The organism is Peptoniphilus ovalis, from assembly GCF_018919265.1.
Taxonomy (GTDB): domain Bacteria; phylum Bacillota; class Clostridia; order Tissierellales; family Peptoniphilaceae; genus Peptoniphilus_A; species Peptoniphilus_A ovalis.
This window is the reverse complement of the sequence record NZ_JAHLQO010000003.1, coordinates 230,685-288,355: the sequence shown is the minus strand read 5'-3', so window position 1 is coordinate 288,355 and position 57,671 is coordinate 230,685. Positions and strand designations below refer to the sequence as shown.

60 protein-coding genes and 1 tRNA gene (2 of these 61 cut by a window edge) are annotated in these 57,671 nt (G+C 29.6%); 54 read left to right on the top strand and 7 right to left on the bottom strand.

Features of this window, described 5'->3' with window-relative positions:
* The 7 genes from KQI68_RS05045 to glmL all read left to right on the top strand — a co-directional run.
* Positions 1-197, top strand: partial view of a hypothetical protein gene (locus tag KQI68_RS05045; protein ID WP_246541249.1) — the end only. It extends 232 nt beyond the left edge of the window; 197 of the gene's 429 nt are visible here — the last part of the coding sequence; its start codon lies off the left edge, out of view; it ends in the stop codon at positions 195-197.
* Positions 198-551: 354 nt separating this feature from the next.
* Positions 552-1,931 carry a Na+/H+ antiporter family protein gene (locus KQI68_RS05040; protein ID WP_216549050.1) on the top strand — a complete coding sequence of 460 codons (1,380 nt, stop codon included), beginning with the start codon at positions 552-554 and terminating at the stop codon, positions 1,929-1,931.
* Positions 1,932-2,436: 505 nt separating this feature from the next.
* The gene (gene hutH / locus KQI68_RS05035; protein WP_216549049.1) at positions 2,437-3,975 is read left to right on the top strand and encodes a histidine ammonia-lyase; all 1,539 of its coding nucleotides are present in this window, start codon (positions 2,437-2,439) and stop codon (positions 3,973-3,975) included.
* A gap of 65 nt (positions 3,976-4,040) precedes the next feature.
* Entirely contained in the window at positions 4,041-4,934 is an 894-nt protein-coding gene (gene ftcD, locus KQI68_RS05030) for a glutamate formimidoyltransferase (protein ID WP_216549048.1), read from the top strand.
* Between the two features lie 4 nt (positions 4,935-4,938).
* Positions 4,939-6,618: a formate--tetrahydrofolate ligase gene (locus tag KQI68_RS05025; RefSeq protein WP_216549047.1), complete on the top strand. Its 1,680-nt coding sequence runs from the start codon at positions 4,939-4,941 to the stop codon at positions 6,616-6,618.
* 19 nt (positions 6,619-6,637) lie between these two features.
* Positions 6,638-7,264 (top strand): cyclodeaminase/cyclohydrolase family protein, encoded by a 627-nt coding sequence (locus KQI68_RS05020; protein ID WP_216549046.1) that lies wholly within the window; start codon positions 6,638-6,640, stop codon positions 7,262-7,264.
* A complete protein-coding gene (gene glmL, locus KQI68_RS05015; RefSeq protein WP_216549045.1) occupies positions 7,261-8,598 on the top strand; it encodes a methylaspartate mutase accessory protein GlmL in 1,338 nt (445 codons plus the stop codon). Before KQI68_RS05020 ends, glmL begins: the two co-directional genes overlap by 4 nt.
* A gap of 88 nt (positions 8,599-8,686) precedes the next feature.
* Here the strand turns inward: glmL and KQI68_RS05010 are convergent, their stop codons facing one another.
* Genes KQI68_RS05010 through KQI68_RS04990 form a run of 5 tightly spaced genes read right to left on the bottom strand, consistent with a single transcriptional unit; the run spans position 8,687 to position 14,979 of the window.
* Entirely contained in the window at positions 8,687-9,190 is a 504-nt protein-coding gene (locus KQI68_RS05010) for an ECF transporter S component (RefSeq protein ID WP_216549044.1), read from the bottom strand.
* A gap of 21 nt (positions 9,191-9,211) precedes the next feature.
* Complete coding sequence (gene thrC, locus KQI68_RS05005; RefSeq protein ID WP_216549043.1) at positions 9,212-11,506, bottom strand: threonine synthase; 2,295 nt, start codon at positions 11,504-11,506, stop codon at positions 9,212-9,214.
* Entirely contained in the window at positions 11,503-12,687 is a 1,185-nt protein-coding gene (locus KQI68_RS05000) for a homoserine dehydrogenase (RefSeq protein WP_216549042.1), read from the bottom strand. The genes thrC and KQI68_RS05000 overlap by 4 nt, the downstream gene beginning before the upstream one ends.
* A gap of 1 nt (position 12,688) precedes the next feature.
* Positions 12,689-13,666: an aspartate-semialdehyde dehydrogenase gene (locus KQI68_RS04995; RefSeq protein ID WP_216549041.1), complete on the bottom strand. Its 978-nt coding sequence runs from the start codon at positions 13,664-13,666 to the stop codon at positions 12,689-12,691.
* Positions 13,663-14,979: an aspartate kinase gene (locus KQI68_RS04990; RefSeq protein ID WP_216549040.1), complete on the bottom strand. Its 1,317-nt coding sequence runs from the start codon at positions 14,977-14,979 to the stop codon at positions 13,663-13,665. Before KQI68_RS04990 ends, KQI68_RS04995 begins: the two co-directional genes overlap by 4 nt.
* 272 nt (positions 14,980-15,251) lie before the next feature.
* Between KQI68_RS04990 and KQI68_RS04985 the strand changes: the two genes are divergently transcribed.
* From KQI68_RS04985 to KQI68_RS04795, 39 genes are all read left to right on the top strand, one after another.
* A tRNA-Cys gene (locus KQI68_RS04985) sits at positions 15,252-15,325 on the top strand.
* Positions 15,326-15,415: 90 nt separating this feature from the next.
* The gene (locus tag KQI68_RS04980; RefSeq protein WP_216549039.1) at positions 15,416-15,814 is read left to right on the top strand and encodes a NusG domain II-containing protein; all 399 of its coding nucleotides are present in this window, start codon (positions 15,416-15,418) and stop codon (positions 15,812-15,814) included.
* Positions 15,811-16,320, top strand: coding sequence for a Gx transporter family protein (locus KQI68_RS04975; RefSeq protein ID WP_216549038.1), 510 nt, complete (start codon positions 15,811-15,813; stop codon positions 16,318-16,320). Before KQI68_RS04980 ends, KQI68_RS04975 begins: the two co-directional genes overlap by 4 nt.
* Position 16,321: 1 nt before the next feature.
* Positions 16,322-16,897, top strand: coding sequence for a Maf family protein (locus KQI68_RS04970; RefSeq protein WP_216549037.1), 576 nt, complete (start codon positions 16,322-16,324; stop codon positions 16,895-16,897).
* On the top strand, positions 16,878-17,624 hold the full coding sequence (gene radC / locus KQI68_RS04965; RefSeq protein ID WP_343221662.1) for a RadC family protein: 747 nt from the start codon (positions 16,878-16,880) through the stop codon (positions 17,622-17,624). Before KQI68_RS04970 ends, radC begins: the two co-directional genes overlap by 20 nt.
* Before the next feature lie 23 nt (positions 17,625-17,647).
* The gene (locus tag KQI68_RS04960) at positions 17,648-18,202 is read left to right on the top strand and encodes an SGNH/GDSL hydrolase family protein (RefSeq protein WP_216549036.1); all 555 of its coding nucleotides are present in this window, start codon (positions 17,648-17,650) and stop codon (positions 18,200-18,202) included.
* Positions 18,189-19,289: a hypothetical protein gene (locus KQI68_RS04955; protein WP_216549035.1), complete on the top strand. Its 1,101-nt coding sequence runs from the start codon at positions 18,189-18,191 to the stop codon at positions 19,287-19,289. The genes KQI68_RS04960 and KQI68_RS04955 overlap by 14 nt, the downstream gene beginning before the upstream one ends.
* Positions 19,276-19,716, top strand: a complete 441-nt coding sequence (locus KQI68_RS04950) for a prepilin-type N-terminal cleavage/methylation domain-containing protein (RefSeq protein ID WP_216549034.1) — start codon at positions 19,276-19,278, stop codon at positions 19,714-19,716. The genes KQI68_RS04955 and KQI68_RS04950 overlap by 14 nt, the downstream gene beginning before the upstream one ends.
* Entirely contained in the window at positions 19,700-20,059 is a 360-nt protein-coding gene (locus KQI68_RS04945) for a type II secretion system protein (protein WP_246541248.1), read from the top strand. Before KQI68_RS04950 ends, KQI68_RS04945 begins: the two co-directional genes overlap by 17 nt.
* Positions 20,004-20,504 carry a prepilin-type N-terminal cleavage/methylation domain-containing protein gene (locus KQI68_RS04940; RefSeq protein ID WP_216549033.1) on the top strand — a complete coding sequence of 167 codons (501 nt, stop codon included), beginning with the start codon at positions 20,004-20,006 and terminating at the stop codon, positions 20,502-20,504. Before KQI68_RS04945 ends, KQI68_RS04940 begins: the two co-directional genes overlap by 56 nt.
* Positions 20,501-21,442, top strand: coding sequence for a hypothetical protein (locus KQI68_RS04935; RefSeq protein ID WP_216549032.1), 942 nt, complete (start codon positions 20,501-20,503; stop codon positions 21,440-21,442). Before KQI68_RS04940 ends, KQI68_RS04935 begins: the two co-directional genes overlap by 4 nt.
* Positions 21,443-21,458: 16 nt before the next feature.
* Positions 21,459-22,016 (top strand): elongation factor P, encoded by a 558-nt coding sequence (efp, locus tag KQI68_RS04930; protein WP_216549031.1) that lies wholly within the window; start codon positions 21,459-21,461, stop codon positions 22,014-22,016.
* 17 nt (positions 22,017-22,033) lie between these two features.
* The gene (locus KQI68_RS04925) at positions 22,034-22,336 is read left to right on the top strand and encodes a CD1247 N-terminal domain-containing protein (protein ID WP_216549030.1); all 303 of its coding nucleotides are present in this window, start codon (positions 22,034-22,036) and stop codon (positions 22,334-22,336) included.
* A 104-nt stretch (positions 22,337-22,440) separates the two neighbouring features.
* The gene (locus KQI68_RS04920; RefSeq protein ID WP_216549029.1) at positions 22,441-22,821 is read left to right on the top strand and encodes an Asp23/Gls24 family envelope stress response protein; all 381 of its coding nucleotides are present in this window, start codon (positions 22,441-22,443) and stop codon (positions 22,819-22,821) included.
* 1 nt (position 22,822) lies between these two features.
* Entirely contained in the window at positions 22,823-23,221 is a 399-nt protein-coding gene (gene nusB, locus KQI68_RS04915; protein ID WP_216549028.1) for a transcription antitermination factor NusB, read from the top strand.
* Between the two features lies 1 nt (position 23,222).
* Positions 23,223-24,605: an exodeoxyribonuclease VII large subunit gene (gene xseA / locus KQI68_RS04910; RefSeq protein ID WP_216549027.1), complete on the top strand. Its 1,383-nt coding sequence runs from the start codon at positions 23,223-23,225 to the stop codon at positions 24,603-24,605.
* Positions 24,606-24,821: an exodeoxyribonuclease VII small subunit gene (xseB, locus tag KQI68_RS04905; RefSeq protein ID WP_216549026.1), complete on the top strand. Its 216-nt coding sequence runs from the start codon at positions 24,606-24,608 to the stop codon at positions 24,819-24,821.
* A complete protein-coding gene (locus KQI68_RS04900; protein WP_216549025.1) occupies positions 24,814-25,683 on the top strand; it encodes a polyprenyl synthetase family protein in 870 nt (289 codons plus the stop codon). Before xseB ends, KQI68_RS04900 begins: the two co-directional genes overlap by 8 nt.
* Positions 25,683-26,483, top strand: a complete 801-nt coding sequence (locus KQI68_RS04895) for a TlyA family RNA methyltransferase (protein WP_216549024.1) — start codon at positions 25,683-25,685, stop codon at positions 26,481-26,483. Before KQI68_RS04900 ends, KQI68_RS04895 begins: the two co-directional genes overlap by 1 nt.
* A gap of 7 nt (positions 26,484-26,490) precedes the next feature.
* A complete protein-coding gene (recN, locus tag KQI68_RS04890) occupies positions 26,491-28,164 on the top strand; it encodes a DNA repair protein RecN (protein WP_216549023.1) in 1,674 nt (557 codons plus the stop codon).
* A complete protein-coding gene (locus KQI68_RS04885; RefSeq protein ID WP_216549022.1) occupies positions 28,148-28,708 on the top strand; it encodes an NUDIX hydrolase in 561 nt (186 codons plus the stop codon). Before recN ends, KQI68_RS04885 begins: the two co-directional genes overlap by 17 nt.
* Positions 28,692-29,492 (top strand): purine-nucleoside phosphorylase, encoded by an 801-nt coding sequence (locus tag KQI68_RS04880; RefSeq protein WP_216549021.1) that lies wholly within the window; start codon positions 28,692-28,694, stop codon positions 29,490-29,492. The genes KQI68_RS04885 and KQI68_RS04880 overlap by 17 nt, the downstream gene beginning before the upstream one ends.
* The gene (locus tag KQI68_RS04875) at positions 29,492-30,793 is read left to right on the top strand and encodes a pyrimidine-nucleoside phosphorylase (RefSeq protein ID WP_216549020.1); all 1,302 of its coding nucleotides are present in this window, start codon (positions 29,492-29,494) and stop codon (positions 30,791-30,793) included. Before KQI68_RS04880 ends, KQI68_RS04875 begins: the two co-directional genes overlap by 1 nt.
* A gap of 1 nt (position 30,794) precedes the next feature.
* Positions 30,795-31,436: a site-2 protease family protein gene (locus tag KQI68_RS04870; protein WP_216549019.1), complete on the top strand. Its 642-nt coding sequence runs from the start codon at positions 30,795-30,797 to the stop codon at positions 31,434-31,436.
* Entirely contained in the window at positions 31,415-32,122 is a 708-nt protein-coding gene (locus KQI68_RS04865; protein WP_216549018.1) for a segregation and condensation protein A, read from the top strand. Before KQI68_RS04870 ends, KQI68_RS04865 begins: the two co-directional genes overlap by 22 nt.
* Complete coding sequence (scpB, locus tag KQI68_RS04860) at positions 32,122-32,649, top strand: SMC-Scp complex subunit ScpB (RefSeq protein WP_216549017.1); 528 nt, start codon at positions 32,122-32,124, stop codon at positions 32,647-32,649. Before KQI68_RS04865 ends, scpB begins: the two co-directional genes overlap by 1 nt.
* Entirely contained in the window at positions 32,646-33,353 is a 708-nt protein-coding gene (locus tag KQI68_RS04855; protein ID WP_216549016.1) for a pseudouridine synthase, read from the top strand. The genes scpB and KQI68_RS04855 overlap by 4 nt, the downstream gene beginning before the upstream one ends.
* A complete protein-coding gene (gene mnmM, locus KQI68_RS04850) occupies positions 33,350-33,904 on the top strand; it encodes a tRNA 5-(aminomethyl)-2-thiouridylate-methyltransferase MnmM (RefSeq protein WP_216549015.1) in 555 nt (184 codons plus the stop codon). The genes KQI68_RS04855 and mnmM overlap by 4 nt, the downstream gene beginning before the upstream one ends.
* A 1-nt stretch (position 33,905) precedes the next feature.
* Complete coding sequence (locus tag KQI68_RS04845) at positions 33,906-35,096, top strand: BaiN/RdsA family NAD(P)/FAD-dependent oxidoreductase (protein ID WP_216549014.1); 1,191 nt, start codon at positions 33,906-33,908, stop codon at positions 35,094-35,096.
* Positions 35,097-35,186: 90 nt separating this feature from the next.
* Positions 35,187-35,810 (top strand): (d)CMP kinase, encoded by a 624-nt coding sequence (gene cmk, locus KQI68_RS04840; RefSeq protein WP_216549013.1) that lies wholly within the window; start codon positions 35,187-35,189, stop codon positions 35,808-35,810.
* A 3-nt stretch (positions 35,811-35,813) separates the two neighbouring features.
* Entirely contained in the window at positions 35,814-36,404 is a 591-nt protein-coding gene (locus KQI68_RS04835; RefSeq protein ID WP_216549012.1) for a lysophospholipid acyltransferase family protein, read from the top strand.
* The gene (locus KQI68_RS04830; RefSeq protein ID WP_216549011.1) at positions 36,389-38,587 is read left to right on the top strand and encodes a bifunctional 4-hydroxy-3-methylbut-2-enyl diphosphate reductase/30S ribosomal protein S1; all 2,199 of its coding nucleotides are present in this window, start codon (positions 36,389-36,391) and stop codon (positions 38,585-38,587) included. Before KQI68_RS04835 ends, KQI68_RS04830 begins: the two co-directional genes overlap by 16 nt.
* Positions 38,588-38,746: 159 nt before the next feature.
* On the top strand, positions 38,747-39,913 hold the full coding sequence (locus tag KQI68_RS04825) for an isocitrate/isopropylmalate family dehydrogenase (protein WP_216549010.1): 1,167 nt from the start codon (positions 38,747-38,749) through the stop codon (positions 39,911-39,913).
* Positions 39,914-39,968: 55 nt separating this feature from the next.
* A complete protein-coding gene (locus tag KQI68_RS04820) occupies positions 39,969-40,835 on the top strand; it encodes a LysR family transcriptional regulator (RefSeq protein WP_216549009.1) in 867 nt (288 codons plus the stop codon).
* A gap of 152 nt (positions 40,836-40,987) precedes the next feature.
* A complete protein-coding gene (locus tag KQI68_RS04815; protein WP_216549008.1) occupies positions 40,988-43,261 on the top strand; it encodes a hydratase in 2,274 nt (757 codons plus the stop codon).
* 69 nt (positions 43,262-43,330) lie between these two features.
* On the top strand, positions 43,331-45,298 hold the full coding sequence (locus tag KQI68_RS04810; protein ID WP_216549007.1) for an aconitate hydratase: 1,968 nt from the start codon (positions 43,331-43,333) through the stop codon (positions 45,296-45,298).
* Entirely contained in the window at positions 45,291-45,917 is a 627-nt protein-coding gene (locus KQI68_RS04805; RefSeq protein ID WP_216549006.1) for an RraA family protein, read from the top strand. Before KQI68_RS04810 ends, KQI68_RS04805 begins: the two co-directional genes overlap by 8 nt.
* Positions 45,918-45,948: 31 nt before the next feature.
* Positions 45,949-48,093: a hydratase gene (locus tag KQI68_RS04800; protein ID WP_216549005.1), complete on the top strand. Its 2,145-nt coding sequence runs from the start codon at positions 45,949-45,951 to the stop codon at positions 48,091-48,093.
* Positions 48,080-49,195, top strand: coding sequence for a 2-methylaconitate cis-trans isomerase PrpF family protein (locus KQI68_RS04795; RefSeq protein WP_216549004.1), 1,116 nt, complete (start codon positions 48,080-48,082; stop codon positions 49,193-49,195). The genes KQI68_RS04800 and KQI68_RS04795 overlap by 14 nt, the downstream gene beginning before the upstream one ends.
* A 35-nt stretch (positions 49,196-49,230) precedes the next feature.
* Here the strand turns inward: KQI68_RS04795 and KQI68_RS04790 are convergent, their stop codons facing one another.
* A complete protein-coding gene (locus KQI68_RS04790) occupies positions 49,231-49,551 on the bottom strand; it encodes a zinc ribbon domain-containing protein YjdM (RefSeq protein WP_216549003.1) in 321 nt (106 codons plus the stop codon).
* Between the two features lie 166 nt (positions 49,552-49,717).
* On the opposite strand from KQI68_RS04790, the gene KQI68_RS04785 reads away from it, so the two are divergent.
* The 8 genes from KQI68_RS04785 (at position 49,718) to KQI68_RS04750 (ending at position 57,463) form a co-directional block, all read left to right on the top strand.
* A complete protein-coding gene (locus KQI68_RS04785) occupies positions 49,718-50,281 on the top strand; it encodes a DUF5317 domain-containing protein (protein ID WP_216549002.1) in 564 nt (187 codons plus the stop codon).
* Positions 50,278-51,102, top strand: coding sequence for a diadenylate cyclase CdaA (cdaA, locus tag KQI68_RS04780; protein WP_216549001.1), 825 nt, complete (start codon positions 50,278-50,280; stop codon positions 51,100-51,102). Before KQI68_RS04785 ends, cdaA begins: the two co-directional genes overlap by 4 nt.
* A complete protein-coding gene (locus KQI68_RS04775; protein WP_216549000.1) occupies positions 51,089-52,036 on the top strand; it encodes a CdaR family protein in 948 nt (315 codons plus the stop codon). The genes cdaA and KQI68_RS04775 overlap by 14 nt, the downstream gene beginning before the upstream one ends.
* Before the next feature lie 29 nt (positions 52,037-52,065).
* Positions 52,066-53,511, top strand: coding sequence for an IMP dehydrogenase (gene guaB / locus KQI68_RS04770; protein ID WP_216548999.1), 1,446 nt, complete (start codon positions 52,066-52,068; stop codon positions 53,509-53,511).
* A gap of 78 nt (positions 53,512-53,589) precedes the next feature.
* Positions 53,590-54,273: a response regulator transcription factor gene (locus tag KQI68_RS04765; protein ID WP_216548998.1), complete on the top strand. Its 684-nt coding sequence runs from the start codon at positions 53,590-53,592 to the stop codon at positions 54,271-54,273.
* 8 nt (positions 54,274-54,281) lie between these two features.
* Positions 54,282-55,700: a HAMP domain-containing sensor histidine kinase gene (locus KQI68_RS04760; RefSeq protein WP_216548997.1), complete on the top strand. Its 1,419-nt coding sequence runs from the start codon at positions 54,282-54,284 to the stop codon at positions 55,698-55,700.
* The gene (locus KQI68_RS04755; RefSeq protein WP_216548996.1) at positions 55,693-57,117 is read left to right on the top strand and encodes a hypothetical protein; all 1,425 of its coding nucleotides are present in this window, start codon (positions 55,693-55,695) and stop codon (positions 57,115-57,117) included. Before KQI68_RS04760 ends, KQI68_RS04755 begins: the two co-directional genes overlap by 8 nt.
* Positions 57,118-57,127: 10 nt before the next feature.
* A complete protein-coding gene (locus KQI68_RS04750; RefSeq protein ID WP_216548995.1) occupies positions 57,128-57,463 on the top strand; it encodes a cytochrome C biosynthesis protein in 336 nt (111 codons plus the stop codon).
* 16 nt (positions 57,464-57,479) lie between these two features.
* Here the strand turns inward: KQI68_RS04750 and KQI68_RS04745 are convergent, their stop codons facing one another.
* Positions 57,480-57,671, bottom strand: partial view of a GIY-YIG nuclease family protein gene (locus KQI68_RS04745; RefSeq protein ID WP_216548994.1) — the 3' portion only. Its footprint extends 123 nt past the window's final position; 192 of the gene's 315 nt are visible here — the last part of the coding sequence; its start codon lies beyond the right edge, outside the window; it ends in the stop codon at positions 57,480-57,482.

Below are 57,671 nucleotides of genomic sequence, written 5' to 3'. Positions count from 1 at the left end.
AAATGTATACAGATATGAAAATTTTTAAGTCACATGAAATTTGGAGCTGGCAAGATATAGATGCAATAACTTTTGAAAATAAGGCAGAACATAAAGATTTGGTCTTATTATATTTTACTAAGAATGATATCACAAGAAGGTTTTTCTTCAACAAAGAAGATAAGGAAAAGGTATTTGATTTAGCTTCACAAGTATAATAAGAAAATAAAAATATACGATGCTTATGAATACAAAAATAACTTAAAAAATTTTAAAAAGAAAATAAAGAAGACAAAAAGATCTTTTATTTAAATTTTAATAAGGTTACTACATGGGGTTAAGTAATAACAAAGAAAGGAGGCAAAAGCTCTCTTTTCTATTTGACTTGAATAATATAATGGCTTATATTAAAATTAAAAATGCGTTTGAAAGGCTTCTTTCGATAAGATAATTTTGTAACATGAAAACTTATTAAAAGAATGTCTTTTTTTATGAACTTTTAAGAAAACGATTGACTTTAAATAAAATATGGCTTAAAATTAAAGAAAACATTTTCAAAAAGGAGGAAAATTATGTTATTATTTAACCCAGTAGTAGTATCAGTTTTATTATTGGTAATACTATGTATGCTAAAACTTAACGTTTTACTATCATTACTTGTTGCAGGTATTGTAGCAGGACTTACAGCAGGAATGCCACTTTATGTTTTTGACCCTGAATCTTGGCAAGGTGTATACCTTGGCGGATTACCAATGTTTGCAACTGAAGGCGATGGAATTATTAGCACAATTATTGGTGGTATGGGATCAATGGCTGAAACAGCTTTAGCTTATATCTTAATCGGAGCATTCGCTTATGCTATTGGTAAATCAGGACTTATAACTATTCTTGCACAAAAGGTTTCTAAAATCGTAGGAAACAATAAATTTGCATTTATTTTCTTAATTGCATTCATCTCAGTTTTTTCTCAAAACCTTTTACCAGTGCACATTTCCTTTATACCTATTCTAATTCCACCACTACTAGGACTTATGAATAAGTTAAAGATAGACAGACGTGCAGTTGCATCAGCTCTTTGCTTTGGACTTAAAGCACCTTATATCTCAATCCCAGCAGGATTTGGACTTATATTCCACAACATAATTGCATCAAACATGACTGATGCTGGTATGCCAACAACAGTTGATGATACACAAAAAGTTATGTGGATTGGTGGACTTTCAATGTTAGTTGGTCTTATCTTTGTAGTATTTGTTCTTTATGGAAAAGACAGAGAATACCAAGATCTTGAAGTTCCAGGTGTAGCACCACTTGATGCTCATGTGTCAATGACAAGTGAAGCATGGGGAGCACTAGTTGCTGCAGTAGCAATGCTTATTGCTCAAATTATTACAACTAACCTTCCATTCTCAGCAATTATAGGTATAATTTTCTTGCTTATCACAAGATCTATTAAATGGCATGAAATTGATGAAATGATCAATGGCGGACTTGATCTTATGGCATTTATCGCTTTTGTAATGCTTATTGCTGGTGGATATGCAAACGTACTTAATACATCAGGAGCAGTAGAACATTTAGTTAACAATACAGCTTCTATGATGGAAGGATCCTCACTTGTAGTTTCTTCTATAGTACTTCTAGCAATAGGACTTATTATAACAATGGGAATCGGTACATCTTTCGGTACAATTCCGGTAGTTGCAGCAATCTATGTACCTCTAGCACAACAATTAGGATTTAGCCACGCAGCTATAATTCTATTAATTGGTATAGCAGCAGCTCTAGGAGATGCAGGTTCTCCAGCATCTGACTCTACAATGGGACCTACTTCTGGTCTTAATGCAGACGGACAACATGACCACATTTGGGATACTTGTGTTCCTACATTTATAGCTTTCGATATTTTCCTAGTTATAGGTGGAGTTATAGGATCAGTTCTATTATCATAATTTTAAAAAATTTTTAGGCATGAAGATAAGCTTCATGCCTTTTTTTTGCTAATAAATATAAAATTAATTGAGAAATTATTTTTCTTTATAAATAGATTGATTAAAAATGTATAGAGAAAATTTATCGATTAATTCACTAAAAATAATTATCGATTTATCATAGCACAGTAATCTCAAAATATAATATTAAATAAATAGGCAGAAAATTCGCAAAAACAATCAATTAATTTACTACAAAAAAGAAATAAAGAATTGTTCTTTTTTAAGTAATATTGGATTTATTATCTTAAAATTATTGACTTTAATATATATTTGGAATAAAATCAAGATAGAAAACATTTGCAGAATCACAACTTAGCTTTTATCTAAGTTTTTAAAATAGCTTTGCAAATGAATTTTTAACTCTCTATAAAAGGGCAAACTTTTTTCAAAATTTTACAAATAATTTTCATCTTCGGAATTTTTTGAAAAGAGAATATTTAATTAAAAGGAAGGAAGTATAATTATGAACAAAGTAGTATTAACAGGTAATGATCTTGATCTTGAGCAATTAGTAGCAGTTGCAAGAAATCACGTTCAAGTAGAAATTGATGAAAAGGCAATAGCTGATGTTAACAAATCAAGAAAATATGTTGAAGAAATTGTTGAAGAAGAAAGAGTTGTTTACGGAATTAACACAGGATTTGGTTCTCTATCAAGAGTTTCAATTTCTAAAGAAGATTCAGCTCAACTACAAGAAAATATAATTAGAACTCACGCTTCAGGTTTTGGAGACCCACTTCCAGAAGATGAAACAAGAGCAGTTATGCTTATTAGAATTAATTCATTATTAAAGGGAGTTTCTGGTATCAGACTTTCTACTATAGAATTACTTCTTGAAATGCTTAATAAAAATGTTGTTCCATATATTCCTGAAAAAGGTTCTCTAGGAGCATCCGGAGACTTAGCACCACTTGCACACATGGTTCTTCCAATGCTTGGACTAGGAAAAGCTTATTATGAAGGAGAGCTTCTACAAGGAAGAGAAGCTATGGAAAAAGCTGGAATCAAACCAATAGAACTTGCAGCAAAAGAAGGATTAGCTCTTATTAATGGTACTACTGTTCTTACAGCAACTGGTGCTCTTGCAACTTACGATGCATTAAAACTTTCTAAGATTGCAGATATCGCTGGAGCTATGGCAGTTGAATCAGCTAGAGGAATCATCGATGCATTCTGGGAAGAACTACACACTATTAGACCACATGCAGGATCACTAAAAACTGCAGAAAATCTAAGAAATATTCTTGAAGGTTCAACTTATGTAACTCACACTGCAGAATTACGTGTACAAGATGCTTATACATTTAGATGTATGCCACAAGTTCATGGAGCAAGTAAAGATACATTAGAATATGTAAGAGAAAAAGTTGAAATAGAACTAAACTCAGCAACTGATAACCCTATTATCACTCACGATGGAAAAGTAATTTCTGGTGGAAACTTCCACGGAGAATTAATGGCTCAACCATTAGACTTCTTAGCTATTGCTGTTTCCGAACTAGGAAATATCTCTGAAAGAAGAATCGAAAGAATGGTAAACACTACTCTTTCTGGAATGCCTTCATTCTTAGTTAAACATCCTGGATTAAACTCAGGATTTATGATTACTCAATACGCAGCAGCTGCACTTGCATCAGAAAACAAAACTTTATCTCATCCAGCAAGTGTTGACTCAATCACATCTTGTGAAAACCAAGAAGACTTCGTATCAATGGGTAACTGGGCTTCAAGAAAAGCTAGAGAAGTTGTTAAAAATGTTGCAAGAATTCTTACAACTGAACTTATGATAGCTGCTCAAGCAATCGATTTTAGAGTTGAAATGGAAGAAGGAAAATACGAATTAGGTAAGGGAACTAAGGCAGCTTATGATGCTATTAGAGAAAAAGTTGCATTTATTGAAGATGATTCAAGTATTGAAATTTACGAAGAACTTGAAAAAGCTCAAACTGTAATTTCTGAAGATACTCTTCTAGAAGCTGTTGAAAAAGTTGTCAGCCTTTAATATAATGCAAGTGTAAAGTAAGTTAATATAAATAATCTAAAATCAAATTTAAGGAGGAAATTGATTTGAAAAGAGTAATGTGTATACCTAACTATTCTGAAGGTAAAGATCAAAATACTATTGATAAAATTACAGAATGTTTTAGAGCTAAAGAAAATATTAAGTTAATTGACTACCAACCAGATGCTGACCACAACAGACTTGTTGTAGAAGTAATTGGTGAACCAGAAGCTGTAATTGACGCTGTTTTAGAATCAGTTAAAGTTGCATCTGAATTAATAGACATGACTAAACATCATGGAGCTCACCCAAGAATGGGAGCAGTAGATGTAATTCCTTTTGTTCCAGTAACTGAAGTAACTACTGAAGACTGTGTTGAATATGCTAAAAAAGTTGGAGCTGCTATAGGTGAAATGGGAATCCCAGTTTATCTATATGAAGATGCCGCAACTTCTCCTGATAGAAAGAACCTTGCAAAAGTAAGAAAGGGACAATACGAAGGTTTCTTCGATAAAATCAAAGAACCAGAATGGAAACCTGATTTTGGTCCACAAGAAATGAATGCTAAATCTGGAGCTACTGCAGTAGCAGCAAGATTCCACTTAGTTGCATTCAACGTAAACCTAAATACTAATAATCTTGAAATTGCTGATAAAATTGCAAAAACTGTTCGTCACATTGGTGGAGGACTTAGATTTGTTAAGGCTATTGGTCTTGAACTTGAAGAAAAAGGTCAAACTCAAGTATCAATGAACCTTGTAAACTTTGAAAAAACTGCAATCTATCAAGCACTTGAAATGGTTAAATCTGAAGCTAAGAGATATGGTGTAACTGTAGTTAACACTGAACTAATTGGACTACTTCCACTACAAGCTCTTATTGATTCAGCAGCATACTATATGCAAATTGATGGTTTAAAACAAGAACAAGTATTAGAAACACTATTAATAGAGGAGTAATATAATGGCATTTAAAACTGATATTCAGATAGCTGACGAAGCTACAATGCTTCCAATTGAAGAAGTTGCTTCAAAAATTGGATTTGAAAAAGACGACTTAGAACAATATGGTAAATATAAAGCTAAGATTTCTTGGGATGCAATTAATAGAATTAAAAAGAACAATGAATATGGTAAATTAATTTTAGTATCTGCAATTTCTCCAACACCAGCAGGTGAAGGAAAATCTACAGTTTCAATTGGTTTAACTCAAGGACTTAACAGAATTGGTAAAAAATCTGCAGTAGCACTTCGTGAACCATCTCTAGGACCAGTTTTTGGTGTTAAAGGTGGGGCAGCAGGTGGAGGTTATTCACAAGTAGTTCCTATGGAAGATATAAACCTTCACTTCACAGGTGACCTACACGCAATGACAGCTGCAAATAACCTTATTTCTGCTTGTATAGATAACCACATTCACCAAGGAAATGCTCTAAGAATAGATTCTAGACAAATTACTTGGAAGAGAGTTATCGACATGAATGATAGATCCCTTAGAAATGTTGTAATTTCACTTGGTAAAAAAGCTGATGGATTCCCAAGAGAAGACCACTTCATGATTACAGTAGCATCTGAAATTATGGCAGTACTTTGTCTATCAGAAAATATTGAAGATTTAAAGACAAGACTTTCTAAGATGATTGTTGCGTATAATTTAGATGGAGAACCTGTAACAGTAGCTGACCTTGAAATCCAAGGAGCAGTAGCAATGCTTCTTAAAGATGCATTAAAACCAAATATGGTACAAACTCTTGAAAACACACCAGCATTTATTCATGGTGGACCTTTTGCAAACATTGCACATGGATGTAACTCAATTCTTGCAACTAAATTAGCACTTCTTACAAGTGACTATGCAGTAACAGAAGCAGGATTCGGTGCTGACTTAGGTGCTGAAAAATTCATGGACATTAAATGTAGAATGGCTGGACTTTCACCAGATGCAGTGGTTATAGTAGCTACTATAAGAGCACTTAAAATGCATGGTGGAGTAGATAAAAAAGAATTAAAAGAAGAAAATATAGATGCTTTAGAAAAAGGATTTGCAAACTTAAGAAGACACGTAGAAAACGTTAAGAAGTTTGGCGTATCTCCAATTATAGCAATCAACAGATTTGACACTGATACTGAAGCTGAAATCAAAAAACTTGAAGAACTTTGTGCAGAATTAGGCGTTAGAATTTCACTTTGCGAATGCTTCGCTAAGGGTGGAGAAGGTGCTGAAGATCTTGCAAAACAAGTTGTAGAACTAATTGATGAAGGAAACAAAAACTTCAAACCACTTTACGATGAAAATGCAAGTATAGAAGACAAGGTTAACACAATAGTTACTGAAATTTACAGAGGTAGACAAGCTAAATTTACTACAGCTGCTAAAAAACAAGTTAAAACACTTGAGAAACTTGGTCTTGATAAACTTCCAATTTGTGTTGCTAAGACTCAATTCTCATTTACAGATGATAAAAATGTAATGGGTGCACCAACAGACTTTGACATTGAAATTCAAGATGTTAGAGTATCTGCAGGAGCAGGATTTATTGTAGTACAAACTTCAAATATCATGGTTATGCCTGGACTTCCAAAGGTACCAGCTGCTAACAAAATGGATATTGATAATGATGGTACTATAACAGGATTATTCTAATCTTAAATAGGAGGAAAAAATGCTTAAGGATTTAAATATAGTAGAATTCGCTAATGAAACAGCATCTGATTCTCCAGCACCAGGAGGTGGCTCCATTGCTGCATTAAACGCAGCAATGGCTGCTTCACTTCTAGCAATGGTTGCTAATCTTACAATTGGTAAGAAGAGATATCTAGATGTTTCTGATAGAATGGAAGAACTTCAAAAAGAATTAGTTAAATACAAAGATGACTTTGTAGAAGGAATTGACAAAGATGCTAATTCTTTTAATGGTGTTATGGATGCTATGAAACTTCCAAAGGAAACTGAAGAAGAAAAAGCTGCTAGATCAGAAAAAATTCAAGAAGGTTACAAAAATGCTATTGAAGTACCTCTTGGACTAGGAACTAGAGTTACAGAACTTTATGACTATGCAAGAGAGCTTGCAGAAAAAGGTAACTCTAATGCAATTACTGACGTAGCTGTTGCAGTTATAAATATTAGAGCTGCAGTTGAAGGAGCTTTCTTAAACGTAATTATTAATCTTAATTCTCTTAAAGATGAATCTTATAGACATGAACTTGAAGATAAAATGGCTGAAGTAAGAAAAATCGTTGATAAGAATGAAGAACAAATAATGAAAATCGTTGAAGAAAAGTTAGCATGAGATACCTTTTAGTAGATGTTGGGTCAACTTACACTAAACTTCATATAGTAGATACAGATACAAATGAAATTTTAGCTAATGCATCTAGTTACACAACAGTTGACAAAGATGTAAGAATTGGATTTAATAATGCCTTTGAGAAATTAGGTAAAGATGTTAAATTTGATAAGATACTAGGTTGCTCATCAGCATCTGGAGGTTTAAAAGTTGTAGCAATAGGTTTTTCGAAAAACCTTACAACAAATGCTGCAAGACTTGCTTCTCTTTCAAGTGGCGCAAGGATTTTAAATGTTTATTCATATGAAATAAATGATGAAAAAACTGAAGAGATTAAAAATTCAGGTGCCGATGTAATTGTTCTATGTGGCGGAACTAATCACGGAAACAAGGACAATATTATTTATAACGCAAAACAATTAGCTAAAAAAGATATAAAAATACCTATAGTGGTAGCTGGTAATGTAGATGCAAATAAAGAAATAGAAGAGATTTTTTCTAATACAAATATTAACTTTACATTTACAGAGAATGTAATGCCAACTACTAATACTATTAATTATAGACCCCTAAGAAAAACTATTGGTGATATATTTATTAAAACTATTGCTCATGCAAAGGGGATAGATCTTTTAAGTAAAGATTTTGAAATTCTACTTCCAACTCCAATAGCAGTTCAAAAAGCTATGTCAGTCTATGCAAAGTTTTTAGATAAAGTGATTTTATCTGTTGATATTGGTGGAGCCACAACAGATATCCACTCAATTGGTAGATCATATTATGGTGAAGAAAATATTTTATCGCCAGCAATTGATGAACCTTATGAAAAGAGAACTGTTGAAGGGGATATGGGTATGAGATATTCTGCAACTGCTCTTTATGAATCAGTTGGGGATGAACCTTTTAAAGAATTAGGTATCGAGAATGCTAAAGAACAGTGTGAATACAGATTTAATCACACGAACTTTATACCTGAAGAAGAAAAAGATATTAAGTTTGATAATGCCCTTTGTTATATAGCAACGAAAACTTCCCTTGAAAGACATATTGGTCGATTAAAGGAAATTAAAACACCAACTAGAACTATATATCAACAGTATGGTAAAGACCTAAGAAGAGCTGAAATGTTCATTGGAACAGGTGGTTCACTAATTAACTCAGGAGAGCCAAAGAAAATTCTTGGAGCGATAAAGAATTTAGATGGTAAATATTTAATCAATAAAGATTTAGATTTTTATCTTGACAGTGAATATATTTTATCTTCTGCAGGACTTATTTCAACTGTTGATGAAGAAGCTTCCTACAAATTATTAAATAAATATTTAAAAAAATTATAAACTAGAAGAAGTTGTAGAAATACAGCTTCTTTTTTTATCAATTGATATATTGTTGCAATAAAAAAGTGTGGCTAACTTGCCACACTTTTTAAATCTGCTTAACAATCTTTTCCATAGGTTTCATTACAATTAAAACAATTATTGAAGATACCAAAATTTGAATGATATTTCCAGGGATTGATGCAAGAGGAAGTATAAATGAATGGAGTATAAATATTTCTCCTATATAGTATACTACTACCTTTACAATTGCCACTAAAATAAAGGAAATGATTAAGTTATTAAATTTTAAATTAGGATAATTAAGTTTATTTAATATATATCCCATAATTAGAGCAGATATGATAGTCATTGGTGACCACATCACCCATCCGCTTGTTAGATCAAATAAACCCATACCAATAGCACCAGCTAACATTCCAACTCTTTTTTCAAAAAATATTGCAGCTAGAAAGAATGGGACATTGCCTAAGTGAATAAGTCCACCATTAGGTGCAAAGGGAAGTTGAATTTTGACAACCCAAGTAAAAACATAAACTAATGCTATGAACAATGATGTAATTACCAAGTCTTTAACTTTGAAGTCTTTCATGCTTTCTCCTTTATTTAAACTTTATATTATTAATGCTCCTTTATAATCGATTTCTAAATCAATTAATTTATAGTCGCCATCAAGTTTTGAAAGTTTTTCCCCCAAGAATTCTTTAGTTTTAAAATCATCACTTTTTAAAACTAACATAATTGTTGAGCCAGCTCCACTTAAGTAATGTGAAATTGCATCACTTTCTTTTATAGCAGCTTGAATTTTATCCATTTCAGGAATTAACTTAAATCTATAAGATTCGTGGATTTTATCTTGGAAAGCAATTTTTAAGTTTTCATAATTTCCAGAAATCAAAGCAAGTGGAAGTATAGAAGTTCTAGAAATATTAAATACAGCATCTTTTCTTGAATAATTTTCAGGAAGAACCTTTCTCGCACTCTCAGTTAATAGTGGTGAGTCAGGTATAAGTGCTAAAAATTTAATCTTGTCCGAAGCTTTAAATTCTTCAAGATAAATTTTATTATCTTCAAAAACAGTAGATGTAAATCCTCCAAAAATTGCAGGAGATACATTATCTGGATGACCTTCAATCTCTGTTGCGATTTTTAAAATCTCTCTTCTATCTATTTCTTTATGAATTTCATGGAAAGCTGCTAAGATTCCCATTACTACACAAGTTGATGAAGATCCAAGTCCTCTAGACATTGGGATATCAGTTTTAGATTCAATCTTTATTGGAACACTTTTTTCGCCATAGTAATTAAAAGTATAGTCATAAGATTTATAAATTAAATTTTCTTTTATATTTTTATTGTATTCTTCAACTTCATCAGTTTTTTTGTACTCACAAATATTGTATAAATTAACAGCAAGACCAAGTGCGTCAAATCCTGGTCCTAAGTTTGCTGAAGTTGCAGGTACAGAAATTCTTGTTCCTCTATCGGAAAAATTTAATACTTCTTTAGAAATATCTTTTTTATCAATTTTAGTATCATGAATCAATTTTTTATTTCGAAGTTTTGCAATTTCCTTTGGAATTTCCACACCAGTTTTTTCATTTAATAATTCAATATTATCGAATTCATCTTCTGATAATTTTTCTCCAAGGGAAGATAGAACAGAAGATGAGAATTTGTAAGGACTTGCAGTCGAAAGAATAACTGTATTACTCACTCCACATTTATCTGCAACAAATTTTGCAACAGCAGTATGTGGATCGATTAAATATTTGTCTTCTTCATAAACTTTTAAAATAGTCTTAGAAGTTTCTTCTTCATTTGCAAAACCACACAAAAATTCATCAAATTTAATATCTGAATTAAATTCTCCCTTAGTTTTTAAATCATTCATCTTTTCGACAACAACTTCATCCGAAGATTTGTGGAATAGAAGTCTTTCTAAGTTTGAAGAAATTAATATATCCATTGAAGGAGACATTGTCTTTTCTAATTCTCTGTTGGCATTATAAACTCCAGTGCTAAAGAAATCTGTAAGGACATTATTAGAATTTGATGCGATTATTAATTTATCTACAGGAAGTCCCATTTCTTTTGCATAAAATCCTGCTAAAATATCTCCAAAGTTGCCAGTTGGAACACAGAAAGAAATTTTTTCATCCTTTTGGATTTTATTATTTTTATAAAGATCTGCATAAGCATAAAAATAATAAACAATTTGTGGAAGAAGTCTACCAATATTTATTGAGTTTGCAGAAGATAGGTACACATTTTTATCTGAAAGAGATTTTTTAATTTCAGGATTATTAAAAATTTCTTTTACAGAACTTTGTGCATCGTCAAAGTTTCCTTCGATTGCAATGACTTTTGAATTTAATGAATCTGTTGTATCCATTTGAAGTTTTTGAACTGCAGAAACTCCATCTGTTGGATAAACAACTAAGATGTCAATATTTTCTTTGTTGTAAAATCCTTCTAAGGCTGCTTTACCAGTATCTCCTGAAGTTGCAGTTAGAATTAAAGTTTTATCTTCGATTCCAAGAGATTTTTTGGCATAAGCAAGTAAATTTGGTAATAAACAAAGAGCAAAATCTTTAAAAGCTGAAGTTTTTCCGTGATATAGCTCAAGATATTCATTGGAATTGTACTCAACATTTGCAACAAATTCAGGGAAAGTTGCGTAAGATTTTTCGATTAATTCTTTTAAATCTCCTTCATCAAAATCTGTAAGATATAATGATAAAATTTTGTGAGCAAGGTCAGTGTATTTTAATTCAATATTTTCAAAAATATCAAACCTAGGAAAACTTTCAGGGACAAATAATCCACCGTCTTCTGAGATTCCCTTAACTATTGCTTCTCTTGCAGAGATTTTTAAGTCTTTATTTCTAGTTGATAAAAATTTCATTTTTCCTCCTCAACTGCTGCTACAAAAATTTCATCTTCTTCGTAAGAATTTAAAATATCCTTTAACTCATCGAAGTTAAGATTTTTTGTAATAATATGATGTAAATCATTTGTTTCATCTCTATTAATTACTTTATAAAGTGCATCTTTAACTTCCTTAACAGAAATATAGTATTTATTTTCTAAATCAGTTGAAACTTTATAATTTTTTTCTGCAGTATAAAATGGTTTGATTTCGCTGCAATTGTAAATTCTTAAAAGATCGCGAATTACAGCATCGGCAGTTTCAAGCTTTCCTGCACCAGCACCAAAGAATCTGTACTCACCAAAATATTCTCCAGTTACTCTAACTTTATTTAGAGATTTAATAGTATTGCTAAAGAAAGGATCTTTCACAAGCATTGGCATAACTGTAATATAAATTTTCTCGCCTTTTAGCTGGGAATTTGCTATAAGCCTAATATTGTAGTTATTATTTTTTGAAAATTCTATATTTGATTTTTTGATATTTGAAATGCCAAGAGTTAAAATTTCTTCTTCCTTAATCTTTGCATTATATGATAGGGAAGATAGTATTCTAATTTTTCTTTGAGAATCAAATCCACAAACATCAGCAGTGGGATCAGCTTCTGCATATCCTAGATCTTGTGCCTTTTTTAAAACCACATCATAATCTAGACCTTTTTCTTCCATCTCAGATAAAATGAAGTTAGATGTTCCATTTAAAATTCCTGAGACACTATTTATTTCATTAAATTGAAGTTCTTCCATAAGTGGGTGAATTATAGGAATTGCTCCACCAACTGATGCTTCATAAGAAAAGTAAACATTATTTTTCCTTGCAGTTTCGTTTAATTCTTCAAAATATTTTGAAACAACTGCCTTGTTTGCAGTAATAATATTTTTACCTGCATTCATAAGTTCAATTATTCTCTTATAAGTCTCTTCTAAGTTTGAAGTTACATCAATTACTGTGTCTACATCAGAATTTAAAATTTCATCAAAGTTAGCAGTAAACTCAATACTATCATCTTTTGGATATCTTTTTTTATTTGCATTAGCTATTAAAACTTTTTTAATATTTATGTCAAAACCTTTTTGTGAAAGAAAATCCTTCTTTTTAAAAAGAATTTCTTCCACTCCAGTTCCAACAGTACCAAAGCCCATTAATGCTAGGTTCATCTTATACCTCCAAAAGTTTTTCAGCTATTTGAACAGCATTAGTTGCAGCACCTTTTCTAATATTATCTGCACATGACCATAAGTTAATTCCATTTTCTACTGTAAAGTCTCTTCTAATTCTTCCAACATAAACTTCGTCGTGATCTTTTGAGTGAAGTGGCATTGGATAAACTTCTTCAGATGGATTATCTTCAAGAACAAGTCCCTTATAATCAGAAATAATTTTCTTAACATCTTCAATTTCAAAAGGCTTATCAGTTTCAACATTAATTGAAATGCTGTGAGAATTTTTAACAGGTACACGAACTGTAGTAGCTGTAACTTTCATATCGTCATGAAGAATTTTCTTAGTTTCGTTAATCATTTTCATTTCTTCTTTTGTATATCCATTATCTAAGAACACGTCGATTTGAGGTATACAGTTGTTTTGAATTTCATATTTGTAAGCAGTTTTAGTACCTTCCTCAAGATCTGCTATACCTTTAACTCCTGAACCTGAAACTGATTGATAAGTTGAATAGATTACTCTTTTAATTCCGTATTCATCAAGAATTGGTTTAAGTGGAAGAACTGATTGAATAGTAGAACAGTTAGGATTTGCAATAATTCCTTTATTTTCTTTAATGTCTTCAGGATTGATTTCAGGAACTACTAGAGGTACATCGTCGTGCATTCTAAAAGCAGAACTGTTATCAATTACTGTAACGCCTTCTTTAGCAGCAATTGGAGCAAACTTTTCACTTACGGATCCGCCAGCTGAGAATAGTGCAATTTTAATATCTATGTCTTTAAAGGAATCTTCAGTTAATTCTTCAACTGTATATTCTTTACCGGCAAATTTAATTTTTTTTCCAGCAGATTTTTTAGAACTGAATACATATAAATTATCAATAGGGAAGTTTCTTTCCTCTAAAACTTTAAGCATTGTGCTTCCAACAAGACCTGTTGCACCTACAACAGCTACATTAACTTTTTTCATTTTTCTTCCTCCTTGTAAAACTCTTTATAAATTGAATTTATAGCATTTTCAAAATCTTTTGTTTCTACACCAATGATAATATTAATTTCACTTGATCCTTGGCTAATCATTTTTATATTTACGCCACTTTTTGCTAGAGCAGTGAAAATTCTACTTGAAACACCTTTAGCATTAATCATGCCTCGTCCTACAACTGCAATAAGAGAAATATCTCTTTCAGTTGAAATTTTGTCTGCATTTAAATAAATTTTTAATGATTCTAAGACTTTGTCCATTTTTGAACTTAATTTTAAATCAGACACAACCACTGAAACTGAATCAATGCTTGATGGCAAATGCTCAATAGGGATGTCATTACTTTCAAATACAGTTGTGAGCTTTCTGAAAAAGTCGATTTCAGAATTCATATTTACTTTTTCTAAATTTATGACAGTAAAATCTTTTTTACCAGAAATTCCTGTGACAATATTTGTATTTTTAGAATCACACTTAGCTAGGATTAAAGTTCCAGCATCTTCTGGTGCATTTGTGTTTTTTATATTAATTGGAATATTTTTATCTCTTAAAGGGAATAGAGCTTCTTCGTGAAGAACTTTTGCTCCCATATATGAAAGTTCTCTCAATTCTTTATAAGTAATTGTGTTAATAGTTGCAGGATTATTTACAATTTTTGGATCAGCAACTAAAAATCCACTTACATCTGTGAAGTTTTCATATTTTTCTGCACCTAAACTAGATGCAATAATAGAACCTGTTATGTCAGATCCTCCACGGGAGAAAGTTGTAATCTTACTTTCTTCGTTGGATCCATAAAATCCAGGGATAACTACATATTCTTTGCCTTCTAAAACTTCTTTAATCTTTTTCTCAGATTTATTAAAATCTACAGTTCTCTTATTAAAAACTACTAAATCCTTTGAATCAATAAATTCAAATCCTAAATAGTTAGATAGGACTTGGGCGGATAAATTTTCTCCACGACTAATTACATAATCATAACTAGCTCCATTAGTAATTTCATTTTTAACATCATCAAGTATTGTTCTAATATCAATTGTAAGATTTAAGTCTTCAACAATATTTACAAAAACATCTTCAATAATTTTAAAAACTTCATTAAAGTTAAGATCATGACTTGCCAATTGATGGCACATAACTAAAAGATCAGTGACTTTGTGGTTGTTGTGCTTTCCTTTTCCAGGTGCAGATACAACAATATATTTTCTGTCGCTGTCTTCTTCAATGATGTTTTTTACTTTTTGAAACTGCTCCGAATCAGCAAGAGAGCTTCCTCCAAACTTAACTATTTTCATCTTAATTCTCCTTTATAATATATAATTATTATCTTATGAGTTTTTAAAATTATACAATTATTTAGAATGATTGTCAATTTAAGAAGAAGCTGAACATTAGAAATAAAGCTATTTTCATCAAAAATATTTTAAAAGTTTTAAATTTTTAAAATTTTAAATTACCTAGAAATAAAATTATGTTAATATAAAATTAAAAATTAACTTCAATTGTATAATTTTTGTAAAATCTAACTTGTATTTTTTGTAAATTGATGTTATACTAATTTTGTTATGGCGACATAGCCAAGTGGTAAGGCACGGGTCTGCAACACCCTTATCACCGGTTCAAATCCGGTTGTCGCCTCCATAAATTTTAAAGTCTACTGTCTTTTGAATCAGTAGGCTTTTTTTGTATTTTAAATATTTAATAAAAAAGTTAATATGATATAATAAATTTATGAAACTAATGAAAAAACTAGACTATGTAGTTATTCTTGTCTTAATAATTTTTTCAGTAGTGCTCTATTTTATTACTAATAATTCTTTTTCAGGAATAGGAGAAGATGTAAATAAAAAAGCAGTGATTACAATTGATGGAAAAATTTATAAAGAAATAGAATTAGCTAAGGGACATAATGAAGAAATAGAAATAAAATCTCAATATGGAGAAAATGTTATCACAATTGAAGATGGAAGAGTTCATATGCACGAATCAGATTGTAAAGATAGAATTTGTATCAGAATGGGTGAAATTTCAACTCCAGGAGATTCTATAATTTGTCTTCCAAATAGACTTATGGTAAAAATTGTTTCGGAAGATAAAAATAATGATGAATTGGATATGATTTTAAAATGAGAAATAATAGAAAATTAATTTATCTATCTTTACTATCAGCGATGGGAATAGTTTTAGGACTTTTTGAAAGCATGATTCCACTTCCAGTTGCCATTCCTGGAGCAAGACTTGGACTCTCAAACATGGTGGTTCTTGTGACTATTGTTTCAATTGGATATAAAGAAGGTTTTATAGTATCAATTTTTAAAACAGTATTACTTGCCCTTGTTACTGGTGCAGTGTCAAGTTTTTTCTTTTCATTTGCTGGCGCAATACTAAGTACAATAGCAATGGTATTGTCACATAAATTTTTAAGAAAATATTTATCTTTAATTGGAATTAGTGAAATAGGATCTTTCTTTCATAATTTGGGACAAGTTTTAGTTGCTTCATTTATTATGAAGACTACTGCGATATTTGCTTATCTTCCAATTTTAGTAATCCTTGGAATTTTTACAGGATTTTTTGTAGGACTTGCATCAATTTATATAACTAATAATACTAATTTAGCTAAGCTTAGGGGATAATATGGAAAAAATTATTTTGGCTTCAAATTCTCCTAGAAGAAGAGAAATTTTAGGTAAGTTTATTGAATTTGAAGTAAAAACACATGAAATTAATGAAATAAAAGATGAGGAATATCCACCACAAATAACTGTGATGGGCCTTGCCTATGAAAAGGGAATAAGTGTTGCTGAAGAAAATATAGACTCTATAGTTATATCTTCAGACACAATTGTAGAGTACGATGGAAAGCTTTTAGGTAAGCCAAAAGATAGAGATGAAGCAAAAGATATGATTAAATCTTTATCTGGTAAAACTCATAATGTTTATACAGCTTATGCAATTTTTAAAATTTCAGAAAATATAAAATATGTAGATTATGAGAAATCTGAAGTTAAATTTTATGAATTTTCAAATGTGGATATCGAAAAGTATTTAGACACTAATGAATATGCAGATAAAGCCGGAGCTTATGGCATCCAAGGCTACGGAGCATTATTAGTTGAAAAGATTAATGGAGATTACTTTAATATAATGGGTCTTCCAATTGCTAAATTATCGAGAGATTTAAAGAGACTTTTTGGAATTAGTTTATGGTGAAGTGATGTATTCAAATAAAATTTTTAAAAATACTATTAAAGAAATGCCAGTGTGCGATAGGCCACAGGAAAGGCTTATAAAATATGGACCTAATTATCTTTCAAATGCAGAGCTTCTTGCTCTGATTATTAGAACGGGAAGCAAAAGTGGAGATTCCGCAATCGCCATAGCTGATAAAGTTTTAAAAACTATAAAATCAGAAGGCGATAATGATGGGCTTAGGAGCTTAAAAAATGTATGTGTTCAAGATTTAATGCAAGTAGAAGGAATCGGAGAAGCTAAAGCTTCTATGATTGTTGCTGCTGTGCAGCTCGGGGTTAGACTTGCGCAGAGCTCCTACAATAATAAAGTAAGAGTGACAACTCCTTCAATTGCAGCAAATTATGTGATGAGTGAGATGAGCTCTCTAAATCAAGAACATTTCAGAATCATGACTTTAAATACTAAAAGAGAAATTAACTTCATTCGAGAAATTTCTAAGGGAATTATTAATATGACAGTTGTACATCCAAGAGAAGTATTTAAGGCAGCAATCAATGACAATGCTCACAGTATAATTTTATTACATAATCATCCAACTGGAGACCCGAAACCATCAAGGGCCGATATTGATCTGACAGAAAAATTAGTTCATGCTTCAAAAATTTTAGAAATTGAAATAGCAGATCATATCATAATTGGCGATAATAAATATTTTAGTTTTGTAGAAGAGGGTTTAATTTTTTAAGCTCTCTTTTTTTAAGGAGTTTTATGAAAATTTGTGCATTAGGAGATTCGATTTTTGCTGGATATTTAGTGGGCGGAAAGTCTTTAATTTATTTTTTGCAAGAAGATGGATACGATATAGATAATTATGGAGTTAATGGCCTTAGCTCATCTGAGCTATTATTGGCAATAGATAATTTATTCAAATACGATAAATACATAATTCACATTGGATTTAATGATTTTCTTGATAATAATAGTGTTAAGAGCGTTTTTAATAACATTAAAAAAATCATTGAGAAGTTAAAAAAATTGGGTGGAGAAATTTATATAATTTCGCCCTACAAAACATCTGCTAAAAATATTGACAATGCTTTTTTAAGTTTTATGAGTTTTAAATCTATAAATTTAAAAGTTGAAGAATTTAATGAAATTTTAGAGACGAATAAAGAAAAGTTAGGATATAAAATTATATCATTTTATAAATACAACTTAGAAAATAATATTGAAGATGACCTAATAGATGGAATTCATCCCAATAAAAAGTTGCATAAAGAACTTTCAAATGTTGTAAAGGAGGCTCTAGATGGATATATTTGATAAATTATCGAATAAAATTGGTTATCGTAGATTTTCAAATAGAGAGAAAATTTTATTTTCAATTTTAATACTTTTATTAATTCAACTTATAATTTACTACTTTTTCATAAAACCAAAAGATGAATTATATAGTGAGAAATTATCAAATTACGAAAATTCTAAAAATATCAAAGAAGAAAATTTAAATTACTCTGGGCTAAATGACTTCTCTAATGAAAACTTAGCACTAATTGCTAATGATATGAACTTATCTAAAAATAATTTTTCTAAAGAGCAAAATAGTAATATTGAAACTCTTTCAATTTTAGGAGAAAGTTCTCTAGATAATCTATCTAGTACAAAAAAATTCATAAAATATTATGGATTTTCTACAATTAATATTCAAAGAGATGGTGAAAATAAATTTTCATATGATTTTAAAGCTGTAAAGCCATCTGAAAATATTTACTACAGTGACTTAAAAAGTTCTTATTTTAGTGGAGATAAAGAAGAATTAAAAATTGAAGTAAAAGACGAAGAAAATAAACCTCAAGAAAAAGTTGAGATTAAAAATACAAAAACTACTCCAAAGAAAACTTCTGTAAAACAAAAACTTAAGAAAGTTGCAAAAGTTGAAGAAAAACCAAAAACTATAGAAAATATCATTCCAAAAGAAATAATTGAAAATAAAGAACCTCAAAAATTAGAAGAAATTATTGTTGATAATATTGAAAAAGATGAAAGCTCGGAAATTTTATTTAATGAATTTGCTCTATCTTCGAGTAATAAAAATGTGGAAATAGACAACATAAGAAATATAATTTCTGTAATTAATATTAAAGAGCCAAAAGAAGAAAAGATAATTATAGGCCTAGATAGAATTTGCGGAGAAATTGATTTTTCTTTTCTACTGTCAGATCATATTAAAGAATTTGGAGTTTTAAATACAAATGAAGAATTTATAAAATACAATGGTGATATTCCTTTAAAGACTTGGACGAGTTTAAACTTTAAAGAAGAAAAAATATCTGCTCTTTATATAATTCCCTATGAGGGCGTGGAAACTTCTATGTATATTGGAGAATTTACTTACCATGAAGAAGTATAGAGGTTTTACACTTTTAGAAATGATTCTTTCAATTTCTATAATTTTAATAATTCTTTCTGTTTCTAATATAAATTTTAATGTTAGAGATAGGTTAGAAGCGAAGTACCAACTGAGAGAGCTTTCAACTAATATAAAATTTATAAAAAATTATGCTCAAATTAATAATTGTAGGACTAATATAGTAATAAATGATGATGGTTATGAGATGTATTATGGGAATCATAAAAAGAGTATTAAATTTAATAAGTTAATAAAAGTTTTAGATTCAAATACTAGAGATATAAGATTTACTTCAACTGGCAAACCATCAAATTTAAATAGCATTAATTCTGCAGGTACTATTAATTTTATTATTGACGATAAACCAATAAGGCTTACTATTCAGCCAGTCACAGGCAAGGTGAATTTATATGAAAAAGAAAAATAGAGGCCATTTAATGATAGATATATTATTTTCAATAGCTTTAATTGGCCTTATTGCATCCATAATTCTTCCAAATATTATCACCCTTTTGGAAAATCAAAATCATTTGGGCGAAAGAGAAGAATTACTAAATGCTGTAAATTCTTGTAGTGAAGAAATAATCGGAAATTATTACAATACTGGCGAAATAAAATTTACTGAAGATTATCAGGATATTGATTTAAAAGTTGAAAATAATAAGTCAGATAATTTAAATCATTTTATTGTAAGGGGTAAGAGAAGAGGTGCAGATGAAGAAGTTAAAATTGAATTTTACTTGTGGGATGAAGGGTTATTCACTAATTGAACTTGTAATGGCAATGGGTTTAATTCTAATAATAGCAATGGTTGTGACATCAATTTTAAACATTTCAAGTAAATCCCTTAGAAAAACTTATTTAAATCAAAACACAAGCTCCGAAATTTCTTACGCAATAGAATACATAAAAGATGAAATTGCTAGTTCAGATTATAATTATTCAATTGATGATAAAGTTTACTTTGTAAAAGAAAATGGAAACAAGTTTGAATATATTAGTTATGAATTTTATCAGAATGCAGTTTATAGGAACTTATCTGAGGCAACTGTTTTAAAAAAGAATAATTTTAAATCATATAGAGGTCGAAATGTATTAATTGATACTGTAAAGAATTTTTATATTAAAGATACTGGCTCAAATTTTGAATTGTATCTTGAAAAAGATAATAATAAATCGAAAATTTTTATAGCCAAGAGGAATTTAAGCTTATGAAAAATAGAGGATATATTTACATAATTACTCTTATGATTATTTCTTTGTTGGCAATATTTTTTTACTTTATTTATTCTTTTGTGGAAAATTCGACTTATTTAAACTTTAATAGAGTAGAGAAAATAAATTCAAAATATGCAGCAGAATCTGTCTTAAATATGGCAGTTTCTGATAAAGATTTTAAGAAGAAATTAGAAGAAATTGTTTTTAATAACAAATACACTATTAATCTAAAAACTAATATAAATTTACAAGATACAGATATTAAAAAACTAAATATTGTCAATAAAAGCTCCGGGAAAAAAGATTTAGTAGAAATTGATACAAATATAAAGTTTAAAAATAGTTTAGCAGCGGCGAAGATAAGAGCAAATATTATTAATAAAATATATAAAGAAGAAGACGGAATTCTAAATTCTTCAAAATTAGAATCCGAAGAGTTGATAGAAGTTAAAGAGGGTTTTAACAAACATAATTTCCAAAGTTCTAATAAAGAATTTATTGAATTAGATGGAGATTTTATAATAGATTATATAGCCGGGACAAGAGCTATCTTAGAAGAAGTTGAAGAATATGACGAAGAACTTGATGAATTTGTAAAGAGAGAAGTTGAAGTTAGAAAATTTGAGAACAAAGATATAATTTATCAAAAATCTGGGACTTTAGAATTAAGAAATAGAGCAAAAATAAGTTTTTTAATAATAAATGATAAAGTTGTGTTTAATGATAATAAGTTATTTGGTATAATTGTAATAAATGAAGGAGCAGAGATTTCTAATAATTGCATGCTTGAAGGATATTTAATTGATTTATATGATAAAAATAGTAGTATAAATGTAAATTATGATTATCTAATGGTAAAATCATTTGGTGATGTATTGCCTGAATACGTAAAGTTTCAGCCAATTTCATTAAATCACTATGATTTAGAAAATTAATATGGAGGAAAGATTAATGATTACAGCAGGAGATTTAAGAAAGGGACTTACTTTTGAATGGGATGGGGATGTATATGAAGTTATAGATTTCCAACATGTTAAACCAGGAAAAGGTGCGGCTTTCGTTAGAACAAAAATTAAGTCAGTACTTACAGGAGGAATTAAAGACCAAACTTTTAATCCTTCTGAAAAATTTGAAAAAGTAGTAATTGAAAATAAGGAAATGCAATACTTATATTCTGATGGAGAATTATTCTATTTCATGGATCAAGAAACTTATGAACAAATTCCGTTAGAAAAAGACATGGTTGAAGACGCACTTAATTTTATAAAAGAAAATGACATGGCTACAATTAACTTCTATAAAGGCAAAGCTTTTAGAGTAACTCCTCCAAACTTTGTTGAACTTGAAGTTACTCAAACTGAACCAGGAGTTAAGGGAGACACATCAAGCGGTGGATCAAAACCTGCCACAGTTGAAACAGGCTATACTCTAAATGTGCCTCTATTCATAAATACAGGAGATATGATTAGAATTGACACTAGAGATGGTGAATATATGTCAAGAGTTTAATTATTTTAGGAGGAAATATGGACTATTTAATCAAGAGAATCTCTTATTTACAAGGACTTGCTGATGGTTATGAAATTGACACATCAACTAATGAAGGAAAAATTTTAATTGAACTGATCGACATCCTTGCTGAAACAATTGATGAAATGAAAGAGCGCAGCGAAGACTTAGAAGATTATATTGACATCATTGAAGAAGATCTATCAGATCTTGAAGATTATGTTTACGATGATGATGATGATATGGATTTTGATCTTTACGACGATGATTTTGATTTTGACGACATAGAATTTGATGACGAAGAAGAAATCGAAGATTAATTAAAAAGCCCCTTGAGGGCTTTTTATTTTTATGCAAATTGCTATAAATTGATTATATAATGAGGATTTGGTATAATTATTTTAGTAAATTTGGAGGTGGAATCGTGGATAATAAATATCTTATAGATGGAAATGCAGCAGAAGGTACAATTAAAATTTCTGAAGATGTAATTGCTACAATTGCATCAGTTGCAGCTGAAAATGTTGAGGGAATCGTTAAAGTTGGTTCTAATTTTAAATCACAAGTAAGTGATATTTTAAATACAAAAAATTTTAATAGAGGAGTTAAAGTCAATATTGGTGAGAAAGAAACTATTATTGATGTTTATTTAACTATAGAATATGGAATAAAAATCGTAGATGTATGTGAAGAAGTTCAAAAGAAAGTTAAGGAAGCCATTGAAAATATGACTGACTTTGAAGTTGTTGAAGTAAATGTACATCTAAGCGGGATTGCAGTAAAGAGTTCTGAAAAGACGATTTAAAATGAGTAGAAAAAAAGCTAGAATTGGGGCTATGCAATCTTTATTTTTAATGGATGTAAATAAAGACTTTTCTCTTGAAAATTTAGAAATTTTTCTAGACAATAATGTATTTTTAGGAGATGAAGTTGACTATATAAAGAGAATAGTCCCTGATTTAATTGATAAAATAGATATTGTTGATGAAACTATTGAAAAAAATTTAAAAGGATGGACTCTTGAAAGACTTGCAAAGGTGGACAGACAAATTTTAAGAATTGCAGTTTATGAATTCTTGTATAAAGATGACATACCACCAGAAGTATCTATAAATGAAGCAGTTGAAATTGCAAGAGTATATAGTTCAGAAGAGTCTCCAAAATTTGTAAACGGAATTTTAGGTAGTATTTATAGGAGTTTTTAACTTGTCAAAGGGTGCTTTCAAAGTAAGTGAACTAAATAATTATATTAAAAAAATAATTTCAATGGACTATATTTTAAGAGATATTAGTCTTATTGGCGAGGTTACTAATTTAAAGAAGCACTCTAATGGAAATTATTATTTTTCTCTAAAGGATGAGTTTTCAAGGATTAATGCCATAATTTATTCAGATGAAAAACCTGATTTTGAATTATTTGATGGTGCAAAGGTCCTTGCTAAAGGAGCAGTTACTTATTATGAAAGAGATGGTCAATTTACTTTTTATGTAAAAGAAATCTCTTTAGATGGAAAAGGCAGTCTATATCTTCAGTTTTTAGATTTAAAGAAAAAGCTTGAAGCTGAAGGTCTTTTTTTAAATAAATATAAAAAAGAAATTCCAAAATTTCCAAATACAATTGGGCTTATAACCTCAACTAGTGGTGCAGCTATAAAAGATGTAATTAATATTTTAAAAAACAGAAATAGATACGTCGATGTATTAGTTTATCCAAGCTTAATGCAAGGCATTGGTGCAAGCGAGAATATAATTTCAGGAATTGAATATTTTAATAGTGCAAATAATGTTGAAACAATAATTATTGCAAGAGGTGGAGGAAGTTATGAAGATTTATTTGTCTTTAACGACGAAGCTGTTGCTAGAAGTATATTTAATTCAAAAATTCCAATAATCTCTGCAGTGGGTCATGAAATTGATTTTACAATTGCTGATTTTGTAGCGGATTTGCGTGCTGCAACACCAACTAATGCAGCTGAGCTTGTGACTATTAGTGAAGATGAAATAATTTCTGATTTAAATTACAAAAAAACTTACTTAGATAATTTAATTCATAGAAAAATTAATGATGAAAAACTTAAAATTTTAAATATATATAGATCAATTTCTTTAAAAAATCAAAGTTATAAGATTAATGATTTGACAAGAGATTTACTAAATAAAGAAAAAGCATTAAATATTTCTCTTCAAAAAATAATTTCTAATAATAAAGGTAAACTTTATAGAAATAAATTGTTTTTAAATAATTTTAAACTTTCTCAGGGAAATGAGCTTAAAAATTATTTGTATAGATTAAATAAAATTAACTCTAATCTTAATTATAAAATTAATTATGAAAAGAGGAAATTAAACTATTATTATTTAAAATTAATGAATTCTGTTAATTTATCTAAAGAAAGACAAAATCTTGAAATAAATTATTTAAAGTTAAAATCAGCATTTGATAAAATCAATAAGATTGATATTTTAAATGCCGATGGCAAAAATATTAAGTCTATAAGGAACTTAAATTTAGGAGATAGAATTTCTCTTAGATTTAAAGATGGAAAAGTAGATTCAATAATTGAAAATATAGAAGCGAGAAGTGATTAAATGCAAAGAAATTATGAAAGTTCTTTAAAAGAACTTGAAGAGATAATTAGAGAACTTGATTCCAAGGATATAAGTCTTGAAGAATCAATTAAAAAATACGAGAAGGGCATTGAACTTTACAAATATTGCAATAATATGCTTAAAGAATACGAAGGAAAGGTAAGAACAATTGCAGAAGAAAATTCTGAAATTTTAAAGGATGTACAAAATGGCTAGTATAGATAATTTATTAGAAAAATTTAATAATTATTTAAGTTCATTACTGGAATATGATGAAAGCAATCAACACAAAGTTATAGATTCCATGAAGTACTCTCTTTTTTCAGGTGGAAAGAGAATAAGACCGCTTCTATCAATTATTACATTTTTAGAATTTGCTGAAGAAAATGAAGATAATAATATTGACAAAATTCTTCCCTTTGCATGTGCAATTGAAATGATTCACACATTTTCATTAGTACACGATGACTTACCTGCAATGGATGATGATGATTTTAGAAGAGGAAAGCCCACAAATCATAAGGTTTATTCTGAAGGAATTGCAATACTTGCAGGAGATGGACTACTTAATATGTCCATGGAAATTCTAATAAAACATATTGATTCAATTTCAGATGCAGAGGATTTAAAAAGAGCAATTAGAGCTATGAAGTATCTCTACAATGCATCGGGTGTTAATGGAATGATTGGTGGTCAAACTATTGACATTGATTATGATGTAAATAGTTATACTGAAGATATTTGCGAAAATATGTATAAGCTAAAGACTGCAGCACTTATTAAGGCATCAGTTATTACAGGTGCAATAATTGCTGGAGTTGATGCAGATGGAATATCAAAACTATCGAAATTTGCAGAATCTATAGGAATTGCCTACCAACTTGAAGATGATTTACTCGATGAAGAAAATGATCCAGAAAGTGGAGAAGTCAATATGCTTTTATTTAAATCAAAAAATGATGTAAAAGATGAAATAATAAATCTTACAAACTCAGGATTTGAAGTTATTGAAGACTTAGAATTAAAAGTAAATCTTCTTAAGAAATTTGCAATTAAACTAGTGGATAGGAGTAACTAATGGCTAAGAAAAGAGCAGATGTGCTATTAGTTGAACATGGAATTATAAATTCTCGTGAAAAAGCTAAAAGACTAATAATGGAAGGCAGAGTTTTTATAGGAACTGCAAGAGTTGATAAACCAGGTGAGCAATATAAAGATGATGTTGAGTTTAATGTTAAAGGTCTTGAGAATTCCTTTGTATCTAGAGGTGGATATAAGCTTCAAAAGATGATAAAAGAATATGGGATTGATTTAAAAGACAAGTATTGTGTAGATATTGGAGCTTCAACGGGAGGTTTTACTCAATGTATGCTTAGATATGGGGCAAAAAAAGTTTATGCAATAGATGTTGGATACAATCAACTCGATTACTCACTTAGAATTGACGATAGAGTTGTTTCTCTTGAGAGAACTAATATTAGATACTTTGATCCAGAATTAATTGAAGAAGACATAAAATTTATTTCAATTGATGTATCTTTTATTTCACTTGAATTAGTTCTACCTGTTGCAAAAGAAATTTTATCTAATGGTGGAGAAATAGTTTCCCTTATTAAGCCACAATTTGAAGCAGGTAAAGGTAAAGTTGGTAAAGGCGGAATAGTTAGAGATAGAGAAGTACATAAAGAAGTATTGGAGAAGATATATAATTTAGCAATGAATCTCGATTTAAAAGTTATTACAATTACAAATTCCCCAATAAAGGGAACAAATGGTAATATTGAATTTTTAATTTATTTGAAAAATTATGGAGATTCTGATTTTAAATTTAATCCAAAAGAGATAGTTAATTTTGCTCATGAAAATTTAGATGATTAGGTGAAAAATGTTATTAGAGCTGAATATTGAAAATTTTGCAATAATAGAAAATATGAAAATAGAATTCGAACCTGGATTAAATGTATTAACTGGAGAAACAGGCTCGGGTAAATCTATAATTATTGACTCTCTTGGGCTAGTGCTAGGTCAAAGAGCAAATAAGGATATTATTAAAAAGGGAAAAGATAGAGCTTTTATAGAGGCAGTTTTTAGCTCTTACGATGAACAAATAAAAGAAATTCTATCAGAGTATGGTATTGAATCAGGAGATTTAATAGTAATTTCAAAAGAAATTCGTGCAAATAGTCCAACAATTGCAAGAGTTAATAATAGGACTGTTACATCTTCTCTTTTATCTAGTATTTCTTCACGTCTAATTGATATTTTTGCACAACATGAGTCTATTTCACTAATGGATAATAAAAACCAAATGAATTTATTAGATGATTTTTCACCTAAAGAGCAAAAAAATCTGTTAGAAGATTTAAAAAATAAAGTTAACAAAATAAATGAGTTAAAAAGAGAATACGAAGAAAAATCTCAATTAGAAAAAAATAAAGACAGAGAAATTGATATCTTAAAGTATCAAATCAAAGAAATTGAAGATGCAGCTTTAACTGATTATGATGATGAAGGATTAATTGATGATTTTAATTCTCTTAATAATATGACTGACACAATTGTCAATCTATCCGAAGCTAAACAACTTTTAAATGAAAGTTATGAAAATTCATCTGTTGGAGATTTACTAGACAGGGTAATAGTAAATGTTATAGAAGTTTCAAAGTACAATAAAGATTTAAAAGAAACTGAAGAGGAATTAGAAGACATCAGATTTAGACTTTCTGATGTGGCATCTACCCTTGATAGATATTCAAATTCATTAGAACTAGATGAAGAAAAGTTAAAATATCTTCAAGATAGAATTGACTTAGTTAATAACTTAAAACTAAAGTATGGTCAGTCAGTTGAAAAAATAAATAATTTTTACGGAGAAGCAAGTGAAAGATTAGGGTTTTTACAAAATTTTGAAAAGAATTTAGACAATCTTTTAAAAGAAATTGATAAACTCAATAAAGATGCTTTAGATGTAGCAAATAAAATAAGTGAAAATAGAATAAAAACAGCAGAAATCCTAGAAAAAAAAGTAGAAACTGAAATTGGAAAACTTAATATTAAAAATGCTAGATTTAAAATAGAAATAAAAGAAAAAGAATTATCTCAAGATGGAATCGATAAAGTTGAGTTTTTAATAGCTCCAAACCTTGGTCAAGATCTAATGCCTATGTCAAAAGTAGCATCAGGTGGAGAGATGAGTAGAATTATGCTTGGATTTAAAAGTATAATTGCTGAAAAAGATAATATTCCAAGCTTGGTATTCGATGAGATAGATGCTGGAATTAGTGGTAAAACTGCACAAATTGTGGGTAATAAAATTAAAGAACTTTCAAAAGATAGACAAATTATCGTTATATCTCATTTACCACAAATAGTTGCAATTGCTGATACTCATTTTTCAATTCAAAAAGATATTGTAGACAATAATACAATTTCAACAATTGATAAACTTGATTATGAAGATAGAGTAAAAGAAGTTGCAAGATTAATTGGCGGAATGGATATAACTGAAATTGCAATAAATGCAGCAAAAGAAATGATTGGGGATGCAAATGACAAATAATGTCGAGAGAACGATGAAGTCGACAAAAATTTTTGACGGAAAAGTTTTAAATTTAAGAGTTGACACAGTTGAGATGGAAGGCCAAAAATATACAAAAAGAGAAATTGTTGAAAGACAACCTTGTGTTGCAATAGTAGCTATAAATGAAGAAGATGAGCTTATTTTAATAAGACAGTATAGAAAATCAATTGACAAAGAAATTCTAGAACTTCCAGCAGGTATGGTTGATTTTAGTGAAGAGCCAGCACAAGCAGCACTAAGAGAACTAAGAGAAGAAACAGGCTATACTGCAGAAAAGATAGATTATCTTTTTGAAAATTATTCTTCTCCAGGTTTTACCAACGAGAGGCTTTTTGTTTTTGCAGCAGAAGGACTTACAGAAGGCGAACAAGACTTAGATGAATTTGAAGATTTAAAAGTTGAAAAAGTAAAATTTGAAGAAGCTTTAAAATTAATTGAATTGGGAGAATTAACTGATTCAAAATCAATTGCAGGGATACTTTATTTCAACACTTTTAGGAGGAAAAATGAAAAAGACAATTGACTTTATTAAAGATAAAATAAAAATTACTCCAGAAATAGGAATTGTTTTAGGATCAGGACTTGGAGACTTTGCTGATTCAATTGAAGAAAAAATTGAAATTCCTTTTACAGAAATTCCAGATTTTCCAGTATCCACAGTTAAAGGTCATGATGGTAAACTAATTTTTGGAAATATAAATGGTAAAGAAGTTTGTATAATGAAGGGAAGAATTCATTTTTACGAAGGATATGATATTTCAGATGTTGTATTTCCTATTAAGGTAATTGCTGAACTTGGAGTCAAAACTCTAATAGTTACAAATGCGGCAGGTGGAGTCAATACAGATTTTGAACCAGGAGATTTAATGATTATTACTGATCACATAAATCTAATGGGAAAGAATCCTCTTATTGGACCTAATGATGAGAGTGTAGGACCAAGATTTTTAGATATGACTAATCTTTACGATAGAGATTTAGTTGAACTTGCTGAAAAAGCTGGAAAAGATTTAAATGTAAAAACTCAAAAGGGAGTTTATATGTATTTTACAGGTCCATCATATGAAACTGCAGCAGAAGTTAGAATGGCAAGAATTTTAGGCGCAGATGCGGCAGGAATGAGTACTGTCCCAGAAGTTATCATTGCAAGACATAGAGGACTTAAGATTCTTGGAATTTCGACAATTACTAATATGGGCACAGGAGTTTTAGATAAACCTCTAGATCACACAGAAGTTGTAGAAGTTGGCAAAGAAGTTTCTGGAAAATTCACAGATCTTTTAAATAAAATAATCGAGGATATGTAATGAATTTTATAGATATTATTGAAAAGAAGAAAGAAAACAAAGCATTAACAGAAGAAGAAATTAAATTTTTTATAGAAAATTATGTAAAAGGAGAAATTCCAGATTATCAAGTTTCTGCCCTTTTAATGGCAATTTATTTCAATAAATTAAATTTAGACGAAACTTATTATCTCACAAAATACATGATTGAATCAGGAGACACAGTTGATTTAACTGATGTTCATGGTGTCAAAGTTGACAAACACTCAACAGGTGGTGTTGGCGACACAGTAACTCTAGTGCTTGGACCTTTAATGGCATCTGTTGGCCTTGTATTTGCAAAGATGAGCGGTAGAGGACTAGGCCATACTGGTGGCACTCTTGATAAGCTTGAAGCAATTCCAGGATTTAACATTTATTTAAATGAAGAAGAATTTAAAAATAATTTAGAGAAGTCTAATATTGCAGTTATTGGACAAACTGATGATATTGTCCCAGCTGATAAGTTATTATATGCTTTAAGAGATGCAACTGATACTGTAGATAATGTAAGCCTTATATCTTCTTCAATTCTATCTAAAAAAATTGCACTAGGAACTGATGCCTTAGTACTAGATATTAAGGTTGGGTCCGGAGCATTTATGAAAGATAAGGAATCTGCAATTGAGCTTTCTAAATTAATGGTTGAACTTGGAAAGAAATTTAATAGAAATACCAAGGCAATCATAACTAATATGAGCGAACCACTAGGAGATGCTGTTGGAAATAGTATTGAAGTTATTGAAGCTATAAAAACTCTAAGGGGAGAAGGTTCTAAGAACTTAAGAGAAATTTCTATAAAAATTGGCTCAAGCTTAATGAATATGGCTGGATTGACAGATTCAGAAGAAGAAGCAAAAAAGATTATAATAGAAAAAATTGAGAGCGGAGAAGCTTTAGAAAAATTCAAAGAAATGGTTGAACTTCAAGGAGGAGATTCAACTTATATAGATGACATTTCTAAATTTAAACTTTCAAGCATCGAAGAATCAGTTATTGCTGAAGAGTCAGGTTATGTAAAAGAAATTGAAGCTTTAGAAATAGGTATTGTTTCAAGAGATTTAGGTGCAGGAAGACTTAAAAAAGGAGACGACTTAGACTTAGGTGCAGGAATTTATCTTTATAAAAAAGTTGGAGATTATGTAAAAAAGGGAGATAAACTCGCAACTATTTATACAGAAAAAGCTGATGAAGTAGAAAGAGCTGTTGAAAGAATAAAAAAAGCATATAAATATTCTGATGAAAAAGAAGAGTATAAATTAATAATAGAAGAGATTGATTAATTTGAGTAATTTAGCTAATTTGGATATTAAATCACTTATTTATACAATAATTGCACTTTTAGTTGCAATAATTCCTCACGAGATTGCACATGGTTATGTAGCATATCTTTGTGGAGATACAACTGCAAAAGACGATGGAAGATTAAGTTTAAACCCACTAAATCATATAGATCCAGTGGGTTTAATTTCGATGATAGTTTTTAGATTTGGTTGGGCTAAAGCTGTTCCAATTAATCCAAATAGATTCAAAGGTAATAGAAAAATGGCGTCTTTTTTAGTTTCTATAGCTGGCGTTTGTACTAATCTTATAATTGGTACAATTGTTGGAATAATTTTAGTTTATTTACAATACACTAATTCTCCTCTCACACCATTATTTTTTGAAATATTTTGGTACAATATAATGCTTGGAGTTTTTAATCTTGTACCACTCCCTCCACTAGATGGATCAAAGGTAATTGCTACTCTCCTTCCAACAAATCTTGAATTTAAATTTTATAAATATGAAAAATATTTTTATATAGTATTAGTAGTTTTACTTTTTTCAGGAGTTATTTCAAAATTTATATCTCCTATTATTTTTAAGATTATTAACACAATACTAGCACTAGGTATAAATTTATGGAATACAATATTATTTTAAAAACTTATGAAGGTCCTATGGATCTTCTTTTAGCTTTAATAAAAGAAAATGAAATAGATATATATGATATTCCTATTTTTAAAATAACGGAGCAATTTCTAGATTATATAGAAAAGATGAGAGAATTAAATCTTGAACTAACAGCAGATTTTATAGTAATGGCATCAACTCTTCTTGAGATTAAATCAAAAATGCTTCTTCCAAAAAAACAAAAGGAAACTGAAGAAGAGGAAGAAGATCCAAGAAAGGATTTAGTTGAAAGTTTAATCGAATATAAAAAATACAAGGAAGCTTCTGAAATTTTAAAAGAGCAAGAGGAATATGAATCTAAGTCTTACTATAAATTAAAGACAGAGATATTTTCAATTAGCGAGTACGAATTTTTAAAGGATTCTAATGTGGATAAATTATCTAAAGCATTTTTTAATATATTAAAAAGATTTGAGGATACAAATATTATCTCAATTGAAAGAGAAAGATTTAAAGTAGAAGATGCAGTTAGAAGAATTAAAAATTCCATCGTAAAAAATAATAAGATAAAATTTACTGCTTTGTTAGATGACACACTGTATAAGGTCGATGTTATAACTTACTTTTTAGGAATGTTAGAACTTATAAAAAATGAATTTATAATTGCAAAACAAGCTGACAACTACGGAGATATATTAATTGAAAAGAGAGATTAATGGATAAGAATAAATTAAAATCAATTATTGAATCAATATTATTTGTTTGGGGAGATCCTATAAGTCTTGAAGATATTTCTAAAGCTTTAAGTCTTAATAAAAAATATACAAGAGAAATTTTATACGATATGATGGAAAATTATAAAAGAGATGAATCAGGTCTAAGACTTAGAGAAGTTGATGGAAAATTTCAACTTGGAACTAAACCAGAAAATCACGAATTTTTGAAAAAATTAATTAAAGAAAAAAATGAAAAGAATTTATCAAAGCCTGCACTTGAAACTCTATCAATTATTGCCTACAAGCAACCTGTTACAAAGATTGAGGTTGAGGAACTAAGAGGTGTAAATTGTGACAGTACTATTAAGGGATTAATGGATTTTGATTTAATAGAAATATCAGGAAAACTTGATAGAATTGGCCATCCTAATTTATACAGCACAACTGATAAATTCTTACAAAAGTTTGGAATAAAAAATTTAGAAGAATTGCCAGCTCTAGAAGAATTAGAGGAGGAATCTAATTGAGATTACAAAAATTTATGGCTCACGCAGGAGCAGCCTCAAGAAGGAAATGCGAAGAATTTATAAAAGAAGGCCTTGTGAAAGTTAATGATGAAGTTGTAACAGAACTCGGCACAAAAGTTGATCCTAATGTAGATAGAGTCTACTTAAATGGAAAGAGACTTAGACTAGAAAATAAAAATGTATATATCATGTTAAATAAGCCAATTGGAGTTGTTACAACTGCAAGTGACGAAAAGGATAGAGAAACAGTTGTAGATTATGTTCCAAATGATTATAGAGTTTATCCTGTTGGAAGACTTGATATAGATACTACAGGACTTGTGCTTCTCACTAATGATGGAGAGCTTGCAAATATATTAATGCATCCTAAACATGAAATTGGTAAGACTTATATCGTTACAGTTGAAGGAACTCCAAATTCTCATGAACTATCACTTTTAAGAGAAGGACTAGATATTAGAGATTTAAGAACTTCTCCTGCAAATGTGAAAATTTTAAAGAGTTTCAAACAAGATTCAATAATTGAAATTGAAATTTTTGAAGGACAAAACCATCAAGTTAAGAGAATGTTTGATTATATTGGTCATAAAGTAAAAAAATTAAAGAGAATTTCTATGGGTAAGCTTCAATTAAATGATTTGCTTCCAGGAAATTATAGATACTTAACTGAAGAAGAAATAAAATATCTAAAGGGTCTTAAATGATTGTAAAAGACAAATATTTTCAAATAGTAGATGAAGTACTAAAAAACGACTTTTCAGGCAAGATTGCAATTGATGCAACTATAGGTAATGGTCATGACACATTAAAACTTCTAGAAGTAGTAGGAGAAAATGGCTTTGTATATGGATTTGACATTCAAGAGATGGCAATTAATAATACTGAGAAAATAATTTCTAAAAAATATAATAATTATAAATTATTTTTAGAATCACATGAAAATATAGACTTGATAGAATCTTGTGATTTAATAATTTATAATCTAGGATATCTTCCGGGTTCGGATAAAAATAAAATGACTCTTGCAAAATCTACATTAATTTCATTAGGAAAAGCTCTTAAAATTTTAAACGATAAAGGAATAATTATTGTTGTTTCTTATCTAGGTCATGAAAATTCTAAAGAAGAAAGAGAAGCTGTAGATGAATTTATGAAAAATATAAATCAAAAAGAATTTAAAGTTGAAAAAAGAGAATTTTATAATCAAAAACACAATCCTCCAATAACTTATCTAATAGAAAAAATAGGTGAATAAATTGAAAATTGCAATAATAGGAGCGGGCCCAGCTGGGATGATGTGCGCCATTAAAGCTTCTGAAAATCATGAAGTAACATTATTTGAAAAAAATGAAAAACTTGGCAAGAAACTTTTCATCACAGGAAAGGGAAGATGCAATCTAACTAATTATTCGACAGAAGAAGAATTTCTCTTTAATGTTATTAGAAATAAAAGATTTATGTATTCATCAATTTATTCTTTTTCACCTTTTACAACTTACTTTTACTTTGAAGAAGAGGGACTAAAACTTAAAGTTGAAAGAGGAAACAGAGTTTTTCCTCAAAGCGATAGGTCATCTGATGTGATTAAAACTTATAATAAAATTTTAATCAAAAATAATGTGGAGATTAAATTAAATACTGAAATAAAAAGTATTAAGAGAAAAGATGATAAATTCATTTTAAATAATTCTCTAGAATTTGATAAAGTCGTAATAGCAACTGGTGGAATTTCTTATCCTGTAACTGGCTCAACTGGAGATGGTCATAAATTTGCAAAAGAATTTGGTCATAAAATTATTAAACTCAAGCCTGGTCTTAATGGAATACTTTTAAAAAATGAATTTAATCTAGCAGGACTAAGTCTTAAAAATGTTGAGCTTAAAGTTTTAAAAAATAATAAAATAATTTCAAGTGAGTTTGGAGAAATGCTTTTTACTCACAGAGGAATAAGTGGACCAATAGTTTTAACTACAACTAGTAAAATTAACAGAGAAAAAGAATTTAAACTTTATCTTGATTTAAAGCCTGCACTTTCAAATGAAAAACTTGATGAAAGAATCTTAAGAGATTTTGAAAAATATAAAAATAAAGATATTGACAATGCCTTAGTTGATTTACTTCCAAAAGATCTTATAAATTATGTTCTCTATGATGCAAAAATAAATCTCACAAAAAAAGTAAATCAAATTTCAAAAGAAGAAAGAGAAAGTCTTGTGAGTTCAATAAAGAATTTCGAATTAGATTTTCACGACTTAGATTCAATTGATAGAGCAATAATAACTAGTGGCGGAGTTGATGTTAAAGAAATCAATCCAAGTACAATGGAGTCAAAATTAGTAGAGGGACTTTATTTTATTGGCGAGGTTTTAGATGTAGATGCACTTACAGGAGGATTTAATATTCAAATTGCAAACTCAACAGGTTTTATTTGTGGGACAAATCTATAACCTGTGCACTTTACTTATATTCACAAATAAAATATAATATAAATAGCTAATCACTACAGTTAAAGTAGTGGTTTTTTTATGGAGGTTAAAATGAAAATCGCAATAGATGGACCTGCTGGCTCTGGCAAAAGTACAATTGCAAAAGAAGTTGCAAGTAGACTTGGTATAACTTATATTGACACAGGTGCAATGTATAGAGCCATAACTTTAAAATTATTAAATGAAAATGAAAAAGATTTTGAAAAAATTTTAAAAGACACAAAAATTGAATTTAAGGAAGATTTTATTTTCTTAGATGGGAAAGATGTTTCTTCAGAAATAAGAAAAAATGAAATTTCTAATAAAACTTCTGAAATGTCAAAAAATCCATTGATAAGAGAATATCTCGTCGAAATGCAAAGACATATTGCAGAAAATATTGACGTGGTTATGGAAGGAAGAGATATTGGATCAGTTGTTTTAAAAGATGCTGAGCATAAATTTTTCTTAACTGCTGATGTAGAAGTTAGAGCAAGAAGGAGATTTAATCAGTTATTAGAAAAAAATAAAGACATTGAATTTGAAACAGTTTTAGAAGATTTAAAAAAGAGAGATTACAATGACACTCACAGAAAAAATTCTCCTCTAATTCAAACTGACGATGCGATATTAATTGACAGTTCAAATTTAAATTTAGAAGAGACAGTAAATAAAATTTTAGAATATATAAGGTGATTTATGTTTTACAACAATGTTAAAAACTTTGTGGGATTTTTTCTAAAAATTTTATATAAACTAGAAATTTATGGGGAAGAAAATATCCCAAAAGATAATAAAAGACTTATTATTTGCGGCAATCACAGATCTAACTTAGACCCAGTTTTTATTTCGCTAGCTTTTAGAAGACAAGTTTTTTGGATGGCAAAAAAAGAATTATTCGAATTTAAACCACTTGGTTGGTTTTTGACAAAGCTTGGGGCTTTTCCAGTGGATAGACATTCAAATGATATAAAAGCAATAAAAAATTCTTTAAAAATTTTAAAAAACGAAAATGTCTTAGGAATATTTCCTGAGGGGACTAGAGTTAAAGAAATAGACTACAATATGATTAAGTCAGGAGTAGCGCTTATTGCTCAAAAAACAAATTCAGAAGTTTTGCCAATTTTTATAGAATCAGAATATAAATTTTTTAAGCCAATCAGAGTTTATTTTAGACCAAGTGTTGCAATTGAAAGCACAAAAAAATATGATAACGAAGAGTTAGAAAAAATATCTCAAGATATTATGAGAATGGTTTATGGAGAAGAAACTAAATGGAAATTATTGTAGCAGACAAATATGGATTTTGTGGAGGAGTTAAAAGAGCTGTAAAGATGGCTTTTGACAATGCTTCTATTGGTGTTTATTCCTATGGAGATATTGTCCACAATGAGATAGTAGTTTCTGATTTAGAAAATCTTGGAGTCAAGACAATTGATGACACTGATGTAGAAAATTCAAAAGTTATTATTAGAAGTCATGGAGTTCATAAAAAAATTTTAGATGAACTAAGTGAAAAAAATAATGAGATAATTAATTGCGTGTGCCCAAAAGTAGAAAAAATCTATAATATAGTAGATAATTTTTACAAAAAAGGTTATAATATAGTAATTATTGGAAATAAAAATCACCCGGAAGTAATCGGCATTAATTCTTATTGCGACGATAATGCAAAAATAATTTCAGATATGGAAGATTTAGATAAATTAAAATCCATTGATGGAAAAACTGTTGTAGTATCGCAAACTACAAATAATGTAGATTTTTTTGAAAAAGCAATAAATATTATAAAAAATATTTCAAAAGATGAAGTTTTAGTTTATAATACTATATGTGATGCAACTTCTAAAAGACAAGAAAGTATTAGACAATTGTCATCTGTTGTAGATGCAGTAATAGTACTTGGTGGCACTAAAAGTTCCAATACAAAAAAACTTGCAGAAATTGCAAAAATAAATTGTGAAAATGTATTTTTAATTCAATCAATTAATGATATTGATATAAATATATTTAAAAAATTTAATAAAATTGGTATTACCGCCGGAGCATCCACACCGGATAAGGTAATCAAGGAGGCTGTTTGTAGGATGGAAAATTTTGACAAAGGTGAGATGATGGAAGCCATTGATAATTCTTTTAAAAGAATTAGAAAAGGCGAAGTAGTAACTGGAGAAGTTTTATATATAACTGATTCAGAAGTAATGGTAAATCTTGGATACAGATCAGATGGTATCATTTCAAGAGATGAGTTAGCAGGAGGCCCTGACGTTAATCCACAAGATCTATATGAACAAGGTCAAGAAATTGATGTATATGTTCTTAGAATGGATGACGGAGATGGAAATGTTGTATTATCAACAAAAAGAGTTGCTGATATGAAAGTTTGGGATGAAGTTGAAGAACTTTATAACAATAAAGAAAATATTACAGTAACAGTAAAATCACAAGTAAAGGGTGGACTAACTGCCGATTATAATGGTCTAAATGCGTTCATACCAGCATCTCATGTTTCAATAAGATTCCAAAAAGATTTAAGTAAATTTATTGGCGAAGAATTTGAAACAGAAATTATCGATTTTGATAAGAGAAAGAAGAGAATTGTTCTTTCTAGAAAAAATGTTCTTCAAAAAGAAGTTGATGAAAAGAGAGAAGAAGTATACTCTAAACTTCAAGAGGGAGATGTAATTGAAGGAACTGTTCAAAGACTTACTAATTTTGGTGCTTTCGTAGATGTTGGAGGAGTAGATGGATTAATTCATATTTCAGAACTTTCTTGGAATAGAGTTAAACATCCTTCTGATGTAGTTTCTCCAGGAGAAACTGTAAAAGTTCAAGTTCTAAACGTTGATAAAGATAAAAATAGAATTGCTTTAGGTTTAAAACAAACTACTGAAAAACCATGGGATGTATTCACTAATGAAGTATCTGTTGGTGATGTAGTTAAAGGTAAAGTTGTAAACTTACTTGACTTTGGTGCATTCGTAAGATTAGAACAAGGTGTTGATGGACTTCTTCACGTATCTCAAATTTCTAGAGAACATGTTGAAAAACCACAAGACAAACTTTCTGTTGGCGAAGAAGTAACAGTTAAAGTAACAGATATTGATGAAGAAAATCAAAAGATTTCTCTTTCAATGAAAGCTTTAATTGAGCCAGAAGAAAAAGAAGAAGTAAAACAACAACCAAAGGAAAGAAAACCTAGAAGAGAAAGAAAAGCTCCAAAGAGAGAAAAGAGAGTTGAAGAACCAAAACAAGATGAATTCAACATGACTATTGGAGAAATGCTAGGACTTAACTTTGCTGATGCAAATCTTGATTCTGATATAATTGCTGATGAAAAAGAAATATCTAAAAACGACGAAGCTTCTAACGAAGAAGTAAAAGAAGAAGTTGTTGAAGATGTAAATGAAAAAGAAGAAGCTACTGAAGAAACTGTTGAAGTAGAAGAATCTGAAGAAAATACTGAAGAATAAATTTTATATTAAATCTTTAAATTAAGGGGCTTTAGAGCCTCTTTTTTTAATGCAAATAAAGGCTATAGCTTTTTATTATAATATTATTTGATTTTGATATTTCAAATTTCAAGAGATTTAAGATAAAATTTAGTTAAATTAATAACAAGGAGGTTTTGCATGGATAATATAAGTATTGCTCAAGATAAATTTGTAGAACTTATTAAATCTGAATTAGAAAGAATCGAAAGAGTTAAAAGTTCAAAAGAACCTAAAGATTTTTCAAAACTGCATAAAATAAAAATTGGAATATTACCTGGCGATGGGATTGGTCCAATTATTATGGAGCAAGCTGAAAGAGTTTTAAAAGAACTTGCAAAAGAAGAATTTGAATCTGGAAAGTTAGAGCTTGTACATATAGAAGGTATGACTATAGAAAACAGAGTTAAACTTAATCAATCTCTTCCTGACGAAGTAATGGAAGAAGTAAAAAAATGCGATGTTATTTTGAAAGGTCCTATGGTTACTCCAAGACATGGCGAAGGGCTTCCAAATCTTGTATCCGCAAATTCACTATTGAGAAGAGGACTTGATTTATTTGCTGCAGTTAGACCTATAAAGATTCCTGAAAAAAATATTGATTGGACTTTTTTTAGAGAAAATATTGAAGGTGAATATATTTGGGGAAACAAAGGAATTCAAGTCAATGATGATTTAGCAGTTGATTTTAAAGTTCAAACAATGCCTGGAAGTAAAAGACTTGCAAGAGCAGCTTTTGAATTTGCAAGAAAGAATGGAAAGAAAAATGTAACTATTGTAACTAAGGCAAATATAGTTAAACTTGCTGATGGAAACTTTATAAAGGCTGTTAGAGAAGTTGGAGAAGATTATCCTGAAATTGAGATTCAAGAAAGACTTGTAGATGCAATGGCTGCAAAGATGATGGATTCTGAATTCAATAAAGGAATAGAAGTTATTGTTCTTCCAAATCTATATGGAGATATAGTTACTGATGTGGCAGCAGAACACCAAGGTGGATTAGGAACTGCATCTTCTTCTAATATTGGAGATCAGTATGGGCTTTTCGAAGCAATTCACGGAACAGCACCTTTTTTAATTGAACATGGAAGAGGAGAATATGCTGATCCTTCAAGCTTAATTAGAGCTGCTGGGCAAATGTTAGTTCATATTGGTTACAAAGATAAAAATGATATATTAGAAGAAGCCTTTGAGATTTGTACTAAAAAAGAAAGAAAAGTTGTACTGACAACTTACAAAGAAGATGCAAGTACAAGAGAATTTACCGATTATTTAATAGAAACAATACAAAAATTAAAATCTAATTAATATCTAATTATTTATTGCCTCCTGTATTTGATAAAATAAATAATAGGAGGTAATTATGAGAGATTTTGATTGGAAAATTCTATACGAATTATATAAAAACCCAAATATGACTAAAGTAGCAGACTTACTATATATTTCACAACCTTCTCTTTCTAAAAGGATTCAAAACATGGAAGAAGAATTTGATATTTCAATATTTAATAGAACTTCACAAGGTTTGGAATTTACAAAAGAAGGAGAATATCTTGCCAACAGAGCAAAGATATATTTGGATTTTATTGTGGATACTGAAAATAAACTACACGAAATAAAAACAACTGAAGAAAAAGAAATTATCATAGGTTCAGCTTATACTTACACTAGATATGAACTTCTAGATATACTTTCTGAATATTATGGAACTAATTCAGATGTAAACATAAAAATTGTAAATGAACAAAGTAATATTTTATTTAGAAAAGTTTTAGAAGATGAAATAGATCTTGCCTTTGTTAGAGGAGATTATGAAGGAAAATTTGAAAGAATTCTTGTTGCAGAGGATAATTGTTATTTAGTTTCAAAAAATCCTTTAGAAATTTCTGAGATTCCCAACAAAAGTCGAATTGATTTTAAAACTAATGACAAGAGTTTGGAGCTAATTAAAAATTGGTGGGAAGAAGAATTTAAATTTAGTATGGAGCCTAAAACTAGTGTGAAGTATTTGGATTTTGCACTGAATTTAGTTTCTAAAGATTTGGGATATTTAATTTGTTTCTTGCCTAAAAATTATAAAAATGATCTTGGATTAAATTTAAAACCATTATATTACAAAGATGAAAGTCCAGTTACAAGAAAATCATGGCTAATCTATTTAAAATCAAGAAGAGAGAAGAAAATAGTCTCAAAATTTATTGATTTTATAGATGAAAGATATAAAATTTAAATCTAATATAAGTATTTATTATAGGTCATATTAATTTTTCATATTTTATATATACCTTATTATAATATAGAATTAAAATTGATTAATTGTCTAATTACTTAGTATCTTGGACGAATCTGAGATTAAAATATTATTAAGATGAGGAGTTAAAATTGGTAAAGTTATATGAAAAAGGTGCCTTTCTTCTAAATGGCACAGAAATTATTGATGAAAATGATGTTGAACAGGTAAAAGCTAAACTTGATGGAGTAACTAAAGAAGATGCCAAAAAGGGAACTATTGCTTATGGCATTTTAGAAGCACACAACCAGGGCGATGATTTAGAAAATTTAAATATTAAATTTGATGCACTTACATCACATGACATAACTTTTGTTGGTATTATTCAAACAGCAAGAGCATCTGGAATGGAAAAATTTCCTGTTCCTTACATTTTGACAAATTGTCACAATTCACTTTCTGCAGTAGGTGGAACAATAAATGAAGACGACCATGTATTTGGTCTAACTGCAGCTAAAAAATATGGTGGAATTTATGTACCTCCACATATGGCTGTTATTCATCAATTTATGAGAGAAGAATATGCTGGATGTGGAAAGATGATACTTGGTTCTGACTCTCACACTAGATATGGTGCATTAGGTACTATGGCTATTGGAGAAGGTGGCGGAGAACTAGTAAAACAAATCCTTGAAGACACTTATGACATTAAATATCCAGGTGTTGTTGGAATTTATCTAGATAATAAACCAAATCCTGGAGTAGGTCCACAAGATATTGCTCTTGCAATTATTGGAGAAGTTTTCAAAAATGGATATGTTAAAAATAAAGTAATGGAATTCGTTGGTCCTGGAGTTTCTAATCTAAAAACTGATTTTAGAAATGGTGTTGATGTAATGACAACTGAAACAACTTGTTTAACATCAATTTGGAGAACTGACGAAGATACTAAAGAATTCTTAAAAACTCACAATAGAGAAGATGAATACAAAGAGCTTAATCCTGAAAAAGTAGCTTATTACGATGGAATGGTTTATGTGGATTTATCTAAAGTTAAACCAATGATTGCACTGCCTTTCCACCCATCTAACACATATACTATTGATGAGTTAAATGCAAATTTAGAAGATATTTTAAGAACTGTTGAGCTTGAAGCTCAAAGAATTACCGATAATCCAAATATTGATTTTGATTTATTAAGTAAAATAAAAGATAACAAATTATATGTGCAACAAGCAATCATCGCTGGTTGTGCTGGTGGAACATATTCAAATATTATGGAAGCTGCAAACATTCTAAAGGGACATTCAACTGGTAATGAAGAGTTCGCATTATCTGTATATCCTTCATCACAACCTATTTTTATGGAATTAATTAAAAATGGTACTATGAATGATTTAATGGCTTCTGGTGCAGCAGTTAAGACTGCTTTCTGTGGACCTTGCTTTGGTGCAGGAGACACTCCAGCTAACAATTCATTAAGTATTAGACATACAACTAGAAATTTCCCTAATAGAGAAGGATCTAAACCTATTCAAGGACAAATGTCTGGTGTTGCGTTAATGGATGCTCGCTCAATTGCTGCTACTGCAAGAAACAAAGGTATATTAACATCTGCAGAAGTTTATGCAGAAGAATATGAATTACCAAAATACTCTTATGATGACAGCGCATATAGATCCAAAGTTTATAATGGATTCAAAAATGAAAATAGTGAATCTGAACTTATTTATGGTCCAAATATTAAAGACTGGCCAGAAATGCCTGAGCTAACTGACAACATTCTTCTTAAAGTTTGTTCAAAAATTCTTGATCCAGTTACAACTACTGATGAATTAATTCCTTCTGGAGAAACTTCATCATATCGTTCAAACCCACTTGGACTTGCTGAGTTTACATTATCAAGAAGAGATCCAGAATATGTTGGAAGAAGTAAAGTTGTAAATGAACTTGAAAAATCTAGACAAAATGGAGATCTTGAACTTGATGATAAACTTAAAGAAGTTTATGATAAAATTTCTGAAAAATTTGGCGAAATTGATCCAAACAAAACAGAAATTGGTTCAATGATTTATGCAATTAAACCTGGTGATGGGTCAGCGAGAGAACAAGCTGCTAGCTGTCAAAGAGTGCTTGGTGGACTTGCTAACATCTGTAAGGAATATGCTACAAAGAGATATCGTTCAAATGTAATTAACTGGGGTATGATTCCTTTCCAAATGAAGGAAGATGCAGAGTTTGAAGTTGGAGATTATATCTTTGTACCGGGAATTAGAGATGCAATAGATAATAATCTTGATGACATCAAAGCCTATGTAATTGGTGATGAAATTAAAGAAATTTCACTTTATATTGAGCCACTTACAGATAATGAAAAAGAAATTATTAAAGAAGGTTCATTAATCAACTTTAATAGAAATAAATAATATTAAGAACTCGAAAGAAAAATATCTTTCGAGTTTTTTTATAGAAAATTAAAATTAGGAGAGATAAAAATGGGAAAATCCTTAACAGAAAAAATTATAGAAACTCATCTTGTAAAAGGTGAGATGAAACCTGGAGAAGAAATATTTATTAATATTGATCAAACTATGACTCACGATATAAATGCAGTTATGACATATCTAGCCTTTGAACAAATAGGTCTAGATAGAATTGGAATTAAAACTGCAGTCAGTCACTTGGATCACAATTTATTGTACATAAATACAAATACACCTGATGATCACATCTATTTACAAACGGCTGCAAAAAGATATGGAGTTAATGTATCAAGACCTGGAAATGGAATTTGTCACACTATTCAATCGGCAAGATTTGCAGTACCAGGAGAAATCTTAATGGGAGGAGATTCTCATACGCCTCATTCAGGATCTATGGGCATGCTTGCAATTGGAGTTGGTGGAATGGATGTTGCTACTGCTATGACGGGACTTCCAATGAGAATAACTATGCCTAGAGTGATTAATGTAAAATTAACTGGAAAATTAAAACCAGGAGTTAATTCCAAAGAAATAATTCTTGAAATGCTTAGAATAGTAAGCATTAAGGGAGGACTTGGAAATGTATATGAATATACAGGAGATGCATTAAAAAATTTAGAAGTTCCGCAAAGAGCAACTATTACAAATATGGGAGCAGAACTTGGAGCAACTTCTTCAATTTTTCCTGCAGATGAAATGGTCTTTAAATATATGAAAGCTCAAGGTAGAGAAGATGAATTCAAAGAAATGCTTCCTGATGAAGATGCAAAATATTCTGAAGTGATAGATATAAATTTATCTGAGCTTGAACCACTAATTGCTCTTCCACATCAACCAGACAATGTAGTCAAACTAAAAGATGCTGAAAAAGAAAAAGTTCAACAAGTTTTTATAGGTTCTTGTACTAATACATCTTATGCAGATGTTGCAAAGGCAGCACTTGTTTTTAAAGGAAGAAAAGTAAATGAAAATGTATCTTGTACAATGGCAATTTCTTCAAAACAAATTTATAAATCACTTTTAAAAGATGGTTATATAGATATGCTTCTTGATGCTGGTGTAAGGCTTTTAGAATTTGCATGTGGACCATGTTGTGCAATTGGTCAAACTCCTGCAACAGATGGAGTTGCTCTTAGAACATCGAATAGAAATTTTAAAGGTCGTGCAGGTTCTCCATCAGCTAAAATTTATTTAGTTTCTCCTGAAACTGCAGCTGCAAGTGCTATAACAGGAACTTTTACATCAGCTGAAGAAATTTTAAAAGATAATATAAATATTTTAGATGAAATTGTTGAGCCAAATGAATATTATATTGATGATTCTTTGATCATTAAACCATTGCCACTTGAAGAAGCTAAAGAAGTTGAAGTTATAAAGGGACCTAATATTAAACACTTGCCAATACCTGAAGTTCCAAAGGAAAATGTAATACTTCCAGTTTCACTTAAGACCGTAGATAATATTTCCACAGATGATATAACTCCTGCAAGTGCAGAGTTTTCTTCAATGAGATCAAATATTCCTGAAATGAGTAAGTATTGCTACTTTAGATATGACAGTAGCTTCTCACAAAGAGCAAAGGATATGGGAGAATCTATAATTATTGGTGGAGAAAATTACGGACAAGGCTCATCAAGAGAGCATGCAGCAATTAATCCTATGTATCTTGGAGTAAAAATTGTACTTGCAAAATCAATAGCAAGAATTCATAAATCAAATCTTCTAAATCATGGAATTATCCCAATGATTTTTGAAGATAAATCAGATTATGATAAAATTGAACTTTTTGACGAATTAGAAATAGATAATTTAAGAGAAGGAATAAAAAATAAGAGAGTTCTTATCAAATGCTCTAATAAGAATTTAGAATTTTATGCAAAACTAGAACTCACAGAAAATGAAATTGAGGTTGCATTAGCTGGTGGACAATTGCAATTTTTAAAGAAAGAGTTAAAGGAAAGAGGAATTATAAGTGAATAGTTTACTTCAAAAATTAAAAGATTTCTCTACACCTGAAATATGCGATGCAGTTTCAAGAAAAATTAATTTAAATCCAGCTATTAAGCAAGTGGTTGGAAATAAAAAAATTGTTGGGAAAGCTCTAACTGTAGATGTTCCTTATGGCGAAGGCTTAATTGTCACAAATGCAATTGAAAAGATACAAAAGGGTGATGTAATTGTTATCTCGGGAAAGGGAAATATAGAAACATCTTATTGGGGAGACCACAGAAGTATTTGCGCAAAATTTATGAAGGCAGAAGCAGTTGTAATAGATGGCGCAATGAGAGATATAGATGCTTGCGAAGAAGTGGGCTTTCCAATATTTGCTAGAGGTATAACTCCAAGAACTGCAAATAAAACTGGTGAGGGTAGCATAAATGTAGAAATAAATTGTGGTGGAATAAATATAAGTCCAGGAGATATTATTTTCTGTGATAGGAATGGTGTTATTGCATTAAAACCTGATGAAATACAAGATGCAATTGAAAAAGCTTTAGATAAAAGAAAAAATGAAGAGTATACAATTAATAAGATGTTTGAAACTGGGAAAGTTTTGCCGAGAATAATAAAGAGGAATGAAAATGGTAAAAATAATTGATGAAGGAGTAGTATTAGATAGATCTTGAAACTTGTCTAAAGATAAAGATAAATCTCTTATAAAAAATACAATATCCTATAGAATAATTAAAAATCATAATTACAGTGGCAATAGTGAGGACTTAAATTTAAAGTTTGATGCATTGGTTTCACCTGATAATAATTATGTAAGCATTCTTCAAAGTTTAGATGCCATAGGTATTAAAAAATTTCCGATTCCCTATGTACTTTCAAATTGTCACAATTCTCTTGGAGCTGTTGGTGGTACTAATAATGAAGATGACCATATGTATGGAATTGACAATGCAAAAAAATATGGCGGTATTTTCATACCACCTTATAAGGCAATTTTACATCAATTTATGAGAGAAGAAATGGCAGGTTGTGGCAAGATGATTCTTGGCTCAGATTCTCATACTCGTTACGGTGCTCTTGGAACAATGGGGTTTGGTGAAGGTGGAGGAGAAATTGTAAAGCAAGTGCTTGGACAAACTTATGAGATTAAGATGCCTAAAATTATTGCAATTAAACTCACTGGAAAACCTAAAAAGGGAATTGGTCCAATGGATTTAGCTCTGACAATAATAGGAAAAGCAAAAGAAAATAATATTTTAAAAAATAATATTTTAGAATTTATTGGAGATGGAATTAAAAGTCTTTCAATGGATTTTAGAATGGGAACTGATGTTATGACTACAGAATCTGGAGCTCTATCAAGTATTTGGAAAACTGATGAAAAGACAAGGGAGTATTTAGAACTTCATGGTAGAGAAGACGAGTACAAAAAATTAGAAATAGAAGAAAAGGCTTATTACGATGGGTTTATTGAAATAAATTTATATGAATTAGAGTCTATGATGGCGCTACCATTTCATCCATCAAATGTGGTCTCTATAAAAGAATTTAATAAAAACCCAAGAAAATATTTAGAAAAAGTACAAAAAGATATTGATGAAATTAAAGAAGATAATGAATTTAAATTAATTGATAAGCTCGACGAAAATGGTTTTAAAATTGACCAAGCTTTAATATCAGGTTGTGCTGGGGGTATTTTTGAAAATATTTCACAGGCTAGAGATATTTTAAAAGGCTTTACAATAAGGGCAAATTCTCCACCTCTTGGAATTCATCCCGCGAGCCAGCCTGTATTTCAAGACATGGTAAAGACGGGAGTTGCCAGTGATTTAATGGATTCAGGAGTTACTATTAGACCTACAATTTGTGGCCCATGTTTTGGAGTTACAGATGTTCCTTCAACTAACCAAATTTCAATAAGACATGTCATTAGAAATTTTAGAGGACGTGAAGGAAATAAATTATCATCGGGTCAAATTGTTGGAACAATTTTAATGGACGCCCGCTCCATTGCTGCTACAATTAGAAATAATGGATATATTATAGCAGCTACTGATTTAGATGTTGAATATGAAGAGATTAATCAAAGTTACAATATAAATTATTATAAAGAGCAAGTTTTAAACTGTTATAGAAAGGAAAATTTTGAAGTAAATATTAGGAAGGGTCCAAATATTACAGATTGGCCAGAGATACCGGAGCTTAAAAATAATTTAATTTTAAAAGTAATAGGTAATTATAAAGAGGTTACAACTGATGATCTTTCTCCATCAGCTGATGCAGTTACATTTCGCTCAAATCCACTTAAACTTGCAGAATTTACAATGATTAATAAAGATAAAAACTTTGTCGAAAAATCAAAAAAAATTAAAGATGATGAAAACTTAAAAAATATTTTAAAAGAAATTTCGGAAAAATATAATATTAATAAAAATGACATAGGGATAAATGGAGTATTAGTTGGAAATAATGTTGGCGATGGTTCTTCTAGAGAACAAGCCGCATCAAGTCAAAAGATTTTAGGAATTGATACAAATATTGCAGGTACATTTGCAACTAAAAGATATCGCTCTAATTTAATTAATTGGGGAATATTACCAATAATTTCTAAAGAATTTAATATTTTAGAAGAGGGGGATGTCTTATTTATCGAAAATGTTTATAATATCATTGAAAATTCAGAAGATGATTTTGAAGTAAAAATTATAAATAAAGGTAATTCAATTATTTCTAATTTAGGTTCAATGACTGAAGATGAGAAAGAGATATTAAAAAGCGGATGTTTAATTAATTATAATAGGAGGAAATATGCAAAAATTTAAAACAGTATTTATGCGTGGTGGAACTAGCAAGGGTTGTATGTTTTTAGAACAAGACTTACCAAAGGATAGGTCCACATGGGATGAGTTATTTATAAAAGTTATGGGATCACCAAACCCTTCTCAAATTGATGGTATGGGTGGATGTGTATCTTCTAACAATAAAATAGTTATTGTCTCCAAAAGTGATAGAGAAGATTCAGATATAGATTATTTAGTTGGACAAGTAGTTGTTGGGAAAAATCAAATCGATTATACTTCCAACTGTGGAAATATGACTGCTGCTGTTGGACCTTTTGCAGTTGAAGAAGGTTTAATTAAAGGTGAATATCCAAAAACTACATTAAAACTTTTTAATAAGAACACTGAAAAATATATTGAAACAGAAGTACCAATTGATAAAGAAACAAATTCATTTTCAAATTATGGAGAAACAAAAATTGCAGGAGTAGATGGAACTTCAGGAGAAGTTAAAGTTAGCTTTTTAAATCCTTCTGGATCTAAGACAGGTAAGTTACTTCCTACTGGAAATGCAGTTGATGAACTTGATATTGAAGGATTTGGAAAAATTAAGGTAAGCATAAATGATGTTTCAAATCCAATGGTATTAGTGAGAGCTGAAGATATTGGGCTTGATGGTACTGAAATGCCTCATGATGCAGATAAAAAGACTGAAGCAATGGAACTTTTAGAAAAAATAAGAGGAAAAGCTGCAGTAATTATGGGATTTGCAAAAGATTTAGATGATGCAAGAGAAAATTCTCCAGCTATTCCTAAAATTGGTTTTATTACAAAACCAAAGTCGTATACAGGTCTTGGAGGTAATAAAATAAATGAAGATGAAATGGATGTTTGTGTAAGAATTCTATCAATTTTTAAAACTCATAAAGCATCTCCTTTAACATCAGCTTGTGCTATTGCAGTTTCATCAAATATTAAGGGCAGCTTATTAAATGAAATGGCACCTAATAAAAAGAGAATTCGATTAGGTCATCCAAGTGGAATTATGGAACTTGAAACTGATATGGATGATTTAGATGTTAAAAAAGTTTCTGTTATAAGGACAGCAAGAAGAATAATGGATGGAAATGTGTATATAAAATAAATAAAACCTCCCATGCTAGTGCATAGGAGGTAATTTTATGCTTTTTTAACTACTGAAGATTTTAAATAAATTCCGCCGAATTCCTTAGTCTTTGCTTCGATATCATGACCATTAACTTCTTCATCTAAGATTTTAATATTATTAACTTTAGTTCCTCTTTTCATAGTGTCATTGCCAAATTTTAAATCTTTTATTGTAATTACACTATCTCCACTTTGAAGTTCATTGCCATTACTATCTAAAGTTTTTGCTTCTTCAAGAGAAAGATCTGTCCACACATGTCCACACTCTGGACAATTATAAGCTACATTATCACTATAACCATAATCGGAGCCACAATTTGGGCATTTATACATTTATATCATCCTTTCTTTTATTTGATTATATAAGAAAATTTTACAAAGCACAATTGAAAAAGGTATTTGTGATATAATTAGTAATAAATATTTTATAAATTTTTTCATTTAATAAAAATAATGTTAATGTAAATTATTTGTGATATTATAAAAACATGGTGATAAAATGATTATAGAATCAGCTTTAATTGCGATATTAATTTTATTTTTTATAAAGGATAAAAATTTAGATAATCTTAAAAGCTTTAAATACAAAAATATTTCCTTAGTTTTTATGGGAATAATTTTATTATTTAGTATTAATTCTTTAACTGGAAAAGATTTTGGCAAAGTTACAGATTTTGTTGTAAAATATTATAAATATTTTCATATTTTATCTATTTTTTTAATAGGAATATCACTTTTATCAAATTATAGGAATTTTGGATTTGTTATTACTGGTATTGGAATTTTTTTAAATGTAATTCCAATCATTTTTAACGGAAAGATGCCTGTAAGTTTAAGTGCATTACATAAAATTGGAAATGAAAGAGTAATAGATATTTTAATTAACAATAGAAGCTTAAGTCATGGAATTTTTGAAAAACCGAAATTTTATTTTTTATCTGACATTATTCCAATTAATAAAATCATAGGGTCGTCAACTATTATAAGCATTGGAGATATATTTATTTCATTGGGATTAATAATTGCAGTAATCCTAATTGTAAAGGACAGAGGTGTCAAATGACAAGATTAGCAAATATTATTAACATAGTAAATTTAAGAGATGTAATAGATATTTTAATCGTTGCAGTCCTTATATATTTTGTTTTGAAACTCATTCGAAATACTAGAGCTGAGCAAGTTTTTAAAGGAGTTCTTTTAATTTTACTATTTATAAAAATTTCACAATTTTTCCAACTTTATACAGTAAATTGGGTATTTTCAAGATTTATAAATGATGGTATAGTTGCTATTATTGTATTATTTCAACCTGAAATTAGAAGAGGGCTTCAATATCTTGGCCTTACTTCTAATATTAAAAATAACTTCGGTCAGAACAAAAAAGTCGTACCTGAAAGTGTTGAAGAAATTATTTCGGCTGTTGGATCTCTTGCAAGACAAAAAATTGGGGCTCTTATAGTAATTGAAAATCAAGTTGGTTTAAGTGAAGTTATTGAAACTGGAACAGAAATAAACGGGAAGGTCAGCAGTGGTCTTTTAATTAATATTTTTATTCCTAACACTCCGCTTCACGATGGGGCAGTAATTATAAAGGGATCTCAAATAAAAGCTGCAGCTTGTTTCTTACCTCTATCAGACAATCAAAAGATTTCTAAACTTCTTGGAACAAGACATAGAGCTGGAATTGGAATTTCAGAAAAATCAGACTGCTTAAGTATAATGGTTTCTGAAGAGAATGGAAGTATCTCCACTGCTCAAAATGGTGTAATCTCAAGGTATTTGGATTTGGAAACATTAGAGACTAAATTAATGGAGCTTTACAGTCCAGACTTTTTAACTAATCCATTAATTTCAAAAATGAGGGGAAAAAATGAAGAAGATTGATTTTAAAAAAGATAAAAGCTTTGCAATGAAAGTTCTCTCAATTATTTTTGCTATAATACTGTGGTCTTATGTAAGAAGTGAAGCAAATTTCGTTACTACTATGAATTATAGGGGAATAGATGTTACTTATGAAGGCCTATCAAATTTAAAAAATAAAAACTTGACAATTATCTCTCCTAAATCTCAAACAGTAGATGTTAAGTTACAAGGGTATAATTCCTATATGAGAAATGCAAATCGAGATGGAGTTTCTGCAAAAGTCGATCTAAGTAATTTAACTGAAGGAGAACATTCTGTGCCAGTTAATGTTTCATACATTGATCTTGGAATTACAGTTACAAACGTCTCACCTAGAAGCATTCCTTTTAAGATTGACAAAATCGTAGAAGATACTTTTGATGTTACAATAAATACCATCAATAAACCTGAAAAAGGATTAAGTGTTGGAGAAATTTCAAATTCAGAACAAATTAAAATTTCTGGACCAAGCACAGTTGTAAGTAAAATAAGTAAAGTTGAGTCTGTTATTGATACTGCAGAACTAACAGAAACATCTACAGTAAATGCAGAAATAGTTGCTTATGATGATACAGGAAAAGCTTTAGAGGGTCTTACTATGACGCCTTCTACTTTAAAGGTTGAAGTTCCAATACTAAAGAGCAAAAATGTTCCTGTAACATTAAATATTACAGAAAATTCTATAAAAGATGGATATCAGTATAAAATTGAGCCAAATTCTATTACAATTAGAGGAAATACTGATGTAATTGAATCAATTAATTCTATAGAAACTTATCCAATTAATTTAGATAGTGTTGAAAGTAGGAATAATATAAGACTAAAGCTTCCTGAAAAGGTAAGTTTAGTTGATGAAAATATAACCTTTAAACTCACTGAAGTTCAAGGTGAAAATGAAATAGTTATAAATAATTAAAAAAGTTTAATAAATAATTAGGAGGAAATATGGAATACTTTGGAGAAGGATTAACATTTGACGATATTTTATTAGTGCCTGCAAAATCAGAGGTTTTACCTAATGAGGTAGATCTTTCTACGAATTTAACTAATAAGATTAAACTAAATATACCACTAATGTCTGCAGGTATGGACACTGTTACTGAGCATAGAATGTCTATTGCAATGGCAAGAGAAGGTGGAATTGGAATAATTCACAAAAATATGTCAATTGAAGAACAAGTTGACGAAGTTGATAAAGTTAAAAGATCTGAACATGGAGTTATTACTGATCCATTTTCTTTGACAAAAGACCACACAATTAAAGATGCATCTGATTTAATGGAAAGATATAGAATTTCAGGCGTGCCTATAGTAACTGAAAAAGGCGTACTTGAAGGAATTATTACAAATAGAGATATTAGATTTGAAACAGATCTTTCTAAAACAATTTCAGAAGTAATGACAACAGAAGATTTAATAACAGGAGCTCCTGATATTTCTCTAGAAGAAGCTCTAGTAGTTTTAAAAAAATATAAAATAGAAAAACTTCCTTTAGTTGATAAAGACAAAGTATTAAAGGGACTTATAACTATAAAAGATATTGAAAAACATGAACAATATCCAAACTCTGCAAGAGACTCGAGCGGAAGACTTTTAGCAGGAGCTGCAGTTGGAGCAACTATGGATGTTCTTGAAAGAGTTGATGCTCTTGTAAAAGCTAAGGCAGATGTACTTGTAATTGATACAGCACATGGTCAATCTAAAAATGTATTAAATACAATTAGAAATATTAAAGGAGCTTTTCCTGATTTACAACTTATAGCTGGAAATGTTGCAACTTATGAAGGTACAAGGGATTTAATTAAAGCTGGAGCAGATTGCGTTAAGATTGGTATTGGACCTGGTTCAATTTGTACAACTAGAGTTGTAACAGGTATTGGAGTTCCACAAATTACTGCTATTATGGAAGCTTACAAGGCAGCAAAAGAATTTGACACACCAATTATTGCAGATGGTGGTATTAAGTTCTCAGGAGATGTGTCAAAAGCTCTAGCAGCAGGTGGAAATGTCGTAATGATGGGTTCACTTTTTGCAGGAACTGAAGAATCTCCAGGAGAAGAAATTTTCGTAGAAGGAAGAAGATTTAAAGCTTATAGAGGAATGGGATCACTTGGAGCAATGAGCGCTGGATCATCTGATAGATATTTCCAAACTGGAACTAAAAAATATGTACCAGAAGGTGTTGAAGGTAGAGTTCCATTTAAGGGTAAAGTTGGAGATATAGTTTATCAACTTGTTGGTGGAGTTAAATCTGCAATGGGTTATCTTGGAGCAAAGGATCTTGAAACACTTAGAAGAGAAGCAAAATATGTAAGAATCACTCAAGCTTCACTAACTGAATCCCATCCACATAATATTACTATTACAAGAGAAGCACCTAATTATTATTAATTTATTAACTTTATAAAGTCCACTCCAATTGAATTTGGGGTGGATTTTATTTATAATTAGAGGACAAGGAGTGATATTTTGAAAACGAAAATTTTATTGGTTGAAGATGAAGAATCAATTAGAAAATTTGTTAAAATAAATCTCGAAAGAGAAGGCTATAAAATCTTTGAAGCTGGAAGTGGCGAAGAAGGTGTAGAAATTGCAAGAGCAGAAAGACCTGATGTTGTAGTACTAGACATAATGCTTCCAGGAATAGATGGTTTTGAAGTTTGTAAAATATTAAGAGAAGAGTTTCCAAGTCTTGGAATCATAATGCTTACTGCAAAGGCAGAAGATTATGATAAAATCATGGGACTTCAATATGGAACTGATGATTATTTGACTAAGCCTTTTAATCCAACAGAACTTACACTTAGAATTAAATCATTGGAGAGAAGACTTGAATCAGATGAAGAAGATGAATCAAATTTAATTATCGACGAGCCTTTTAAGCTTGATTCCTATTCTAGAAAATTTTATAAAGATGGAATAGAACTTGAACTAACTCCAACAGAATATCAAATTATAAAAATATTTATGTCAAATCCCGGAAAAGCCCTTACTAGAGATGAACTCCTTACTAAAGTTTGGGGAGATGATTTTCTAGGGGACTCTAAAATTGTCGATGTAAATATTAGAAGATTGCGTTCAAAAATAGAAGAAAATCCTGCTAAACCTAAATTTATTGAAACAGTATGGGGTACAGGATACAGGTGGAAGTAGGGAATTAATTGAAAAATAAAATTGGAAATCGACTTGTCAGAAGCTTTCTAATAGTTATCTTAATAACCATCTCAATTATAGATATATTTTTACTTATTGGATTTCGATTTTATTATTACAACACTATTTCAAATGAATTGTCTTCAAGAATGAATTTATCTCTAGAAATTTATAGAAGAGATTATTCTGACAGAAGCTTGAAAGATTTAATTTACGACGATAGTGAAATATTTTTCTCAAATACAAAGGCTAAGGTTCAAATACTTGATGATGAGGGGAAGGTACTCCTTGACTCAATAGGAAGTCTTAACACTAATCAAGTTGAAACAGAAGACTTTAAAGCAGCAAAAGAAGGAAATAGAAAAACTTGGAGAGGACTTGATCCAGTAACAGGAGAGCCAATTATGGCAATCACTGGTCAAATAACTAATTCAAGTGGACAAAATATTGGTTATTTGAGATTTGTATCATCAATGAATGAGGCAAATATTGCAATTATAAAAACAATAGTTACACTTTTACTTTTAACTTTAATTGTAGCTTTAGTTACAACAATATTTTCTTTCTTAATTTCTCGCTCAATTGTAAGGCCTATATTAGAGCTTACAGATGTTGCAAAGAAAATGTTAAAAGGTAATTATGAAGAAAAGGCAAAAGTTTGGGAAGATGATGAAATTGGAGAACTTGCAAAGACTTTAAATGCAATGTCTGAAGAAATTATTAACAAAGACAGAATTAAAAATGATTTTATATCCTCTGTTTCTCACGAACTTAGAACTCCTCTTACTTCTATAAAAGGATGGGCAGTAGTTTTAAAAGATGCCAAGGAAGATGAAAGTGATTTAATCGAAGATGGTTTAAATATAATTGAAAACGAAACTGACAGATTGGCAAAAATGGTTGAAGAACTTTTAGACTTTTCAAGATATATTTCTGGAAGAATCACTCTTGATAAAGATGTATTTGATATAAGCCAAACATGTAGAGAAGTTGCAAAGCAAATGAGACCTCGTGCAAAGTCTAATAAAATTGAGTTTACTACTGAAATTCCAGAAGAGTCAATACTTATTAATGCAGATGAAAATAGAATCAAGCAACTTTTGATTAATCTACTTGATAATGCAATTAAATTTACATCAGATAATGGATGGGTTAAATTTCAAATGTATAAAGAAGATGAAAATGTAACTATGATGATTTCTGATAATGGTATGGGAATGACAAAAGAAGAACTTGCTCATGTTAAGGAAAAATTCTACAAGGGCAAACACTCCAAGAGCCACAGCGGAATTGGTCTTTCAATTAGTGATGAGATAACTAAACTACACGGAGGTTTTCTTGAAATTTTTTCTGAAGAAAAAATCGGGACCACAGTAACAGTTATTTTGCCAGTAAATGAAATCGAAGAAGGTGAAAAAAATGATTAAAAAATTAATATTGTTTTTTGCCCTTATATTTTTAACTGGATGCTCTTTTATCACTCAAAGAGGAACAAATATTGAAACTCCAGAAATAGGAATATCACCAATTTATGGAAGATGGACTATAACAAAATTTATCTATAATAAAAATTCTGAACAAGATAATTTTAAATTTAAAGATATCATTGGAGAAGAAATTTTATTTAGTAATGATTCTGCAGTTCTTGCAAATGATTATATTAAAGATGTGAAATATAAAACTAAATATGTCAAGCTTTCTGATTATCTTTACAAGAAATTTAATATCGACTATAAGGAACTTGGAATTGAAGATTCAGGAGTTTATTCAACTTATGTAATGGATAAAGATTCAAAGGATAAATCCTATTATGAAATTATAAAGGTTGGAAAGGATAGAGCACTTCTTTTTGACAATGGAATTATTTTAGAGATAGAACTTTTAGATGACAAAATCGAAAATGAAAATCTCAATGAATATATATTGGCTAAGAAGGATGAAGTTTTAACTAGGGGAAATTTATTTGATCAAAGTGGAGATAAAGGATTTTTAATTGCCTTTAAGACTAAGGTTGATACAAATATTCCTTCTTGGAATTACAAGACTTTATATATTAAATTTTCTAATTTAAAGTTAGAAAATGTTTATGAATTAAACAATATTATTCTTCCAAGAGACAATAGTTTTTCAGAAATTTCTGTGCAAAGAGAATCAAAGAGCAACGAAACAACTGATAAATTAATAGTTAAGGATTACAAAAACACATCACTTAAAAATTCTGAAGCTGAGATTTTAAAAACAGAGACTGAAGAATTAAAATTTGATAATAACATCATGACCATTGATTTTATTACGAATAATTTTGTAAATATTGAAAAGCTAAATCTTGATGATAACTCTAGAAAACTAAGGATTTACAGGCTTAAAGATTTAGAGGAGAAAAAGCCTCTTAGATACAGCGAATTTTTATCACAAGAACTAATAAACTCTCAGGAAGAAAAAATTGATCTTCTTAAAAAAGACCCAGCAAATATTGGAATTTATAGAGACAATGGTTTCTGGAAGTTAAAGGGAAGAGAGTCCGCTGGAGAAAGTGTAAATGATTTTGACTTAAATTTAGTTCTTCCATATGAAGTAAACAACTATAATAGACTCAACATTCCTATGGCTGACATCAGAAACTTTAATTCCAATGTAAAAGATGGATTTGTATCGCCTGATAATAATTTTTTAATAACATTGGAAAATAACATGATAAAAATATATAATATTAAGGGAGGCAGCATTGAACCGCAAACTATTTTTGAAAGAGAAATAGGAAATGATGCAACCACTATTATGACAGAATGGGCAACTGGAAAATATGCTAATGATTGGCAAGAAGTTCTGTCAACTAATAAATGAGGTGTAATAAATGGATAAAATTATGGAAATGGTTGTGGAAAATTCTAATTATATTCTGCTCTCACTTGGAGCAATAGTAATTGGAGTTGTATTAACATTTATAGTAAATTTTGCAGCAAATAAATTAAAATTTGCAAAATATTTACCAGGTTTAGCACTTGTCTTTATTGGGACAATATCTTTATTTATGGTTATTAACAAATTATTTGATCCAGATAGTTTAGACAATTTAATAGTATTTGTAATAGGAGTTTCATCTGGACTAGTATCTCTAATCTTTGCACTTATTATTGGTATTGCAACTTCAGATAAAAATAGATACAGAAAAAATGTTAGAAATATATAAAATAAATCCCCAAGAATTAAATTTTCTTTGGGGATTTTTCATTTCTTTTTATTAAATAATCTTGATAAGTTTCTTCTAAATCTATTTCATAATTTATTAGCTTTTCTTTGTCTTTTCGATCCAAAGTTTTTATAAAATGCTCTTTTTTTAATGCATCAGATTTATCTTTACACTCTTGTGTGAAAACAAATCTTACGGGAATCCTCGG

Excerpts from the sequence above, each read along its gene's own strand:
- KQI68_RS05040 (WP_216549050.1), top strand. The coding sequence starts at position 552 with ATGTTATTATTTAACCCAGTAGTAGTATCAGTTTTATTATTGGTAATA.
- hutH (WP_216549049.1), top strand. The coding sequence starts at position 2,437 with ATGAACAAAGTAGTATTAACAGGTAATGATCTTGATCTTGAGCAATTA.
- KQI68_RS05025 (WP_216549047.1), top strand. The coding sequence starts at position 4,939 with ATGGCATTTAAAACTGATATTCAGATAGCTGACGAAGCTACAATGCTT.
- KQI68_RS05020 (WP_216549046.1), top strand. The coding sequence starts at position 6,638 with ATGCTTAAGGATTTAAATATAGTAGAATTCGCTAATGAAACAGCATCT.
- glmL (WP_216549045.1), top strand. The coding sequence starts at position 7,261 with ATGAGATACCTTTTAGTAGATGTTGGGTCAACTTACACTAAACTTCAT.
- KQI68_RS05010 (WP_216549044.1), bottom strand. The coding sequence starts at position 9,190 with ATGAAAGACTTCAAAGTTAAAGACTTGGTAATTACATCATTGTTCATA.
- thrC (WP_216549043.1), bottom strand. The coding sequence starts at position 11,506 with ATGAAATTTTTATCAACTAGAAATAAAGACTTAAAAATCTCTGCAAGA.
- KQI68_RS05000 (WP_216549042.1), bottom strand. The coding sequence starts at position 12,687 with ATGAACCTAGCATTAATGGGCTTTGGTACTGTTGGAACTGGAGTGGAA.
- KQI68_RS04995 (WP_216549041.1), bottom strand. The coding sequence starts at position 13,666 with ATGAAAAAAGTTAATGTAGCTGTTGTAGGTGCAACAGGTCTTGTTGGA.
- KQI68_RS04990 (WP_216549040.1), bottom strand. The coding sequence starts at position 14,979 with ATGAAAATAGTTAAGTTTGGAGGAAGCTCTCTTGCTGATTCGGAGCAG.
- KQI68_RS04980 (WP_216549039.1), top strand. The coding sequence starts at position 15,416 with ATGAAACTAATGAAAAAACTAGACTATGTAGTTATTCTTGTCTTAATA.
- KQI68_RS04975 (WP_216549038.1), top strand. The coding sequence starts at position 15,811 with ATGAGAAATAATAGAAAATTAATTTATCTATCTTTACTATCAGCGATG.
- KQI68_RS04970 (WP_216549037.1), top strand. The coding sequence starts at position 16,322 with ATGGAAAAAATTATTTTGGCTTCAAATTCTCCTAGAAGAAGAGAAATT.
- KQI68_RS04960 (WP_216549036.1), top strand. The coding sequence starts at position 17,648 with ATGAAAATTTGTGCATTAGGAGATTCGATTTTTGCTGGATATTTAGTG.
- KQI68_RS04955 (WP_216549035.1), top strand. The coding sequence starts at position 18,189 with ATGGATATATTTGATAAATTATCGAATAAAATTGGTTATCGTAGATTT.
- KQI68_RS04950 (WP_216549034.1), top strand. The coding sequence starts at position 19,276 with ATGAAGAAGTATAGAGGTTTTACACTTTTAGAAATGATTCTTTCAATT.
- KQI68_RS04945 (WP_246541248.1), top strand. The coding sequence starts at position 19,700 with ATGAAAAAGAAAAATAGAGGCCATTTAATGATAGATATATTATTTTCA.
- KQI68_RS04940 (WP_216549033.1), top strand. The coding sequence starts at position 20,004 with ATGAAGAAGTTAAAATTGAATTTTACTTGTGGGATGAAGGGTTATTCA.
- KQI68_RS04935 (WP_216549032.1), top strand. The coding sequence starts at position 20,501 with ATGAAAAATAGAGGATATATTTACATAATTACTCTTATGATTATTTCT.
- efp (WP_216549031.1), top strand. The coding sequence starts at position 21,459 with ATGATTACAGCAGGAGATTTAAGAAAGGGACTTACTTTTGAATGGGAT.
- KQI68_RS04925 (WP_216549030.1), top strand. The coding sequence starts at position 22,034 with ATGGACTATTTAATCAAGAGAATCTCTTATTTACAAGGACTTGCTGAT.
- nusB (WP_216549028.1), top strand. The coding sequence starts at position 22,823 with ATGAGTAGAAAAAAAGCTAGAATTGGGGCTATGCAATCTTTATTTTTA.
- xseB (WP_216549026.1), top strand. The coding sequence starts at position 24,606 with ATGCAAAGAAATTATGAAAGTTCTTTAAAAGAACTTGAAGAGATAATT.
- KQI68_RS04900 (WP_216549025.1), top strand. The coding sequence starts at position 24,814 with ATGGCTAGTATAGATAATTTATTAGAAAAATTTAATAATTATTTAAGT.
- KQI68_RS04895 (WP_216549024.1), top strand. The coding sequence starts at position 25,683 with ATGGCTAAGAAAAGAGCAGATGTGCTATTAGTTGAACATGGAATTATA.
- recN (WP_216549023.1), top strand. The coding sequence starts at position 26,491 with ATGTTATTAGAGCTGAATATTGAAAATTTTGCAATAATAGAAAATATG.
- KQI68_RS04885 (WP_216549022.1), top strand. The coding sequence starts at position 28,148 with ATGCAAATGACAAATAATGTCGAGAGAACGATGAAGTCGACAAAAATT.
- KQI68_RS04880 (WP_216549021.1), top strand. The coding sequence starts at position 28,692 with ATGAAAAAGACAATTGACTTTATTAAAGATAAAATAAAAATTACTCCA.
- KQI68_RS04875 (WP_216549020.1), top strand. The coding sequence starts at position 29,492 with ATGAATTTTATAGATATTATTGAAAAGAAGAAAGAAAACAAAGCATTA.
- KQI68_RS04865 (WP_216549018.1), top strand. The coding sequence starts at position 31,415 with ATGGAATACAATATTATTTTAAAAACTTATGAAGGTCCTATGGATCTT.
- scpB (WP_216549017.1), top strand. The coding sequence starts at position 32,122 with ATGGATAAGAATAAATTAAAATCAATTATTGAATCAATATTATTTGTT.
- mnmM (WP_216549015.1), top strand. The coding sequence starts at position 33,350 with ATGATTGTAAAAGACAAATATTTTCAAATAGTAGATGAAGTACTAAAA.
- cmk (WP_216549013.1), top strand. The coding sequence starts at position 35,187 with ATGAAAATCGCAATAGATGGACCTGCTGGCTCTGGCAAAAGTACAATT.
- KQI68_RS04835 (WP_216549012.1), top strand. The coding sequence starts at position 35,814 with ATGTTTTACAACAATGTTAAAAACTTTGTGGGATTTTTTCTAAAAATT.
- KQI68_RS04830 (WP_216549011.1), top strand. The coding sequence starts at position 36,389 with ATGGAAATTATTGTAGCAGACAAATATGGATTTTGTGGAGGAGTTAAA.
- KQI68_RS04825 (WP_216549010.1), top strand. The coding sequence starts at position 38,747 with ATGGATAATATAAGTATTGCTCAAGATAAATTTGTAGAACTTATTAAA.
- KQI68_RS04820 (WP_216549009.1), top strand. The coding sequence starts at position 39,969 with ATGAGAGATTTTGATTGGAAAATTCTATACGAATTATATAAAAACCCA.
- KQI68_RS04810 (WP_216549007.1), top strand. The coding sequence starts at position 43,331 with ATGGGAAAATCCTTAACAGAAAAAATTATAGAAACTCATCTTGTAAAA.
- KQI68_RS04795 (WP_216549004.1), top strand. The coding sequence starts at position 48,080 with ATGCAAAAATTTAAAACAGTATTTATGCGTGGTGGAACTAGCAAGGGT.
- KQI68_RS04790 (WP_216549003.1), bottom strand. The coding sequence starts at position 49,551 with ATGTATAAATGCCCAAATTGTGGCTCCGATTATGGTTATAGTGATAAT.
- KQI68_RS04785 (WP_216549002.1), top strand. The coding sequence starts at position 49,718 with ATGATTATAGAATCAGCTTTAATTGCGATATTAATTTTATTTTTTATA.
- cdaA (WP_216549001.1), top strand. The coding sequence starts at position 50,278 with ATGACAAGATTAGCAAATATTATTAACATAGTAAATTTAAGAGATGTA.
- KQI68_RS04775 (WP_216549000.1), top strand. The coding sequence starts at position 51,089 with ATGAAGAAGATTGATTTTAAAAAAGATAAAAGCTTTGCAATGAAAGTT.
- guaB (WP_216548999.1), top strand. The coding sequence starts at position 52,066 with ATGGAATACTTTGGAGAAGGATTAACATTTGACGATATTTTATTAGTG.
- KQI68_RS04755 (WP_216548996.1), top strand. The coding sequence starts at position 55,693 with ATGATTAAAAAATTAATATTGTTTTTTGCCCTTATATTTTTAACTGGA.
- KQI68_RS04750 (WP_216548995.1), top strand. The coding sequence starts at position 57,128 with ATGGATAAAATTATGGAAATGGTTGTGGAAAATTCTAATTATATTCTG.